This window comes from Bradyrhizobium embrapense (genome assembly GCF_001189235.2).
GTDB classification, from domain to species: domain Bacteria; phylum Pseudomonadota; class Alphaproteobacteria; order Rhizobiales; family Xanthobacteraceae; genus Bradyrhizobium; species Bradyrhizobium embrapense.
Map to the genome: position 1 here is coordinate 908517 of NZ_LFIP02000003.1, position 53996 is coordinate 962512.

The following is a 53996-nucleotide window of genomic DNA, read 5'->3' on the forward strand; positions in this document are numbered from 1 at the left end:
CGAGCTCAGCTTGAGCTGGTTGCCGACATCCGCGGACACGCTGAGCAGCGCCTGCTGCGCGGTGCGCGCGCCGGTCTGGATGGTTTCGCTGGTGTTGACCACGAGATTGGTCAGCGAACGCTCGGCGTCCTCGACATGGGACTTGATGCTCGACGACAGCAGCTCGGCGCGGGACATCAGGTCCTCGCTCGCCTGGCGGCCGCTGCTCTCGATGCGGCCGGCAACGGCCTCGACGCGCGAGCCGAGCAGGTCCTCGAACTGCGCGACGCGGGTGTCGATGTCACCGGCGATGACGCCGACGCGGCTCTCGATGCCCTGCTGGATGTCGGCGAAGCGCGCCGAGATGGTGTCGGTGAGATTCGAGCTGTGGCCGCTGATGGTCTCGACGAGGCGGCTGTTGTGAGCGTTGATGGTGTCGGCGAGGCGGGTGCTGTGGCCGTTGATGGTGTCGACCAGGCGGACGCTGTGGCCGTCGATCGTCTCGGTGACGCCGTTGATGCGATGGTCGATCGCGGCGATCGCCTGCACGGTGCCCTCGGTCAGGGTAGTGGTGAGCAGGCCGAGGCGCGAGTCGATCGAGTGGATCGCCTGGGTGGCGCCTTCGGTCAGCTGGGTCGCTAGCGTGCCGAGATGGCCATCGATGGTATCGGTGACCGACTTGGCGCGGCTCTCGAAGGTGACTTCGAGCGTCCGCATGCGGCCGTCGATCGCGTCGTCCAGCGACTGCAGGCGGCCGTCGAACGAGCCGATCTTGCTGGCGAGCGATGAGTCGAACGAAGACAGCTTGTCGGTCAGCGAGGCGTCGAGACTGGTGACGCGGCTGCCGAGCGTGGTCTCGAACTGCAGCAGGCGCTGGTCGAGCGAAGCGGTGATCTCGCCGCTATTGGCGGTGACGCGATTGTCGAAGGTGTCGACATAGGTCTTCAGGCTGTCGGCGATGTCCTGGGTCCGCTGGCCCATGCGCTCGACGATGTCGCCGCCGAAGGTCTTCACGGTGCGGTCGAATTCCGAGATGTGGCGGGTGATCAGCGCGCCGAGCGTGCCGGAGTCGCGGGCGAATTTCTCGGCGAGCTCGCTGCCGTGGTTCTTCACCAGGTCGTCGAACGCGCTCATCTGCAACGATAGCGAATCGTGCGCGGTCTCGGTCTGGCCCACCACCTTGGCGACCAGCGAATTGACGGTGACGTCGAGCGCCTCGCTCGCCCGGTCGCCGGAGGTCATGATCTGGCCGGCGAGGCGGTTGCCGGCGTCGTCGATCTTGCTGACGAGGTCGTTGCTGCGCAGCTCGAGCTCGAGCAGCAGCGAGTCCGCGGAGTTCTTCAGGGAGTCGTGGACTTCCTCGGTGCGGTCGGAGATGCCGTCGACGATCGCGGACGAACGCTGCTCGAACTCGCCGGTGATGCGGTCGATGCGCTCGTTCAGCATCTCGTGGACGCGATCGGCCAGATCGACGAACTCGTCATGGACGTGGCCGGTCTTGAAGTTGAGGCTGGTGGTGAGCCGCTCGGAGGCGTCCATCACCGCGCGCGTGGTCTCGGCGCTGGCTTCCTCGAGGCGGTCGAGCAGGTCGCCGCCGCGCTCGCCGAGCGCGAGGATCATGTTGTCGCCGGCATGGCTCAGCGCGGTCGTGATGTGCTGGCCGCGCTCTTCCAGCGCGCCGGTGATGCTCTTGGCGACCTCGTCGACGCGCGAGGCGATCGCGTCCGAGATCAGCGCGATGTCGTGGCGCAGGTCGATCTGCACGCCGGAGATCGCGCTGCGCACCTGCTCGGCCTGGCCGACCAGGTTGTCGCGCTGGTGGGCGATGTCCTGCAGCAGTGCGCGGATGCGCACTTCATTGTCGGAATAGGCGCGCTCCAGCGCCGCCACCTCGTTGGCAACCAGGGTCTCGAGTTCGCCGGCGCGCGCGATCGCGCGTTCGACGCCGTCGCCCATCGCCGCGACCTCGCGGCGGATCGCCTGGCCGACCGTCACCATGGAATCGGCGGCGGCGTTTTCCGGCTCGGAGAATCGCATCGCGACCTGCGCCATCGATTGCGCGATCATCTGCATGCGCTGGCCGTGCGAGGCGAGGCTGGCGAGATAATAGAACAGCAGCACCGGAACGGCGAACAGCGCGGCGAGGCCGGCGAGCACCAGGACGCCGGTGCCCTGGGCCATCGAAGCCTGCAGCGCCGGCCAGAACGCGATGGTGAGAATGACGCCGCCGAGCAGCCAGGCGCCGGAGCAGACGAAGAACAGCGTGAAAGCGTTGCGGGCGCGGCCTCCCTGCAGCGTCTGCAGCATCTGGCCGATGGTCTCGCGATCGTCATTGGCGGCGCGGCGCGGCGCACGCGGCTCCTCGATCGGCTCGAACACCGAACGATCGCTGTTCGGACGGGGTTCGAACGATGCGGCGGAAAAATCCGGAGCTTGTGGCGGCAGGTTCGGCGGCGCGGCGCCGTCGTTGAGGGGGCTGCGGTTCTCGGCGCCTTGTTCGCTGATGTTGAGGGCTTCCTGGATGGCAGAAAGCGCGACTTCTGTGGGATCTTTGACCTTCTTGGGAGTGTTCGCCATGTTCAGTCTGAGCCCTCTCACTAATTTACGCGTCGGCGAGCTTGCGATTGTCCCCGCGCAAGCTCGAAGCCGGTGCCCACAAGCGGAGCACAAGCGGCCCCCTCCGGCGGCTTGTCCGCTACATCCGCAAACATCCTATTGGGAGAGCGATGCGAATGAAATGCTTGCGATTAATACTTTCTTAATCATCGTTAACAGCTTTGCGCCATAAGGCCTTATCGGTACTCGAAATTCCCGCCGCAGAGGGCCGATTGTGTCCGGAAATTGTCCAGAATCGGGCGGTTTTGCCGATCATCCCGACAACAATTCGTTAACCAGTTTCGTGATTGGCTGGCCAACGGTCCGCCGGTGAAGGCCCGGCAGAGACGACAGGGACAGGCCATGCCGCTTCATCTCGAACGGGTTGAATGGACCCAATCGCCGCCGCTCGCGCCGGGCGCCGGTCCGATCGACGTCGAGCACCTCAGGCGGATGACGCTGGGCGATCCGGGGCTGGAGCGCGAAGTGCTGGCGATGTTCTGGAGCCAGTCGGCCCGGATCCTTGGCGAGCTGGCTGCCTTGCCGCCCGAGGCCACGACCCATGCCCACACCCTGAAAGGCTCGGCGCGGGCGATTGGCGCCTTCGGCGTCGCCGAGGCGGCCGCCAACCTGGAAACCGCGCTGACCGCCGGTTCCGACCCGGCCCAGCCGCTCGCCGCGCTGGGGGCCGCGATTGCCGAGGCGCGCACGGCGATCGAGCTGATTCTGGGTCGCTCCTAGGCTTTCCCGCATCGCAACGGCTTGCGCCAACGGCGGGCGCCGTCCCGGCCGGCTGGCAGGTTTTCGGTCTCCGCGCTAGCGCTGTGCAGATCGACCCGTTATACGACTGCCCGGGACCTTTCCAACCATCGTCCGGCGCATTCCGGCAGCACGAGCAATCATGGCCAAAATCCACTTTATCGACCATTCCGGAGAGAAACGCTCCATTGATATCGAGAACGGCGCGACGGTGATGGAAGGCGCGATCCGCAACGCCATTCCCGGCATTGAAGCCGAATGCGGTGGCGCCTGCGCCTGTGCGACCTGCCATGTCTATGTCGATGAAGCGTGGCGCGAGAAGGTCGGCGCACCGTCGCCGATGGAAGAGGATATGCTGGATTTCGGCTTCGACGTGCGTCCGAACTCGCGGCTGTCCTGCCAGATCAAGGTGACCGACGATCTCGACGGGCTGGTCGTGTCGACGCCGGAGCGGCAAGCTTAAGATCGCTTATTCGCCGTCCGGGTTCACACCGCGACGGACCCAGCGGCGGAAGTTCTGCTTGACCTCCGCCGGCAATGGCGTCGGTCGGCGCGTGGCCTCATCGATCATCACGGTGATCGCTTTCGCCGATGCCACGCATCTCCCTTCCGAAAATACCACCTGATCGAACGTGGCCGACGTCCGTCCGAACTTGACCAGACCGAGCCCGAGCTCGATCTGGCCCGGCCAGTGCAACTCGGCGCGGAAATGGATGTCGAGCCGCACCATGATCCAGCCGAGCCCAGCCGGCATCAGCCCCATGCTGCGGTCTTTCACCAGCGTGACGCGGCCGGTCTCGAAATATGTTGCATACACCGCGTTGTTGACGTGCCCGTTCGGGTCGAGATCGGCAAAGCGCACATTGTCGGACAGGCGATAAGGGAAATCTTCCAGGCGCGGCGCGTCATCCGCGCGGATAGGGGCGTTCACGAGATTTGATCTCCGTCAGTTTCCGTCCATACAGCCGAGTTATGAAGGCTCGGCAAGGGGTTGCCGCGCCAGCGTCTACCCCTATTATGCATGTCCCGATCCGATACCTCCTGGCTGGACAGGCAACGGCCGCCCCGGTCGATTTCAATGGAAAAGAAGCGGACATGAGCGAAGCGATCAAGACCGATGTGCTGATTATTGGCGCGGGCCCCTGCGGACTGTTCGCCGTGTTCGAACTGGGCCTGCTCGACATGAAGGTGCATCTGGTCGACATCCTCGACAAGATCGGCGGGCAGTGCGCCGAGCTCTATCCCGAGAAGCCGATCTACGACATTCCCGGCATTCCCTTCGTCACCGGCCAGGGCCTCACCGACCAGCTGATGGAGCAGATCAAGCCGTTCAATCCGACCTTCCATCTCAACGAGATGGTGGAGAGCATCGAGAAGATCGGCGATCCCTTGTTCCGCGTGAAGACCGATGCCGGCAAGGAGTTCGAGTGCAAGGTCGTGGTGATCTCCGCGGGCGGCGGCTCGTTCCAGCCGAAGCGTCCACCGGTGCCGGGCATCGAGGCCTATGAAGGCACGTCGGTGTTCTATGCGGTGCGCAAGATGGAGCAGTTCCGCGACAAGAACATCCTGATCGTCGGCGGCGGCGACTCCGCGCTCGACTGGACGCTCAATCTGCATCCGATCGCCAAGCGCATCACGCTGCTGCATCGACGCGACGATTTCCGCGCGGCGCCGCACAGCGTCGAGCAGATGCGCGCGCTGGTTTCGGGCGGCAAGATGGATCTCAAGATCGGCCAGGTCACCGAGCTGGAAGGTGCGGGCGGCCAGGTTTCCGGCGCTCACGTCAAAGGCAACGACAATGCGATGAGCAAGGTCGACTGCGATACGATCCTGCCGTTCTTCGGGCTCACCATGAAGCTCGGTCCGGTGGCGAACTGGGGCGTCGCGCTGGAGAACAATCTGGTGCCGGTCGACACCGCAGCATTCGAGACCAACATTTCGGGCATCTTCGCGATCGGCGACATCAACACCTATCCGGGCAAGCTGAAGCTCATTCTCTCCGGCTTCCACGAGGGCGCGCTGATGGCGCAGAAGGCGCACCGCTACGTGTATCCCGACAAGCGGCTGGTGTTCCAGTACACAACCTCGTCATCCAGTTTGCAGAAGAAGCTTGGAGTGAACTGATTCCACTCCAACAGCGACCAATGCCAGGGGCATGGGCCATTGCCCGTCCGGCGCGGGTACTGGAACACTCCGCGAAATGGCCGTAGTCTGCTCGTAATCGAGTTTGTCGATTGATCAGGTGATGATGATGCGGAACACGCTATCCAGACTTCGGCTGATCTTGGCGGTCGCCACGGCCTTTGCGCTAGCTGCTCCGCTTGCAGCTTCGGCGGCCGAGCTATCGGCGGCCGGCCTCTGGCAGAAGGTCGAGGACGGCAAGCCGGAAGGCTGGTTCCTGGTGATCGAGCGCAACGGCCTGTTCGAAGGCATGATTGCAAAGATGTTCTCAGCGCCCGGCGATCCGCCCAATCCGGTCTGCTCGAAATGCACCGACGATCGCAAGGACATGCCATGGCTTGGCATTCCCCTGATCCGCGACATGAAGCGCAATGGGCTGGCCTATGAAGGCGGCAACGTGCTCGATCCGCGCAACGGCAAGGTCTACAAGGCCAAGATGACGCTGAGCGCCGATGGACAGACGCTCACCATGCGCGGCTATCTCGGCATCTCGCTGTTCGGCAAGGACGAGGTCTGGACCCGGCTGCCGGACACGGCGCTGGCGCAGCTCGATCCCGCAATCGTCGCCAAATATCTGCCATCGCAAGCCGCCGCGATGAAGCCGCCGCCTCCGGCGCCCTTGCCGGCGACGAAGCGGCACTGAAGCGGCACCAAAAAGCTCTCACGCTCCGATTGGGATCACGTTCGCTCGCGGCCGCAAGCGTGCGGTTGCGCGTGCAGCATTCAGCGTCGCTCCGGTGCGGTCGGCAATGGCGCGACCGGCTCGGAGATCACCTCGGGCACGGTGGTGTTCAATCGCAGCACGGTAGCGGCTGCGGGCACCGCGGCGTCGGCCATCGCCGCATGACCTTCCGCGCTCGGATGCACCGCGCCGCCATACACCGCCGACAGGATGCCCCATGTCGCGTCGTGGATGTCGGTCGGCTGCATCGAGGACGGCAGGCCCTGCGGGTAGGTCATCGCCGCGAAATAGCTGTCATTGGCGTCGCGGATCCAGCGTGCGCGCGGCAGGTAGGCGCGGTACTCGCCGGCGCTGCGGCCGCATTTGAGCGGCTGGCTTGCCGCGGCGACGATGTCCGAGACGAAGCTGTCGCCGTTGGCGGCGAAGCAGTCGCGGTCGAACTCCGGATCGGTCGAGGCGCGCGCGCAGAAGCCGTGGCTTGCAAACGCATCCTGGTGCGCATCGACGAATGTCATGCGGTCGGCCTGCGGATTGCGGCAGATGATGCCGGACTGGCACTGCGCGATCGCCTTGAGCTGCGGCAGGAACTCGTTCTGCACGAAGCCCGAGACCGCCGCGAGCCGCTTCGGATCGGCGTTGAACGAGGGATGGATCTCGAAGCCGGCGCGGCCGCCGGGGCAGGGCGCGCCGCCATTGGCCAGCGCCGGATTGGCGTAGGCCGTGTAGATCACGTGCGAGAGGTCGCCACCGACCAACGGCTTCAGCGCATCGCGCAGCTTGGCGAAATCGGCCGGCAGGTCGCGCGCCAAAGCCGAGCGGGCATCGTCGACGCTGGCCATCGAGCCGCCCTTGAACAGCGTACGTTCCGTCGGCGTGTCGACGATCACGTTGGCGACGAGGCCGGAGAAATAGATGTCGTTGGCGCCGATCGACAGCAGCACGAGGTCGAGCGTGCGGTCCGGCTGGCGGCGCTTGGCGGCTGCCATTGCCGTACGCAGCTCCGCGATCTGGCCGTTGACGGTGCCCGAGCAGGTGCTGGCGGTCTTCGTCGGCAGGCATTCCCGCGCCTGCTGCGAGCCGAGCAGGCCGTCGGCGATGGTGGCGCCGGTGCAGGCCAGCGGCAGATAGGTCACCGCGATGTGCGGATATTGCACGGCGAGCGCAAGCGCGGTGCGGGTCTGGTAGCTGTACAGCGAACGATGACAGGCCGAGTTGAGCCACAGCGCGCTCTGGCGCTGCCAGTTGGTCAGGGTGTCGGGCGCTTCGCAGGCACGGCCGCCTTTGAAGCCGGCACGGCTCGGCCGATAATATTGCGCTCCGCCGAGATAGGAGCGGAAGCAGAACCCTTCGTCGGAGAGCGCGATCGCGCGATCGGGATTGCCTTCGCCGGATGCGATGCTGTCGCCGAGGCCGGCGATCAGCAAGTCGCGCACCGCGATCTGGGTGGTCACGCGCTGGTTGGCATCCGCGCCGCTGGCGATGTCGACGGTCGCGACCGTGGTGCGGCCGTAGCGGACGCGCAGATTGACCGGCTCGGCGCAATCGAATGTCGAGGATTGCGGCCCGTCGCCATCGTCGAACGACCAGGCGCAGGTCGCGCCGACCGGAACCGGACCGGTCAGCCGCACGACGATCGGGTGATCGATCGGCGTCAGATAGCTTTCCTTGACGTTGTCGCGCGTGCAGGGCTCGTTGACGCGGCCCTGCAGGTCGATGCAGAGCCGGTTGACCGTGTTGCGCGCCCAGCCGCGGCCGTCGCTTTGCAGTTCCAGCGCCTGTTCCGAGGCCAACACGCTGCGGCCGAGCCCGCTTTCGACGTGCAGGCGGAAGTCGCGTTCCTCACGGAACAACCGGAAGCGGTTGCGGACCTCCCAGGAGATCGAGAGCTGGTCATCCTGCGCGTCCGCGGCTGAAGCCAATACCGCCGCGAGCGCGCTGCCGAGCAGCATGCTGCAAACCGTGACACGAAATGAAAATCGAACCAAAAAGCCAATCATGGCGCGGTTTGACGCGAGTGGTACGGCGAAAATAAGAGAAGCGGCCGCAGAGACCCAAATCCGGGATCGAAACCGCGACTCGAGGCGGGGACCTTGGGGCCGATAACGTCGCTGTTACCGTCTCAGCCGCCTGATCTGCTGCTGCCGGCTTTCGATCGGTTGCCGCACGGTCGCCGAAGCCGTGCAGGCTTGGCTCAATCGCTTTCTTTCCTGCCAGGGCCGCACCACGTTGAGCCACAGCTCGCGCATGCCCATGATCGAGATCGAGATCCCGAACGGGATCAGGAAATAGAGGATACGGAACACGACCAGCGTCGCCAGCAATTGCTCCTTGCTGAACTCCGGCAGCGCCACCAGCATCGCAGCGTCGAACACGCCGATCGAGCCGGGGGCGTGGCTCGCAAAGCCGAGCAGCGTCGCCAGGATGAACACCACCGCCAGCGAGACGAAGTCGATATGCGGCTCGGTCGGCATCAAGAGATACATCGCGAGCGCGCAGAAGCCGAGATCGACCACGCCGATGATGATCTGCAGCAGCGTCAGCTTGGCCGAGGGCAGCACCACCTTCCAGCCGTTCTGGCCGAGCTCGCGGCGCTTCTCGCCGGTCAGGAGCCAGACGAAATAGGTGCCGATGCCGGCAAGGCAGCCGAGCGCGATCAGCCGGTTCATCGCCGGCGGCAGCAGGTCCATCGCCGATGCCGCCGCGGGGTGCCAGGCCATGCCGAAGCCGAGCACGAACAGATTGCCGAGCCAGAAGGTCAGGCCCGAGAGGAAGCAGATCTTGGCGACGTCGATCGCCGAAAGCCCGTAGTCGGAATAGATCCGGAAGCGGATCGCACCGCCGGTAAAAACGGTGGCGCCGATATTGTGGCCGATCGTGTAGCTGGTGAAGCTCGACAGCGCTGCGATGCGGTAGGGGACGTGGGTCTTGCCGATCGTGCGTAGCGCGAAGAAGTCATAGAAGGTCAGCGTGCAGAATGCTCCGACCACGCAGAGCGCCGCCAGCGCGATCCGGTGCGGCGCGATGTCGGTCAGCGCGGTGAGGATGATACCGGTGTCGACGCCCTTCAGGGTGTGGACCAGCGTCGTGAGCGCGAACACGATGATGAGCACGCTCGCAGCGATCCCGAGCCGTTTCCAGCCGATCTTTTCCTTGAAGCCACGCCCAAGCGTGGTCAGCAGCCGAAGCATTCATCCTCCCGGCAGGGACAATTTCAGTGGGACCCGGTCACGGACGGCGACGGGTGACGGGCAAACGCACCGTACGCGATGACCCATAAGGCAAAACCGATGCGTTGTGCAGCCCTTGACAAGCCAACCTTCGGCCCCCGTCCAGCGTTGTTGTCATACTGGCTACATATGTTCTCGTTCTTCGGAATGTGAGTCGCAGCCATGTCGTCGGCCGCGACGGCAGCACTGCATGTTCCGCCGCCTTTCAGTCGTTCCTGACGATTTCGTAGGCTTTTTTTGCCGATTTTGCCGCCGTCGCAGCGCCACTGCGGGGCCGTCGGAGCGGAGCGAATAGACGCTATGCATCAGCGTGGGGGAGGTCCGGGCCGGCTGCGGCGTTTACCAAGGCGTGAAGTCGATGTGCGCATCTGCGTGATCGGGCTGTGGACCGCTGTTCGGGCCGGAATGAGGCACCCGGAGGGCGGTCCGTAGGTCTATTGAGGCAAAACGCCGCGCAACATCGCTGCGGCCGCGCGGTCCGGGCGCCACGAGGATACCACACTTCGACCGATGACGAAATATCCTTGAGCAACGAAGGCCTATCTCTCGGATTGGTTGCCGAGAAGCGAGGTCACGACCATGCAACAGACATCCCTGAACCTCCGGCGCATGCCGGACCCGCGTGCGAGGTCGCATCAGTCGTCGACCGGGCTCGCGGCGACGTTGACGCTCGCCGCGATGAGTCTCGGTTACGGCGTCGTGCAACTCGACGTCACCATCGTCAACACCGCGCTCAACGCCATCGGCGGCTCGCTCGGCGGCGGCGTCGCCGAGCTGCAATGGGTGGTGAGCGCCTACACCATCGCCTTTGCCGCCTTCATCCTGACCGCGGGCGCGCTCGGCGACCGGATCGGCGCCAAGCGCGTTTTCATGGCCGGCTTTGCCATCTTCACCGCGGCGTCGGTTGCGTGCGCGATCGCGCCTGATGCCGTGACGCTGATCGCCGCGCGCTGCGTGCAGGGGCTGGCCGCGGCCATCCTGGTGCCGAACTCGCTCGCGCTGCTGCGCCACGCCTATGCGGACGAGAAGGCGCGGGGACGTGCGGTCGGCATCTGGGCCGCAGGCGCGAGCCTTGCGCTGACCGCCGGCCCGTTCGTCGGCGGCGGACTGATCACGCTGGTCGGCTGGCGCGCGATCTTCCTGGTCAATCTGCCGATCGGCCTCGCCGGCCTCTGGCTCGCCTGGCGCTTTGCCGGCGAAACCACGCGCCATCAGCAGCATCGGCTCGATCTGCCGGGACAGATTGCGGCGATCGCCGCACTCGGCACGCTGGCCGGCGCGCTCATCGAGGGCGGCGCGCTCGGCTGGAGCAGCCCGTTGGTGGTCGCAGGCTTCGGCCTGGCGGCCGCCTTCTCCGTGCTGTTCGTCTGGCGTGAGGCGTGCGCCGCGCAGCCGATGCTGCCGCTCTCGCTGTTCAGCCACAGGATGTTTGCCCTGACCGCGCTGGTCGGCCTGCTGGTGAACGTTGCGTTCTACGGGTTGATCTTCGTGCTCAGCCTCTACTTCCAGCAGGTCAACGGGCTGTCGGCATTCGCCACCGGCCTCGCTTTCGTGCCGATGCTCGGCGCCGTGCTGCCCGCCAATTTGATCGCGCCGCTTGTCGCCGAGCGCATCGGCGCGCCGCGGACGATCGCGCTCGGCGCCGCGATCTCGGGCGCCGGATGCGTGGCGATGCTGTTCATCGGTCCCGCCACCAGCTATCTCGCGATCTGCCTGCAACTGCTCGCGATCAGCGGCGGCCTCGGCCTGCTGGTGCCGCCGCTGACATCGACGCTGCTCGGCAGCGCCGAGCCGCAGCATGCCGGGATCGCGGCCGGGGTGCTGAATGCGACGCGGCAGACCGGCAGCGTGCTTGGTGTCGCGCTGTTCGGCTCGATGGTCGGCCGCTCCGCGGCCTTCATCGCCGGCCTGCATGCGGCGCTCGTGATCTCCGCCGGCGTATTGCTTGCCGCTGCCGTGCTGATCTGGATCGGCGCATCATCACAAGCGCGGCAATGAGCGAGGCGGTCGTTGCGCGGTCGCGGCGCGGCAACTAGGCTTGCGCCGTAGGGGACTGTCGCCGAGGGGGCTGATCGGATGCCTGCGCCAATCGACCGTCGTCTGTTGCTGCGCCGCGTCGCCATGCTCGGGGCCTCGCTGCCATTTGCCAACCTGATCGGTCCGGCCCGCGGAGCGGCGCCCGCCCTGATCGCGCGCCGGGTGTTCTTCGACAATCCCGATTACATCAATATCCGCCTCAGCCCGGACGGGACGCAGCTGTCCTGGGTCGCGCCGCTCGACGGCGTGAACAATCTCTGGGTCGCCCCGCTGTCCGATCTCAAGGCGGCGCGGGCGGTGACCCGCGTCACCGATCGCAACATCTCGGCCGAATATCGCTGGGCGCATACCAACCGCCATATGGTGTTCTTCCGCGAGCGCGACGGCGACGAGAACTGGCGTGCCGCCAGCGTCGACATCACCGACGGGAAGATCGTGCCGTTGACGCCGGAGACCGGCGTCCGAGCGTTCCTGCAGGAGGCCGATCGCAAGTTTCCCGAGGAGATGCTGCTGCGGCATAACCAGCGCGACAAGCGCTATTTCGACATGTTCCGCGTCAACGTCGTGACCGGCGCCAGCGAACTCGCCTACGAGAACCACGATTATGTCGCGCTGATCACCGACAGCACATTCCAGCTGCGGCTGGCGTCGCGCCTGATCGCCGACGGCTCCGCCGAGGTGTTCGAGCGCCATCCGGACGGCAACTGGGTGCCGTTCATGACGGTGCCGATCGCCGAGACCGATACGACCCAGCTGCTGGATTTCAGCGAGGACGGCAAGACGCTGTACCTGATCGACTCGCGCGGCCGCGACAAGGCGGCGTTGTTCGCCCTCGACATGGCGACGCGCCAGACCACGCTGCTTGCTGCCGATGACGATGCCGACATCGTGCGGGCGATCTTCGACGAGCATCGCCGGCCGTTGGCGGCGCTGGCGATCTCGGACCGGATGCGCTGGCACGCCGTCGATCAAAGCGTCGCCAACGACCTCGCCGATCTCGGCCGCTACGGCGCCGGCGACATCAGTTTCGTCAGCAACAGCGACGATCTTCGGCTCGGCACGGTCCATTTCGAGCGCGACACCGAGAGCGGTGAATTCGCGCTGCTCGACCGCAAGACGCGCGAGGTGCGCAAGCTGTTCACCCAGCGCCGTGCGCTCGATGGTCTCGCGTTGCGCAAGCTCGAGCCGGTCGTGATCCCCGCGCGCGATGGCCTGCGCCTCAACGGCTATTTGACCCGGCCGGTCGAAGCCGCGTCCGGGGTGGTGCCGCTGGTGCTGGTGATCCATGGCGGGCCGTATTACCGCGACACCTGGGGGTTCAGCCCGGTCCATCAATGGCTCGCCAACCGCGGCTATGCGGTGCTTGCCGTCAACTACCGGGGTTCGACCGGTTTCGGCAAAGCCTTCGTCACGGCTGCCGACCACGAATGGGGCGGCAAGATGCACGACGACCTGATCGATGCGGTCGATTGGGCGATCGCGCAAGGCATCGCCGATCCGAAGCGCGTCGGCTTCTTCGGCGGCAGCTATGGCGGCTATTCGGCGCTGGTCGCCGCGACCAGGACGCCCGATGTCTTCGCCTGCATCGTCGATCTGTTCGGCATCTCCAATCTCGTCACCTTCATGGCGACGATCCCGCCCTATTGGGGTCCGTGGATCAGCGTCTGGAAAAACAGGCTCGGCGATCCCGGCACCGAGGCCGGGCGCGCGTTCCTGGTCGAACGTTCGCCGCTGACCCATATCGAGCGTGCGGTGAAACCGATCTTGATCGCGCAGGGTATGCGTGACGTCAGGGTTGTGGCGGCCGAGTCCGAGCAGATGGTCAACGCGCTCAAGCAGCGTGGCGTGCCCGTGACGTACATCACATTCGCTGACGAGGGGCACGGTTTTGTGCGGCCGGAAAATCGGCTCGCCTTCTACGGCGTCACCGAAGCATTCCTCGCCAAACATCTCGGCGGCGGTTGCCAGCCGATCGGAAACGATTTCTCCGGCTCCTCGCTCAAGGTCGAGACCGGGGCCGAGCTGGTGCCCGGGTTACGCGGCTGAGACGAACTGCACCGGTGGATTGCCGTTGTTCCTGATTGTCTCGCGTGCGTTCAAGGCTTTTTCACCATGCGTGGACCCTTGCTGCGGTGCGGTTACCGTTCGTACACGAATGCACCTGTTCTTATAGGTCCATAAATGGGGCCTATAATGTATCGCGTTCTCACCTGTCTCACCCTGGAACATGACTGGCGGTTGGTCGTCCTCGGTGGGGTGATCTGTCTGCTCGCCAGCGCCGTCGCGATTAGCCTGTTTCACCGCGCCCGCGCGGCAGAGGGACGATCCCGCGAGGTCTGGATCGGTCTCGATGCGGCGGTCGGCGGTTGCGGCATCTGGGCCACCCATTTCGTCGCCATGCTGGCGTACGATCCCGGCATCGAGGCCGGATACAACATACCGATCACGCTGCTGTCGCTGGTGCTCGCGGTTGCGATCCTGGCCGTCGGCCTCGCGGTCGCAACGCTCAACGAACGCTGGTGGACGGTCGCGGCCGGTGGCGCGATCGTCGGCGCCGGTGTCGCGGCGATGCATTACACCGGCATGCTCGGACTGGAACTGCCTGCGCGCATCGTCTGGTCGCCTGGCATCGTCGCGGCGTCGATCGTATTCGGCAGCCTGTTCGGCGCGCTCGCGCTCATCGTTGCCGCGCGCGGCGAACGGTTCGGTCTTACGGCTGCCGCGACCGGCCTTCTGACCATCGCGATCGTCTCGCATCACTTCACCGCGATGGGCGCGGTGACGCTCGTTCCGGATCCGACCATCGTTCCCGACGGACTTACGGTCTCGCCGCGCGTGCTGTCGTTCATGACCGCGGTTGCGGCCTTCGCGATCCTCGGCCTGTCGCTGGTCGCCTCGATCCTAGATCGCCGCGCCAAGACCGAGCTGCACAAGCAGAAGGTGGTGCTGGATACCGCGCTCGAGAACATGTCGCAGGGACTGTGCATGTTCGATGCCGATGGCCGCATCATGCTGTTCAACGAGCGCTACAGCGAGATCATGGGGCGCAACCGCGTCCCGCTGCAGGGACGCCTGTTGATCGACGTGCTGCAGGACCTGCATTCGGTCGGTGAGTGGGACGGCGATCCCGAGGAATTCTGCAACGCGCTCATCGCCGAGGCAAGGGCCGGCCACAGCGCGACGCGGATCGTCAGCCGCAACGAACGCGCGATTCGCGTCGTCGATCAGCCGATGAAGGGTGGCGGCTGGGTCGCGACCTTCGAGGACATCACCGAATGGCAGCAGGCCCAGGAACAGATTTCACACATGGCGCGGCATGACGCGCTGACCAATCTGCCGAACCGGACGCTGTTCCGCGAGCAGCTCGAGAAGGCTTCGAGACTGGCCAAGCGCTCCGACCAGCTGGCGGTGCTCTGCCTCGATCTCGATCATTTCAAGGAGATCAACGACACGCTCGGACATCCGATCGGCGATGCGCTGTTGCGCGAGGTTGCGCGGCGGCTCGGCGAATGCGTGACCGAGCACGACACCGTGGCGCGGCTCGGCGGCGACGAGTTCGCCATCGTGCAGTTCTGCAGCAACTGCGAGCCGTCGGTGGTGTCGTCGCTGGCAAGCGCGGTGGTGGAGCGGATCGCCGCACCCTATGAGATCGGGGGCCATCAGCTCGTGATCGGCGTCAGCATCGGCATCTCGCTCGCGCCCGAGGACGGCAAGGATCCCGACGAGCTGCTGCAAAAGGCGGATCTGGCGCTGTACCGCGCCAAGGCCGACGGCCGCGGCACCTATCGGTTCTTCGAGACCGGGATGGATGCGCGCGCGCAGGCGCGTCGCCTGCTCGAGCGTGACCTGCGGCTCGCGCTCCAGCGCGACGAGTTCGAGGTCTATTATCAACCGATCCGCGATGTCGTGGGCGATCGGGTCGTCGCCTTCGAGGCGCTGGTGCGCTGGAATCATTCGCTGCGCGGGCTGATCGCACCGAACAATTTCATCCCGGTCGCCGAGGAGACCGGGCTGATCGTTCCGCTGGGCGAGATCGTGCTGCGCAAGGCCTGCGCGGAGGCGCTGAGATGGCCCGCGGACATCGCGGTCGCCGTCAACCTGTCTCCGGTGCAGTTCAAGAACCCTAGTCTGGTGTCGTCGGTGAAGGCGGCGCTGGCGGCGTCCGGCCTGTCGCCGGATCGGCTCGAGCTCGAGATCACCGAATCGGTGCTGCTGCAGAATAGCGAGGCGACGCTCGCGGTGCTGCACGAGCTGCGTGGCTTCGGGGTCCGCATCTCGCTGGACGATTTCGGCACCGGCTATTCCTCGCTGAGCTATCTGCGCAGCTTCCCGTTCGACAAGATCAAGATCGACCGTTCCTTCGTGACGGACCTTGCGACGCGCGAGGACTCGATGGCGATCGTGCGCGCCGTCACCGGTCTCGGCAAGAGCCTCGGCATCGTCACCACCGCCGAGGGGGTCGAGACCGATACCCAGTTCGACCTGCTGCGCCAGGAAGGCTGCACGCAGGCGCAGGGCTACCTGTTCAGCCCGCCGCGGCCAGCGGCTGAGGTCGCCAAGATGTTGCACCGGGTGCCCGAGCGCTCGGTCGCCTGATCTGGAAGAGGGGCGCGGCGCTCAGCTCTTGCGCAGGGCAAAATAGGCGCCGCAGAACGCCATCACCGCGCCGAGGCATAGCGCGGCGAGGCCGGCGAGCACGGCGGAAATGGTCGAGACCGCGCTCGGCGCCGACGCGGCCTGGCCGGCGCCGGCCAGCATCAGCACGCCGACGACGATCAGGAACTGCCGCATCCGCTGCGGGATCTGGCCGGCCACCGCGCTGTGCATCAGATTGGCGGTGAAGTAGCCGCCCGAAAATCCGACGCTCGCGATCAGCCACCAGGCGATCGCCGCGCCTGCCGGCATGAACTCGTGGCTATCGGAGCGCCACAGGCCGCCGAGATCGAGCCCGTAGCGCGCGCCGAGCATGTGCACGGCAAGCGCCAGCAGCACGCCGGATATCATCGCGCCGCCGAGGATGAGGTAACGCGGAAAATAGGTCGTCTCGGGCATGGCTCGCTTGTAGGATAGGCGTGACATCCCATGCAAGCGCGCGGATGTGTCGGAACAGGTGGGACGGCGGATTGCCAACAACGTTGCAGGACCGGTCTGACGCAGGTGAGGGCCCGCCGGTGCGCTATGCCTACAAGGCCTCATTGGTCGGCTCGGCGCACCAGTTCGAGCTGACCGGGGAGGGGCTGTCGTGGCGGATCGCCGGCAGGTCGGGCGTGTGGGAATACGCCGACATCTCCGGCGTGAAACTGTCCTACCGTCCGGTCTCCATGCAGCAGCAGCGGTTTCGCGCCGACATCGACAACGCCAAGGGCGGCCGGATCGCGATCCTGTCGACCACCTGGCAGACCGCGACGCTGGTTGCGCCGCAAGGGCATCTCTACCGCGACTTCATCGTCGAACTGCATCGCCGCATGCAGGCGGCGGGCAGTACGGCTCGGCTGGTCGGAGGCCTCGGGCCGAAGACATATACTGCCGCGCTGGCGCTGCTGGCGTGGCTTGCGGTGGCAATGACCGGATTGCTGGTGATGGCGCTGCTGGCTGCGAACTGGATGGGCGCGCTGTTCCTGGTCGGCTTCGCCGCGCTGTTCGCCTGGCAGGTCGGCGGCTTCGTCGGCCGCAACCGGCCGCGGCGCTACGGCTTCGATCAATTGCCCGATGCGCTGTTGCCGAAGGAGAGTTGCAATCAGTGAGGCGGCCGCTCTCGCGGACGGACTGTAAGTGGGCTGTAAGCAACGTGCTGTAAAGTCAGCAGCAGATTTGCTTTCAGCTGGGAGTGTCAGATGACAATCCGGACCCCCATCCTGGCTTTATGCCTTGTGCTCTCGAGCATCCCACCGGCGCTTTCCAAAGGCGGCAGCGTAGGCAACAAGCATGATCCGCTTGATCCCAGTCACGTCAATGCTTTGCCGCTCGATGTGCGGCAATATGTTGCTGGAATTTGCAAGGGCCGGCCTGTCGCGCAGCACGACTTTGCGACCTACTCACCGCAGGAAAAGCGCTGGCGGATCAACCTCGAATATCTGCAGTGCGGCGTGATCGGGGAATATCGCAGGGGCAACCAGTGCCTCGATGTCGACTTCGTCGCCGACGGCGCGCATTTTCGTCTGGTGAGAAAGACGTATGCAGCCTGTGGCTTTTGATGTCCTGATGCTGCGACGTCACTCCGTCGAATCAAAATCCTCTTCGGTCGCGCTCAGCATTCCCGCCAAGGTCCGCAGGCCGATGTCGAGTTGCTCCATCGGCGGCGCGGCGAGCGCGAGCCGCACCGCATTGGGCGCGTGTCCCGGCGTTGCGGCGAAGGTGGTCGATGGCGTCAGCGCGATGTCGCGGCGCGCCGCGGCCGCGACCAGGGTCTGCGAGCGCCAGTGCGGCGGCAAGGTCAGCCACAGATGATAGGACTTCGGGTTGGTCTGGATCTCGAAACCGGCCAGATGCTTGGCCGCGATCTGCTGGCGGCGGCCGGCGTCGATCCGTTTCAGCCGTGACAGTTCGGCCGCGGTGCCGTCGGCCATCAGCCGCTGCCCTGCGGCGAAGGCGTAGCCCGACGCGGTCCAGCCGCCCGAGCGCACTGCGGCCATGACGTTTTCGCGCAGCCGCGGCGGCGGGACGATGAAGCCGAGTGCGAGGCCGGGCGCGACCTTCTTCGACAGGCTGTCGAGCACGATGCAGCTGTCCGGCGCGAGCGCGGCCAGCGGCACCTCGTCGTCGAGGAATCCATAGACGCCATCCTCGATGACGATGAGGCCGAGCTTCTCCACCACGCGCAACAGCTCGGCGCGCCGCTCGACCGGCATCGTGATGCTGAGCGGGTTCTGGATCGTGGGCTGCACGTAGATCGCGGACAGATGCGCCTCGCGGTGGGCCTTCTGCACCGCGTCGGGACGCACGCCGTGCTCGTCCATCGCAAGCGGCACCAGCGCGATGCCGAGCCGTGCGGCAATGCCCTTCACGAACGGATAGGTCAGCGCCTCGACGCCGCAGCGTCCGCCGGGCGGCACCACGGCGGCTAGCGCGGCGGCGATGCATTGCCGGCCGTTGGCGGTGAATACGATCTGGTCGGGATTCGGAGTCCAGCTCTTGCGCGCCAGGAATTCCGCGGAGATCGTGCGCGCCGCCCGCGTGCCGAAACTGGTCGCCGGCCGCAGCGCGCCCTCGAGCACCTCGGGCCGCTCCAGCCCTTCCAGGCTCTTGGCGATCATCGTCGCCTGATGCGGCAGCAGCGGATAGTTGAATTCGAGATCGATGCGGGCGCCACGCGGTTCGGGCGGGGCGACGTTGCCGCGGCGCGCCTCGCCGGACACGAAGGTGCCGCGGCCGACTTCACCGACCACGAGCCCGCGCCGGAGCAACTCGGTGTAGACCCGGCTCGCGGTCGAGACTGCGATGTTGCGGTCATAGGCGAAATGGCGTTGCGGCGGCAGGCGGTCGCCCGCCTTCAGCGCGCCGCTGGCGATCTCGGCGGCCACCGCATCCGCCAGCTTCAGATATTCGAACCTCGACATTATTGCACCGAGAGCAATGTTTTACTTGCTCCGAGCAATGTACCGGATCATTTAAGGGGGAACAAGCCCATGATTGTACCGAGGAGTGCGCAGGCAATCCGAGGTCTGACGGCCCAGGTGCTGAAACCGCATTTGTGTCAACGGCATAGCTTTGCCGTTTGGGCCTCGAAGGAGATGACAATGACGACGATATCCTCAACCGCCGCAGCGCCCGTGCGGTCCAGCACGTTGGTCGGATTGCTCCGATTGCTCCGGGTGTTGGGCGATGCACTCGCGACCTATTGGGTGCGCCGGGAGGCGATCAAGACGCTGCGCCAGCTCGACGACCGGACGCTGCGCGATATCGGAATCTCGCGCTGCCAGATCGAGCCGGCCGTCGCCGGCGAACTCGACATTGACCTGGTGCGGATTCGCTAAACAGCAGCGTGATGCGCCGGAGCGAGACGGGTTCAGGATTGGCCCTGTCCTGCGCTGGCGAAACAGACGGCGCATCCGATCGGAGTGCCGGCCTCGCGTGATCGGAGCGATCGCATCGCGGCCGATCCCGACGGTTCGTGGTGCGGCTTTGCAACGATCAGTATTTGAGTACGGCGAAGTTCTGTTCAGGTGGGTCGCCCCGCACACTTGCCGCCGGTTGCGGAATTCACCGAAACTACACCAAAGAAGCGGAACAATCCCGGTTTGTGCCCGCCGTCGCTCCAAGGTTGTGGCGCTCTATGCTAGCGTAATAGTTGCGTACGCTAGCGTTGTAGTTGGGGACCGATGGCCGCTCGCAAATTGTCGCAAGGGCAGGCCTCGACCCGGGAAGCGCGTCGCCGCTGGCACGAGGAGCGGTCGCTGCGCTGCGCCATCAGGCTGGCCCGCATGGGCTACTGGGAGTCGCAGAGCGCCGCTGCGACCGATCTCTGGATTTCGCCCGAGCTCGCAGCCTTCTACCAATTCGAGACGGTCGACGGCTACGTCCCGATCGCGACGGTGCGCGCACGCTATTTGCCCGAAAGCCGGAAGCTTCTGGAGACGCATTACGCGGCCTGCTGGGCGGAGGGCCAGCCCTATGCCGTGCGGACGCGGCTGCGCAGTCCCGATGGCAGCCTGCTTGACTGCGTGGTGCATGGCGAGCCGGAATTCGACGCGCGCGGTCAGGTTCGGCGCGTGTCCGGCATTGTCCGCGACGTCACCGAGGAGACCTCGGCGCTGCGGCGCCTGGCGGAGAGCGAGCAACGGCTGGCCGACTTTGTCTCGACCGCCTCGGACTGGTGCTGGGAGAGCGACGCCGCCCATCGGCTGCTGCCCTATCCCAAATCGCTCGACGGCAATGCCGCTTTCCAGACGATCGCGTCCGGTGGAAGTGCGCGCTGGGAGCTCGCCTATGCGCCTGAAGACGAAGAGGGCATGGCGCGGCACCGGGCCGACATGGAGGCGCACCGCCCTTTCCGCGACTTCACCTATACGGTGATCGGCCAGGACGGATCGCGCGTCAGCATCTGCACCAGTGGCAAGCCGATCTTCGCCGATGATGGCAGCTTTCTCGGTTATCGCGGCACGGCCAGCGACATCACCCAGCTCAGGGCGGCCAAGGCCTTGCTCGACCAACGCACGCGGGCGCTGGAGGAAGCCCACCGGCTCGGCAAGATCGGCACCTGGAGCTACCGGCTCGACACCGGCCGCACGGTCTGGGCGATCGAGCTCTATCAGCTGCTCGGCTTCGACTCCGATACCTTCGAACCGACCGACGAGAACATCGGGCCGCGTTTCCTGGGCAACGACGCCGATCGCTTCCGCGATGTGCAGAGGAGGGTGCTCCGCACCCGCAGAACCGAGGCCACCGATCTGCGCATCCTGCACGCTGACGGCAGCGCCCGCGATCTGGCAGTGATCTGCAAGGCGGAGGTGGCCCACGACAAGGTCGTCGGCATCATCGGCACCGTGCAGGACGTCACCGAGCGCAAGGAGGCTGAGCGCCAGCTCGAACAGCTCGCCTACAGCGATCCTTTGACCGGCCTTGCCAACCGCGCGCTGTTCACGCGCCAGCTCGCCGCCTTGATCGAGGGCTGCGCTCGCGACGACCGCGGTGCCGCGCTGCTGCTGATCGACCTCGATCGCTTCAAGGAGGTCAACGATTCCCTCGGCCATGCCGCCGGCGACAAATTGCTGATCCAGGTAGCGGCCGCGCTGCGGCAGGAGCTCGGGCCGCGCGCCTTCATCGCGCGGCTCGGCGGCGACGAATTCGCCGTGCTGGCGGAAGGATGCGGCATGTCCGATGCCGCGCTGACCGGGCTTGCCGATCGACTCATCGCCAAGCTGTCCGTGCCCGTCGATCTCGCCGAGGGTGAAGCCGTCGTCGGCGCCACCATCGGCATTGCCCGTCTGCCGGAGCATGGGGCGACTGCGGAGGCCGCCGTGCGCAACGCGGACCTCGCGCTCTACATGGCCAAGGAAGCCGGGCGCGGCCGCGCACAACTGTTCGAGCCGGTTTATGCGCAGGCCGTCGATCAAAGGCTCGACCTCGGCCGGCATCTGCGCCATGCGGTGGAGACCGGCGCCCTCGAGGCCCATTACCAGCCGCAGCTCGACCTGCGGACCGGCAGCGTCACCGGCTTCGAAGCGCTGCTGCGCTGGACCCATCCCGAGCGCGGGCCGATCTCGCCGGCCGAGTTCATCCCGATCGCCGAAAGCTCGGGGCTCATCGTCGATCTCGGCCAGTGGGTGCTGCGTGAGGCCTGCCGGCAGGGCCGCGCCTGGCTCGATGCCGGGTTGCCGCCGCGCTCCGTCTCGGTCAACGTCTCGCCGGCGCAGATCTGGAACGTGGATTTCGAGACGATCGTCTCGGCCGTGCTGGGGGAGACCGGCTTTCCCGCGAAGCTGCTCTGCCTCGAGCTCACCGAAAGCCTGTTTGTCGATCATAGCGAGCAGCGCATCAGCCGCACGCTGACCGCGCTCTCCGGTCTCGGCGTCCGCCTCGCGCTCGACGATTTCGGCTCCGGCTATTCCTCGCTCGGCTACCTGACGCGGCTGCCGTTCCATTGGCTGAAGGTGGACCGTGCCTTCGTGGACGGCATCTCCACCGCACCGGAGAAGCGCAAGTTGCTCGGCGGCATCATCGCGCTGTCGCACGGGCTCGGCATGACGGTGGTGGCGGAGGGCGCCGAATTGCCAGCCGAAGTGGACGTGCTCGGCACCCTCGACTGCGACCTCGTGCAGGGCTTCGTGTTTTCCCCGCCCGTCACCGCCGACCAGGCGCCGCTGGTCGCCGCCGGCATCGAGCGCGAGGCACGCCGGATCGAGCCGAAACGGAATCGCCTTTAGGTGCAATTGTCCTCGGCAATGCGGTTCACCGGCTACGAAAAACAAGTCGAGCAGTGGCCTAACGCGCCTCCGCGGCAATGCGATAGGCTTGATGGCAGGCAACGCAATTCCTCATCGTATCGGCAAGCGTCTTGTTGATTTTTGCCGTCGGCGCGCGCGCAGCCGCTTCCTCGGCGATCTGGTCAAAGCCGCTGCGGACCGAGCCGATCATCGCTTTCCAGGCGTCGCTCTCTTTGGCGGCCAAGGTGGGCGGGCGGGCCAGTGCGGCATTGGCCTTGCGGCCGCGTGCCGCTGCCTCGCGTGCGACCAGATCCAGATCGCCCGAGCCAAGCCCTTCCTCGATTTCCACCACGGTGGTCAGGAACAGTCGCATCTGCTCCAGCACGAAAGCTCTCTCCGCCTCCGTTCGTTGCACGGGCTCTCGTGTATCGGTCGGCTGCTCAGCCCCTGCCGGAGGCGCAATTGCGCCAAGCAATGCAAAGACGGCGATGACGATCGGGGCGATCCGAGAATGCATGGTGCCTGTCCTTCGATTAACGCCGGGCATGATCGAGCCGATAAGCGGCGATGGACCGCTCGCCGCGGCGAGCATTGTCTGGTGCCGGATCATTTTCGTTCCACCAGAAGGGCTCGACAGTCCGATTCGCCGACATTTTCAGCCGTATGCGAGGAAGTTAAAGGGCCCGCGCTGGCAACTCCGGCCTTGTTCTTCAGTTCGCGCGCCGTGCCGTCCGGATTGTGGACTCGCACGGTGCAATCCTCGAGCGCGTAGACCACGAAAGGATTCGGGTGTGAATGCGGCTTGTCCGTCGCACCTTTCTTCCAGGTCGCCGTGATCACACGGAAGTTTTGATCTTCGAAGATGACCTTATAGACCGTCGGGTCGGCTTGATAGGAGGGAGGAGCGTCCTGCCCCGCAGCCGAGCCGATCCAGATCGCAGCAATCCCAAGTGCAAACATCGAACGTCTGACCATGATCAAATCCTATGCGGAAGAAATTTCGGGTAGTCGCTAAAGCAGACCTTGGGCGGCGGCATCGTCGCGATCAACCTGTCGCTGCCGGACAATCGACAACTCCCTGCTGCACGCAGCGAAGTTGTCTGTGCCCGCGCCGATTCCGAACATTCCACAGAATCGGCGATCTTCCTCGGCAACCGTCCGCACGAGGTCATCGCGCGCAGCGGCGCGCATGGCAGGACCCGCGATGAACATGGCGTACAGGCCAAAGGCAGCCAGGATCGCAATGAGCACAGCATATGCAAGCGAACGGAGCGGCACGGCAGTTGAGCCGTGCCCGCCGCTGTTGATTTCGGTCATCGAAATTTTCCCTAACTAAAAGAAAATTGAAAAATAGATCGTCCTTTGGGGGCAATGTCGGGCCGCGAACAAAGTCTAGCGGTTTCAAGCGAGATGCAGTCGGAAAACTTTGCGCCTATCGAACAGGCAGAGAAGGAGCCGCAGACAGGATCAGTCCACGAGCAACAGGCGATCGGCGTGCTCGTGCCGAGCCTTTGTCCAATCGCGCATCGCCACGAGGTTGACCGCATCGTGCAGATACATTCCAACTGCAAGGCCACGATCGTAGCTCGCCCAGTGGCGTGGCATGATCTCGATGCTCCGGCCGCCGCGCCCAATGATCCTGACGAGACCGGCCGCCTGCGCAAGGTTCATCAGGTTGCGGATATGGGTTCGCGAAACGCCGAAGCGATCAGCCACATCCATGTAGGGGATGGCTGCGGCTGGATCGCCCACATCCATGGCAGCCTTCAGGACCGCATTCTGAATCAGTGGGCCGGCGGCATGGGAAAAAAACAGCATCGTATCGGGTAGCGTCATCATGAGGCGAACAGAGACCGGAAAGAAGGGCAGGCCCACCCGGCAGTGGGTCGCGTTGAAGGCCTGATTTCGTGACAGTACCGGGCTGTAATCATGATGGGGGTACAATTTGGCAAGCGGTACGAAGTGCGTCGCAAGCCACTCGGCGTGATGCGAGCGTAGCTTGTCCGTGGTTGCCAGGAGCCGCACGCGCCGATCGGCCGGCGCGCGGCTCTGCTCGATAAATCCGACCTCGCAAAGCCGTGCCAGGAGATGATCCACCTGCCGGTCGCTCGCGTGTCCGTGCATATTGAGCTGCCGCTTCAGTGCGGAGACCGTGAACCAGGTTTCGCGTCGCGCCGGATCCTGTGCGGCCTCAAGCACCGCTGCACTCAGGAAGACAAGGAATCGGCCGGCCTGGAGTAGCAGGCGAACCAAGAACGGATCACCCTCGTACAAATCACAGAAGGCCACGATATAGGCGCGTCGCGCCTCCGGCAGGCGAGGATGGCCCACAATCTCCTCGAAGCTCAGCCGCAACTTGCGACCCGCCAGGCGCTCGAGTTCGTCTCTTTCCAAGGCTGCCCCCAGTCTTGAAGTTGCGAGGGTACAAGGCCACCACAAGGCTAGCAATGTCTTTCCTGCAGTTCTGACTTTCAAGTCGGCAACGGATCGACCGGAATTCGACTATGCTGTTCGGTACGGAATTTCGATGGCGGATATGTTCGCCGAGACGGGCGGTATCGAATTGGATGACCGGCGCTTGACCTCCACGCTACCCTGAGTGCGGCGAGCAGGCGGGCCTCGCCGGAGGTCCGAGCGGGCCCTGCCGGGACGGGCCACGGCAGTAAGAGCAGTGCCGTCCGCGGCGACGCGGCCTTCGGATCAGAAGAGCCTCGTCCCCATCGGGTAGTCCCGCCGCGAAACTGGTTCGATGCTTGAAATCGACTGCGGGGCTGCGGCCGGCGGCTCGATGTGCCGCTCCGAACTGCCGTGTTCGGGCTTGTCATCGATCAACAGGAGCCCTGGCCGGATTCCATCGAGGATAAATTGCGAAGCCAGCGAAGCAAGGATGACGCCTGCGAGACGAGCGATCACATTCGATCCGCCGGCTGGATGTCGCAAAAAAAAATTGCGGGAGCCCTTGAACGCGATTTTTTCGATTCCCAAGTCGTTTGCCGCCGAGCCGGTCCGGACGCTGGTTGCCGAGAGGCCGGAGGAAGTCGGAGCCCGCGACAACGGCGCCGGCGATGACCTTCTGATGAGGCCATCCGCGACGATGGCCGGCTCAAGCTCGAAGGAGAAAGGAGAGACACACCAGGAGACCCAAGATGAGCAGACGCATGCAAACTCGATCGCGAAAAAGCGGGACGGCTGTACTGCATTGGCTCATGTTCGTCCTCAGCTTTCTGACGATCGGATGGATCAGCTTCGTACCGACAGGAGGATGAGATGACCAGGAATCGAAAACCCGTCTCCGCCACGCCGGAGAATTTCAGCCGTAGCCGGAGATTTATCGCCGGCACCCTCGCATTGGCGATATTGTCGCCGACCGGCGCCACTGCCATGGACAGCACGCCCAAAGCGATGTCCGATCGAGCCGGCCATGTATTGCCGCTCCCACCCGTCCGCTATCTCGATTCGATGCGCTGGATGGATTGGAAGCCGGACGGGCCGCTGTTCAAGGTCGACACCCTGCTGCTGCCGGACAGCAGCCATCCCGGCATGTTCCGCCTTCCCTGGGATGATGAGCGGGACCTGCCCCGTGTCAGCTGAAGCCGACGAGGCCGAAGATGTCCAAGCCTGCATCCTGCCGCCCGCATCGCAGGGTGGGCGGCCGCTTCCGCAGAACGTGCGCGTTTTTCTCGTCGACAGCGAACGTCGCGTCGTGTTGCACTGCCAAAAGCTGCTGGCGCAGGATGACCTGCCGGGTGAACTCCGGCAGAGGTTGCTCCGCCTGGCCGCGGCAGCCGAGGACCAGATGCAACGCCTTGCAGGCGCGCACGAGATCAAAGCAGCTTAAAATCAAAGGAGGCGCTTGAAAGAACCGCAGATCTTGACCGCAGTCACAACATCGGGACGCCGGCTGTGGGCAAGTGCGCCCGCACCGCCCCGTATCAACAGGAGAACAAAGCCGTATCAGCAGGAGAAGAAACATGGCTATTCGTGATCTCATTCCCTGGACAAAGAACCAGGAGCTTGCGCCCGTGCGCGATACTTACGATCCCTTCATGACGCTGCATCGGGAGATGAATCGTCTGTTTGACGATGTGTTTCGCGGCTTCGGCGGCACCAGTCCGCTCATGGAGACCCGCTTCGGCTGGCCAAGGCTCGAGCTGAACGATGGCGACAAGAATCTGACCATCTCGGCGGAACTGCCCGGCATGACCGAGAAGGACGTCCAGGTCGAAATTGCCAATGGCGTCCTGACCATCCGCGGTGAGAAGAAGGCCGAGCGCAACGGGGAGGGCAAGTACTTCACCGAGCGCTATTACGGCTCCTTCGAGCGCCAGATCCCGCTCGAGGGCGTGCACGAGGACAGGGCGGAGGCATCGTTCAAGAACGGCGTCCTGACGATCTCCTTGCCGAAGTCCGACAACCCGCGAGAAGGCGTCAAGCGCATCGCTATCAACACCCATTAAAGCATGATCCGGAAAAGTGCGAAGCGGTTTTCCGGATCGTGCTCCAGGCTAAATCATGCGGACGGCGCTGAAGGCGCCGCCCGCATTGCTGCGCCCTCGGTGAACGGGCGTTTCCCTGGTCAATGCACCGGGCCGCAGTCTTCATCGGCGCAACCGGGGCCGACGAGAGGTCCCTCGGTGTTTGTTAACGAAAGCCGGAGGCGCCGGGCCGCCGCTGACGGTCACCAGAAAATTTTCTGCCCCCCTCTTGAAACTAAAAGCGACCTTGCTAATTTTTTTGTCGCCATCGAACGGTGGCGTCTGGGCGCCGCAAGGGCCCGGGCACTGAGGCGGGCACCGGTCGTGTCCGGTGTCGCTCGTATCCATCTTGCTCTTAGGAGGATTTGGCTATGCGCACTTACGACTTCTCTCCCTTGTGGCGCTCGACCGTTGGCTTCGACCGCCTGTTCGACCTCGCGGAAATGGCCCAGCGGGCCGGCGAGGACAACTATCCCCCCTACAATATCGAACGGCTGGCGGAGGACCGCTACCAGATTTCGCTGGCGGTTGCCGGTTTTGCGCCCGGCGATATCACGATCACGGCCGAGCAGAACGTGGTCACGATCGAAGGCAGCAAGTCCGACAAGACCGAGCGGGACTTCCTCTATCGCGGAATCTCGACCCGCAACTTCAAGCGTCAGTTCAATCTGGCGGACTATGTTCAGGTCAAGAGCGCCGCGTTCGACAATGGCCTGCTCAAGATCGAGTTGGTCCGGGAAATCCCGGAAGCCATGAAGCCGCGCCGAATCGCGATCAACGGCGCACCGGCCGACAACGTCCAGAAGCTCGAAGCCAAGGCAGCCTAGTCAGGGCTCCGGTTGGCAGCCGCGCGACGCGTCGCGCGGCCGCCGCTCATCGTCAATGAAAAGGAGGATACCATGCGGCCGACGACCGCCGACGACAATGTTTTCGACTTCAACGCGCTGCTTCATCCCGGCACCGTCTTCGAGCACCCGAAGGATGTGGTGAATCACCCGGTCCTCACGGTCGCCGAGAAGCGAGCAATTCTGGCATCTTGGGCGTCGGATGCCTCTGCGATCGCATCGTGCCCTTCGATGCGTTCGCCTGCCGGACTGAAGAAGCCGGTTTCAATCGACGAGATCCTGGAAGCGCTGTGCGAGCTCGATGGCGGTCCCCGGAATTCTCCCGGAGGCAAGCCCTGCCGATTGCGCTCTACCGAACGTGCCATTGCTGCCTGAGGCCGGGGGCGGATCATGCTCGAAGCGAACCTGCAACGGCTGCGTGCGCACCGAAGGAATATCGAGCGCTATCGCAGGCTGCTCGCAACGCGTCTTTCGGACCTTGAACGCTGCTATGTCGAGCGCCGATTGAGCGAAGAGCAGGCCTCCGCGACAGGACTTCTGCGAGAGGCGTTCCCCGACCGCATCTGCGCGCTGCTGCCGAGGATCGAGGGACGCACGACAACGCTTGAAATGGCCGCGCTGCTGGACCCGGCCGGCGCATTCGCTCATCCGATGGACGTCGTCGACGACTGCGATCTGACGCCGTACGAGAAGCGGGCAATCCTGTCATCCTGGGCCGCAAACGCTTGCGCGGTTGCAGGCCCAAGCCAACCCGTTCAGGCCAATGCCGTCACCTTCGACGACATCGTTGATGCCTTGAACCTTGTGGGGCCGGAACCAGAGCCCGCCGCCGATCAGGGTAAGGGATCTGGCCCTCATCAGGGGCGCGATGGTCCGGACTCTGTTTCCATTGACGTCTAGGAAGCTCTTGCGAGGGGCCAATGCAGCAAACCGTCTCTCAACTGCAGCCATCCATCAGTAGCGGGCTCACGCACTATCTCGGCCAAATTCGCAAGTTTCCGGTCCTGACTCAGGAAGAGGAGACCCGCTTCGCACGGCGCTGGCGTCAGCACGGCGACCGCGATGCAGCCTATCGCCTCGTCACCAGCCATCTGCGTCTCGTCGCGAAGATCGCGATGCGCTACCGGGGCTACGGCTTGCCAATCGCCGACATCGTTTCCGAGGGAAATGTCGGCTTGATGCAGGCGGTGCGGCGCTTCGATCCAGAGCGCGGGATTCGGCTTTCGACCTATGCGATGTGGTGGATAAAGGCGACGATCCAGGAATACGTCCTTCGGTCGTGGTCGCTGGTGAAGATTTCGGCGAGCTCTGCACAGAAGAAGCTGTTCTTCAAGCTGAGGCGGACCAGGAGCGCGATTTCGGCGCTCGATGACGGGGATTTGCGACCGGATCAAGCCAAGACAATCTCTGAACGCCTCAAAGTATCTGAACGTGACGTCGTGGATATGGATCGTCGCTTGCGCGGCGAAGTCTCCTTGAATTCCCGGCTCAACGACGCGCCGCAGGCGGGTGATGCGCTCGAACGACTGGTCGATCCTTCACCTTGCCACGACATCAAGATTGCTGAAGACGAAGAATTGGCGCGACGTCGCGCAGCGTTGCAAGCTGCCATTCAAACTCTCAGTCCGCGCGAAAGACATATCTTTACGATGCGCCAACTCACCGAGGCTCCTCCCAAGCTCGACGCGCTCGCGATCGAGTATGGCATCTCGCGAGAGCGCGTCCGCCAAATAGAGTCGCGGGCATTCCAGAAAGTCAAATCCGCGATGCAACAAGGAGACGCCTGCCAGACGCAGAGCTCCGTCAAATCAACCAACACGCAGTCCGCTCGCCAGGTCTGAGATGTTGACGCCCGTCGTTCTCTCCCTGCTGATTGCAAATACCATGGCCGCAGCCGGAGCCGCCGTTGCGGCCGAGCTAGTCCGCATCCTTGAGGACCCGTACAGGCCAAATTCCACCATGGCCGCAGGCGAGTAAGTCCGCGTCCTGGTCGGATCAAGGCAGGATGAGATCAGGTCGCAGCCGCAGATAGGGCGCGCCTTCCTCTCCCGCCTGTGACGTGCAGGCGAGGGGGATGCGGGGCGCAATTTCGGAATACTAGAAATATATCCCTGAGTTGCCCGACGTGTCAAGCTGCTTGGTGGAACGCCGGCAGCCGCCGGTTACTGTGCATGGGGTTGTTTTCGATATTTTGGCAGCGCCGCCTGTGCGAAGGCCCCAAAACTCATTCCGCTTTAGTGCCGCACCACCAGCACCGAGCACTTGGCGTAGCGCACCACGTGTCCGGCATTGGAGCCGAGGAAGTAGGTGCGCATCGCCGGGCGGTGCGAGGTCATCACGATCAGGTCGGCCTTCATGTTCGCGGCCTCTTCGAGGATCTCGTGATAAATGCCGCCCTGGCGGACCACGCCGGAGATGCGGGAGGGCGCGATGCCGGATTCGCGCGCGACGATGGCGAGCGCTTCCTCCGATGTTTCACGCTGCTGGCTGTCGAAATCCGCCGGGACATATTCGGCGAGCATCACCGGCGTCATCGGCAGCACGTTGAGCAGACGCACCGTCCCGTTCCATGTTTGCGACAGCGTCGCAGCGGTTGCGATCGCCGGCTTCGCCAGATCGGTGTCGGCGAGGTCGATCGGCACGAGAATGGACTTGTACATCTGCGCCTCCTGTCCGCGATGGGTCTGGAGCCGTTTGGTCCCTGTGCCGGGACGCGCGCTTCTTGTTCTTGACGTAGCCTGTGTGTCGCCGCGAACCGGTCCCCCTGTCGCGCCGGCAGCAATATAGCATGGCAGGGCGGCGCTGTCCGCTTGCGTCAGCCGCGCGAGGCCTGCTTCAACAGTTTGGGGCTGACGAACAGGACGAGCTTGCCGCGCCGGAAGGAGACCTCGTTCCAGTCGTCGGTCGCGAAGTCGAAGACGGCGAGCCCCGAGGTCGGCAGGTTGTCGGCGAGCGCGCGCTTGGCGGCCTCGTCGCCGCTGCCGGTCAGCGTCAGGGCGAGCTCGTGCATGCCGGGATTATGGCCGATCAGCATCAGCCGCTTCGGGTCGGTGACGGACGCCATCCGGATCGCGATCAGCAACTGCGCCGGATCGGCGCCGTAGAGTTCCGGCACGAGTTCGACTTTCGGCGCAGGTCCCGCACCCTTCAGCGCCCCGCGCACGATCTCCCAGGTCTGCGTGGTGCGGACCGCCGGCGATACCAGGGCGAGATTGGGCAAAGGCGGGTGGCGGGCGATCCAGCCGCCGATCTCCGCCGCATCGCGGTGGCCGCGCTCGTCGAGACGGCGGTCCTGGTCCTGCCCCGAAGGCGCGTCGGTTTCGGTCTTGGCGTGACGCAGCAGCAGCAAACGGCGCATGGACTTCCATCTCGATTCGGTCTGGTCGAATTAATTCTACAGGCTCATGCCCCGGACAAGGTGACAAGCGCCGCAGCGGTTCGTAAGAAACGACATGAGCGAGACTACCACAAGTGCGGCAGGCGGCCCCGACAAGGCGGCCTCGCCGTCCCGCGACCGTCTGGCATTCGACCTCGACGTCGACATCTGCGTGGTCGGGGCCGGGCTGGCCGGCCTGACCGTGGCACGCGAGGCGGCGCGGCTTGGCGCCAGCGTCGCCGTGCTCGAGGGCCGCCAAATCGGCTGGAACGCCTCCGGCCACCATCTCGGCACCGTGATGCCGGGCTTCGGCCTGCCGATCTCGGATGTGATCGAGCGTGTCGGCCTCGATGATGCCCGCCAATTGTGGGCGCTGTCGAAGGAGGGCGCCGACTATGTCCGCGCCACCGCCACCGAGGATCTGATCCCTGGCATCAGCCCCAGCGACGGCGTGCTCGAAGTTTCCAATGTCGATGTCGGCGAAGCGCTGATCAGCCGCCTGCAGATTTTGGGCGAGGAATTCGCCACCGAGGTCGAAGGCTGGCAGGTCGATCGCGTGCGCAGCGTGCTCCGGACCGGGCGCTATTTCCACGGCATCTTTTATCCGAAGGCGTTCCAGATCGACGGCCGCAAATATGTCCATGGTCTCGCCGCGCTGGCGATGCGGGCGGGTGTGCGGATCTTCGAGGAAACGCCGGTCGTCAGCATCGATTTTTCGGGCATCCGCAAACGCATCGTGACGCCGACGGCGCGGCTGCGCGCCAACCATATCGTGCTCGCCGGCAACATCCATCTCGGCGCGCCGCTGAAGCGCCTGTCGGATACGCTGCTGCCGGTGTGGCGCTACGCGGCGTTGACCGAACCGCTCGGAGAACGGCTGGCGGAGGCGATCGCCTTTTCCGGCTCGGTCCTCGACAGCGACGGCATCGACCATTTCCGCGTCGTCGACGGCGATCGCCTGCTGTGGGCCAGTCCCGAGACCACCTGGGACGCGCGGCCGCAGCGGTTTGGTGCGGCGGTGCAGCGTCGCATCGCCACGGTGTTTCCCCAGCTTGGCAAGGTTCCGATCGCCGACACGTTCGGGGGCGCGGTCGGCGTCACCGTGCACGGCATGCCGCAGATCGGGCAGTTGCGCAGGGGTCTGTGGGTGGCGAGCGGCTTCGGCCGGCAGGGGCTCAACACCTCGGCGCTCGCCGGGCAGCTGATCGCGCGCAGCATCCTGTGGGGCGACGACCGCTGGCGGCTGTTTTCGCCGTTCGAACTGGTCTGGGCCGGCGGCACCACCGGCCGGGTCGCCGGTCATTTCATCGGCCTGTGGGCGAGGGGCGCCGCATCCGCGGCGGGCGTGCTGGCGCGTTACCGCGAGGGTGCGCGTGCGAAGGAGCAGCGCCGCGAGGCGCGGCTGGCCGAGGCCAATCTCAAGGCGGGAACCCGGGGGCCGGCGCCCCGCCGCCCGCCGCCGTCCGCCGTGCGGCCGGTGCCGCCACCCGCGCCCCGGCAGGCTGAGGATGTTCATCCCTCGCAAGAAAGTGAGCGGATCTCCGACGGGCGGATGTAACGTCGGGCGGCGGGGTTCGTATTTGGTGACGAGCCAGTCTTGTTCGCCAGCTTTGGCCGTCCGCATCGGAGATGATTGATGATCGATCGCCGCATCCTGCTTGCTTCCGTCGCCGGCCTGTTCGGCATCGCCGCCTTCCGCTGGCTGCGCGCCTCGCCGGCACACGCCGCCGAGAAATTCGAGATCGAGAAGACCGACGCCGAATGGCGCGCGCAGCTGACGCCGCAGCAATACGAGATCCTGCGCAAGGAAGGCACCGAGCGGCCGGGATCGAGCCCGCTGCTCAAGGAGCACCGCAAGGGCACCTTCGCCTGCGCCGGCTGCGATCTGCCGTTGTTCTCGTCCGAGACCAAGTATGAGAGCGGCACCGGCTGGCCGAGCTTCTGGAAGCCGCTGGACAATGCGATCGGCACCACGTCGGACCGCACCTTCGGCATGCTGCGCACCGAGGTGCATTGCCGCCGCTGCGGCGGCCATCTCGGCCATGTCTTCGACGACGGCCCGAAGCCGACCGGGCTGCGCTACTGCATGGACGGATTTGCGCTGGTGTTTCACCCGGCCGCGCCCTCGGCGACCTGACGCCACAATCGTCCCGGCAATTGTTGCCGGCCCGGCAATTGTGCCCCGGTTAAACGGCCGGGGCTTTTTTTTCAAGCGCATGATTTTGTTACGTTTCGTTTCGTGGCACGACCTTTGCGACATGCTCCGCCGATGCGGCCATTCCTGTGATTGCCAGCCGCCGGGAATCGAATTGGAGAACATGTCATGGGTATCTTCGGCGCTCTTACGACGGCGGTCGGTGGCTTGCGCGCAGGGTCGTACGCGCTGGAAAACATCTCCGGCAACATCGCCAACTCGCAGACCACGGCCTTCAAGCGCATCGATACCTCTTTCCTTGACCTCGTCCCGCAGACCGCGCTGACCGCGCAGCTCGCCGGCGGCGTCACGGCGCAGTCGCGCTCGACCAACTCGGTGCAGGGCGACGTGCAGTCGGCATCGGTCGCGACCTTCATGGCGATCAACGGCAACGGCTTCTTCGCGGTGCAGAAGCCGGGCAGCTTCACCGACGGCTCGCCGGTGTTCGACGGCGTCGACCGCTACACCCGCCGCGGCGATTTCCAGCTCAACAAGGACGGCTATCTCGTCAACGGCGCCGGCTATTATCTCGAGGGCGTGCCGATCGATCCGACCACCGGCAACCCGTCGGGCTCCTCGCCGCAGGTGCTGCGGTTCAAGAACGACTTCCTGCCGGCGCAGCAGACCACCAAGATCGACTACCGCGCCAACCTCGCATCCTATCCGTTGACCACGTCGCACGACACCTCCGTCCCCGGTTCGGAGCTGATCCGGCCGGGCGCGTTCAGCGCCGGTCATAACCCGCTGGTGCTGGGCACGCCGGCCGCGCCCTACACCGATTCATCGGTTACCGGCACCGCGCAGAACAACAAGGCGACGCCGTCGGTCGCCAATACCGCGGCGACCCTGCTTTCGGGCGCGGCGGGCAGCGATTCGATCAATGCCAGCTTCAGCGCCGGCTCTGCCGGCCCCCCGGTCGTGCCGGCCGATACGATCACGGTCAACGGCACCGTCATCACTTTCGTGGCTTCGGGCGCGACCGGCAACCAGCTCAACGTCACCGACAGCATCGGAACGCTGCTCGCCAAGATCGACGCGATCACCGGCACCGCGACCCCGTCGACGATCAGCGGCGGCAAGATCACCCTGCACTCCGGCACCGCGGCGGACTTGCAGGTGACGAGCTCGAACTCGACCGCGCTTGCGGCGCTCGGCTTCACTGGGCAGGCAGTGGCGACCCGCGGCGGCGGCGGTACCGTCGGCACCGGCCAGGTTGTCGGCAACGACAACTCGACTTTCCTGAACGAATCCGTATCGGGCGGCGCCGTCACGGCCTACGACGTCTCGGGTGCACCGGTGAACCTGCAATTCCGCTGGGCCAAGACCGACAGCTCCTCGCTGGGCTCCGGACATACCGATACCTGGAACCTGTTCTATCAGGTCAACCCCAATGCGACCGGCACGCAGGTCTCCTGGCAGAACGCCAACATCAACTTCACCTTCGCGGCGAACGGCCAGATGTCGCCGGCGATCTCCTCCGTCTCGCTCAACAATGCCGTGGTCAACGGCGTGTCGCTCGGCAGCCCCGTGATCAATTTCGGCTCCGGCGGCGTGACCCAGTTCGCGGACGCCAACGGCAACGTCCAGGTCAACCAGATCCAGCAGGACGGTTTTCCGGCCGGCCAGCTGCAGTCGGTAAGCGTCTCGACCAACGGCCGCATCGTCGGCAACTACACCAACGGCCGCAACATCGACCTCGCCGAAATCTCGGTGGCGACCTTCAACGGCACCAACTTCCTCAAGCGCATCGACGGCGGTGCGTTTGAGGCGACCGACGAGTCCGGCGCGGCGTTGTTCGGCAAGGCCGGCACCATTGTCGGTTCGTCGCTCGAGAGCTCGAACACCGATATTGCCGACGAGTTCACCAAGCTGATCGTGACCCAGCAGGCCTATTCGGCCAACACCAAGGTGATCACGACGACCAATTCGATGGTGCAGGATCTCCTGAATGTCGTGCGCTGATCGCAGCGGCGACACACGCGTGAAGCAGTAAAGGCGAGTACACATCATGGGTTTGAGCCAAGCCCTTTCCACCGCGATGTCGGGCCTGCGCGCCACGCAGGCCTCGCTCTCGCTGGTGTCGTCGAACGTCGCCAACGCGGAGACGCCCGGCTACGTCAGGAAGACGCTCAACCAGGATACCGGCACCACCGGCCAGTTCGGGTCGAGCGTCCTCATCACCGGCGTCAACCGCCAGCTCGACGAATTCCTGCAGACCCAGCTTCGTACCGAGACGTCGGGCGCGTCCTACGCCGACGTCCGTTCGAGCTTCCTTGCCAATCTGCAGGGCGTCTACGGCAATCCCGACTCCACCGGCACGATCGAGGACGCCTACAACAAGTTCCTGACCGCGCTGCAGGGGTTGTCGACCAGCCCGGACTCGCAGTCGGCCCGCATCGGCGTCGTCAATGCCGCGCAATCCATGGCGCAGCAGCTCAACGCGACCTCGCAGGGCATCCAGACGCTGCGCGCCAATGCCGAGGCCGGCATCAGCGATTCCGTCAGCACCGCCAACAATGCGTTGCAGCAGATCGCGCGCCTCAATGTGCAGCTGCAGGCCAACGGCGGCACGCAGGACGCCTCGACCGCTGCATTGCTCGATCAGCGCGATCGCTACGTCACCCAGCTTTCGCAGCTGATGGACATCCGTACCGTTACCAACAGCCAGAACCAGGTGACCGTGTTCACCAATTCCGGCGTGCAGCTGGTTGGCACTGAAGCTGCGACGCTCAGCTTCAACGCCCAGGGCACGATGACGCCCAACACGCAGTACAATACCGACCCGACCAAGAGCACCGTCGGCACCATCACCATCACGTTCCCGCATGGCGGCACCTATGACATGGTGTCGACCAACTCGATCCGGTCAGGCAAGATCGCCGCCTATCTCGAGCTGCGCGACAATACGCTGGCGCAGGCCCAGACACAGATCGACCAGTTCGCCGCCGCGATGTCGAGCGCGCTGTCGGACAAGACGACGGCGGGCACCGCGGCGACGGCCGGGGCGCAGTCCGGCTTCGACCTCGATCTCTCGGGGCTGCAGAGTGGCAACACCATCCACGTCTCCTACAAGGACAATACCACCGGCATCACGCACAATCTGTCGATCGTCCGCGTTGATGATCCGAGCGTGCTGCCGCTGAGCAACACCGCGACCGTCGATCCGAACGACGAGGTGCTGGGTGTGGATTTCTCCGGCGGCATGAGCTCGGTGCTGTCGCAGCTCAACGGCGCGCTCGGCGGAACCGGCTTGCAATTCTCCAATCCTTCCGGGTCGACGCTGCGCGTGCTCGACGACGGTGCCGCCAACAAGGCCGACGTGACCGCGGCGTCGGTCACATCGACCGTTTCGTCGCTGACGTCGGGCGATCCGCAGCTCCCGCTGTTCACCGACAATGGCGGGCTCTACACCGGCGCGATCACCGCGAACGGCTCGCAGTCGACCGGCCTCGCCGCGCGCATCAGCGTCAACACCGCCCTGGTCGGCGATCCCTCGCGCATGGTCGTATATTCGACCAATCCACAGACGCCGGCGGGCGATACCACGCGCGCCAATCTCATTCTGAACCAGCTGTCGAACACCTCGTACAGTTATTCGCCGAAGACCGGCCTCGGCACGTCCGGCGCGCCGTTCACCGGCACGCTGTTGAACTTCGCCAAGCAGTTCATCAGCCAGCAGGGCGAATCGGCGACGGCGGCCAAGCAGCTGGCCGACGGTCAGGACGTCGTGCTGAATACGCTGCAGACCAAGATGGACTCGACCTCCGGCGTCAACATGGACGAGGAGATGGCGCATCTGCTGTCGTTGCAGAATGCATACTCCGCCAATGCGCGCGTGATGTCGTCGATCAAGCAGATGTACGACGCGCTGCTGCAGCTCACGTGAGGGTAACATGTCGATCGACGGCGTAAGCGGCAGAACTTCCTATATCGGCACCACGATCCTCAACCTGCGCAGTCAGCTCAATGACCTGACGACGCAGCTTGCGACCGGCAGGGTATCGACGACCTATGCAGGGCAGGGACTCGATCGCGGCTTTGCGCTCAGCCTGCGTGCCCAGATCAGCGGCATCAACGCGTTCTCGGACACTGCGACCAATCTCAACACGCGCCTGAACGTGGCCAATCTCAGTCTGCAGGGGCTGTCCGACGTCGGCACCCAGGTGAAGAACGCCGCGACGACCGCGACGCTGACGCTCAACGAGAGCGGGCAGACCTCGGGTCAGATCACCGCGCAGGCGGCGTTTGCCAACGCGGTCGCGATGCTGAACAGCCAGTCCGGCGACCGCTACCTGTTTTCCGGCCGCGCGATGGATACGCCGGCCACGGTCTCGGCCGACACCATGTTGAAGGGCACGGCGACCCAGGCCGGCCTCACCCAGCTCATCAACGAGCGCAAGCAGGCCGATCAGGGCACCGGTTTGATGGGACGCCTCAGCGTCTCGTCGCCGCCGGCGACCACGACGGTGACCAGCGTCGCCGAGGACGGCTCGCCGTTCGGCCTCAAGCTGCTGTCGGTGCAATCGTCATTGACCGGCGCCACCGTGACCCAGCCGGCCGGCACGCCGAAGTCCACCTCGGTCGATCTCGGCGCCGTCAATCCGAAGGACGGCGACAAGATCAAGTTCAACTTCACGCTGCCCGACGGCACCACGGATGCGATCGAGCTCACGGCGACGACCACGAATCCGCCGCCGGCCGGCTCGTTCCTGATCGGTGCCGACACCACGGCGACGACGGCCAACCTTCAATCGACGTTGACCTCGTCGATCAAGACGCTGAGCGACACGTCGCTGGTGGCGGCCTCGGCGGTCGCGGCGTCCAACAACTTCTTCAATCCGGTCGCGACCGTCTCGGGCGCCGCTGCCAACAACCAGAACACGCCGCCGGCGCCGATCAGCGGCGCCACCGCCCTCTCGGGTGCGGCGGGCACCAACTCGCTCTCGACGAGCTTCGCGGCCGGCGACACCATCACCGTCAACGGCACCTCGATCACCTTCGTTGCCTCGGGCGCCACCGGCAACCAGGTCAACATCACCGACAGCGTGCAGACGCTGATGGCGAAGATCGACCAGGTCAGCGGCACCAAGAACCCGTCGACCATCAGCAATGGTGCGATCACGTTGCACGGCGCCGATGGCGCGAGCCTCTCGATATCGAGCTCTAACACGACCGCACTCGGCGCGCTCGGCATCGCCAACAACACGACTGCGACCCCGGCGCCCCTCAGGGTAGGGGGACCACCGTTCGACACGGCGACCAATCTGGTCGCGGGCACGCCCGACAACACCGTGTACTGGTACACCGGCGAGAATGGCCCGGGATCGGCGCGCGGCACCGCCGTCGCGCAGGTCGATCAGTCGATCACCGTGCAGTATGGCGCGCGTGCCAACGAACAGGCGTTCCGCTATTTGCTGCAGAATGTCGCGGTATATGCGGCGGTGACCACCAACGCCAGCAACCCGAATGCAAGCGCACAGGTGACGGCACTCGCGCAGCGCGTCGGCGCAAACCTCGCGCCGCAGAACGGCCAGCAGCAGATCCAGGACGTGCAAGCCGAATTCGCCGGTGCGCAGACGGCGACCAAGGCAGCCACCGATCGTCAGACCCAGCTCAAGAGCATGGCGGAGACGATGCTCGACTCGGTCGAGGGCGTCAATCAGGACGAGGTTGCGACCAAGATCCTGGCGTTGCAGACCAGCCTGCAGGCGTCGTATCAGACCACGTCGATGCTGTATCAGACCACGCTGTTGAAATATCTGCCAATCGGTTGAACCTCATCTCCAGCCAGCAAAAAGGCCTCCTTGCGGAGGCCTTTTTCGTTCAGGCGGGGCTAGAGCATCTTCAAAGGAAGTGGATGCTGGTTCGCGTGAACAACAACAAGCTCTACGCGCTCTTGCGGGTGTCGTCCTGATTGCCGTTCTGCTGGCCGCGCGCGGTTTCCAGCAACTTCTCCTCGTGCGCGATCAGCTTCTTGGATTCCTTCAAGGCGTGATAGAGATCGCCGTTGAGGATGAAGTTGTTGACGCTTTCGATGAACGGCCAGGCGCTGGGCATCGCGGTGATGATATCGCGCACCAGGCTGAAATAGGTCGGGTGGTGCGCCATCGGGTCCGGCGACAGATACATCAGCTGTACCGCGAGATAGATCAGCTTCGCCGGCGTGTCCGCGGTCTCCGGCGTCAGGATATCCTTCTCGCGCAGGATCGGGATGCGGTCGCCGTCGATCAAGAGGCGGGCGCGCTGATCGGTGTTGGTGATCACGCAATTGCCGACGATGATGCGCTCGTTCGGTTTGAGTTCGACCTTCAGGGCCATGACCGTTCTCCTTTGCCGGGCAGTCGCGCGATATCGTCGCTAGCGGAACGAAGTTGTTTCGGCACTGCTTAGCAGCCGCGATCGCGGCCCGGGGCCGATGCGACAGCGATCCTTTCCCATGATGGTTAACGCTTGGTGAACAGCGGGTCCGCGCGACTAGCGGGACTCAGTCGAAATCGGCAATCGTCTCAGTAGTTTTCACGGCGAACTTCGCCCAATGGCGACAATTTTATTCTTCGGCATTTGTCTCAAATGCCGTGCCGGAGATTTCTTTTTCCTTCGAGGCTTGACCGGCAGGATCGGCCATCCGCTCGATCAGAAAGGATTGGCGCGGGTTTTTCCTCAGTTTCACACCAGAAAGGTATGAAAATGTCCGGTATCATTCTCTCCTCCTCCGTTCGTCAGAACCTCCTCTCCCTCCAGTCCACCGCCGATCTGCTCTCCACCACGCAGAACCGTCTTGCCACCGGCAAGAAGGTCAACACGGCGCTCGACAACCCGACCAACTTCTTCACCGCACAGTCGCTCGACAACCGCGCCAGCGACATCAACAACCTGCTCGACGGCATCGGCAACGGCGTGCAGGTGCTGCAGGCCGCCAACACCGGCATCACCTCGCTGCAGAAGCTGGTCGATACCGCGAAGTCGATCGCCAACCAGGTGCTGCAGAGCCCGACTGGCTACACCACCAGGTCGCAGGCCACGTCCACCGCGGCGCTCGGCGGCACATCCGCCAACCTCGTCGACGGCACCACGATCAAGAGCGGCGACGTTCTTGCGATCGCAGCGTCAGCCGGCCAGCCCGCCTTCAGCTTCACCTTCGGGGCCAGCAGCTCGCTGGCGCAGCTGAACACCGCGCTGTCGGCCAGCAATCTGACCGCGAGCCTGGACAGCTCCAACAAGCTCGTCATCACCACGACCAATGACGCGGCGTCCTCGACGATCGGTGCGGTGACCTTCACCAACACCGGCGGCGGCACCGCGACGTTCAGCGCAGCCGGCACCGCTCCGGTTGCCGATTCAGCCTCGCAGTCGGCGCGCGCGGCCCTGGTGCAGCAGTACAACAACACCATCTCGCAGATCACGACCACGGCGCAGGACGCCTCGTTCAACGGTATCAACCTGTTGAGCGGTGACAGCCTGAAGCTGACCTTCAACGAGACCGGCAAGTCGACACTCAGCATCACCGGCGTCAAGTTCGATGCCGCCGGCCTCGGCCTGAAATCGCTGACCGCGGGCACCGACTTCCTCGACAACAACTCGGCAAACGGCGTGATCGCGTCGCTGAGCACGGCGAGCTCGTCGCTGCGCAGCGAAGCCTCGACGCTGGGCTCCAACCTCTCGATCGTGCAGATCCGTCAGGACTTCTCTAAGAACCTGATCAACGTGCTGCAGACGGGCTCGTCCAACCTGACGCTGGCCGACACCAACGAGGAAGCGGCCAACAGCCAGGCGCTGTCGACCCGCCAGTCGATCGCGGTCTCCGCATTGGCGCTCGCCAACCAGAGCCAGCAGAGCGTGCTGCAGCTGCTCCGCTAAACGCGCCGAGAAGCACTTCGACAACGGCGGGGGAAACCCCGCCGTTTTTCTTTGTCTCCGGGGTATTACGGTCTCTTTCCATGCCGTCAGAACGGCGCATTCGTAACGCCTGCTAACCATATTTAAAGGCGCCGGATGCATAAATATCGGGCGCTAGAATTGCGTCTCCGCGGCCCGAGAAATCCGCACCCCATCGAGGTCATTAATGTCGAATGCAGCCCAGGCCTACGCTCGTACGTCAACGACGACGGCATCTCCCCGTGAAATCGAAGCACAGGCGTTGTTGAAGGCCGCGCGACAGCTGCAGGAAGTCCAGGCCAACTGGAACGGCCTCGACAAGGCGCTCGATCACGCATTGCTGTTCAATCGCCGCCTGTGGTCGATCTTCCTGAGCGCCGCAGAGGGCGCCGACAATCCGCAGCCGCTCGAGGTGCGTCAGAACATCGCGAACATCAGCGTGTTCGTGATGAAGCAGACCATCGACATCCAGATGAATCCGGACCCGGCGAAGCTGAAGTCGCTGATCGACATCAACTGCAACATCGCAGCCGGCCTTTCGGGCCGCGGCTGATCGACGGTTCGCAACGGAGCCCTCGGCATGGCCGACGTGTTGAGCATCCTGTCCGCCAACTACAAGGCCGCCGGCCTGACGGTTCCGTCGAAGACGCCGTATGTGGCCGTCGACCCGAAGCTCTATGAGGGCAGCTGGAGCGGCAAGTACGCCAACAACAAGTCGTTCAACATCTCCGTGTCGAACGTCGATGGCTTCCGCGCCAAGGTCCATTACCAGAGCGACGGCACCAGCAAGTATCAGGACGTCCTGATCAAGGACGGCTCGTTCCGGGTCGGCGATACCAAGTTTTCGCTGGTGCAGCAGGGCACGGCATTGATCGCCAATGTCGTCACCGATCCGGCCACCGGATCGACCTATCTCGACAAGGCCTACGCCACACAGAAGTGAGGAGCCGATCGCCAGCGTTACGCGCGGCGGTCGGTCGCGCGCGCCCGCGTCGGCGCGTCCTTGCTGAGATCGAGCGCGTGGAAATAGGCGCGGCGGCGCAACACGGCTTCTTCCGGAAACTGCCTCACCACCAGGTTGGTGCGATTGTCGACCACCTGGTAGACCACGGCGCGCGCATCGCGGTCGATGATGACCTGGTCGGTGACGGACGGCGCCTGATTTGAAATCGATGCGTTGACGGCGTTGGGATCGATCGTGACGCGCACGCTCGGCTCCGGAGCAGTGACGCTCTGGCTCGCGGGCAATTCGGTCTTCACCGCCTTCTGCGCCGTATCGCTCGCAGGAGTGATCATCGGCGCTGCAACCGGTGCCCCCACCGGCTTGATGTTGAAATCTGTACTCATGGCAGCCTCGTAGTGCGCAGGCACTAGTTTGCTTGAGTCAAATCCCAACCCCTCACGATCCGCAACTCTACGGGGAACCTCTCAACAGGCTGTTAGGGAACACGCTGAATGCCGCGCTGCCGGGGCCGCGTCGAATTGAGCTAAATTGTCGGCGTGCGCGTCAGAGCGTGCGGCTGACGGCGATCGGCGTCATGTTGCGCGGGCCTGGCGTGGCGCGCTGTCCGTTCGCGGTATAGGTGTTCGGGATGTTGCGGCGCTGCACCTCGGCATTGACGCCGCGCACGATGCCTTCGGAGACCGCGTGTGCGGTCGCAAGCACCGTCAGGTTGACCTGCAGCATCGCGCGGAACGTCTCGTGGTGACGCCGCAGCGTGGCGAGCAGTTCGGGGTCGGTCTGCGACAGCATCTTCTGCATCGATTTCATGTGCTCGACCGCGAGCATGTAGCGCCGCGACAGCTCCGACTTCTGCGCCTCGAGCTGCATGCCCTCGCGGATCTTGCCGGCGCGGACGAGCCCGGTCTCCTGCTCGACGACCGCGAGCAGGGCGCTCATCACTTCGGTGAGCTCGTTGGCGAGACGTGCGACGTCGGGCGGCGTCGATGTCGCAGGCCGCGACACGGGGGCGGCCGGCCGATGCTGCTGTGGACGCTGGTTCATCGCGCTGCTCCTTGAAACCGAATTAGCTCTTGTTGGCCTGCTGCAGGATCAGCGAGCGGAACACTTCGTTGGAAATGCCGACGCCGCCGGCCTTGGCGAAATTCTTCGAATACTCGTCGGTCAGCATCGAGCGCCACGCGCCGGTGCCGACCGTGTCGCCGTAGGGGCCTTCGCCCTTCAGGCCGGTGGTCATCTGCGAGAACATCGAATTGAGGAACATCGATTCGAAGTCGGTCGCGGTCGCCTTCGCCTTGGTGATCTGCTGCGGCGAGACCTTCTTCATCGCGTCCTGCAGCACAGGATCGGGACGACCGTTGAACATCGGCATCAGCGCCTTGTTCGGCATGCTGCCGGCGGTGCTGTTGATCAGGCTCGCCATCACATCACCTCGATATCGGCTTCGATCGCGCCGGCGGCCTTGATCGCCTGCAGGATGCTGATCAGATCGCGCGGCCCGATGCCGAGGCCGTTGAGGCCGTCGACGAGCTGCTGCAGCGAGACGCCGTCCTTGACCACGGCGAACTTCTTGCCGTCTTCGCTGACGCCGACGTTGGTGCGCGGTGTCACGACCGTGCGGCCGCGCGATAGCGGATTGGGCTGGCTGACCTGCGGGCTCTCGGAGATCGAGACGGTGAGATTGCCCTGCGCGACGGCGACGGTGGCGACGCGGACGTCGCGGCCCATCACGATGACGCCGGAGCGCTCGTCTATCACGATCTTCGCCACAAGGTCGGGATCGACCTGCAACTGCTCGATCTCGGTCAGGAACGCGACGACGTTGCCCTTGAACTCCGGCGGGATCGAGAGTTGCACCGTGGAGGGATCGATCGGCTCGGCGGTCTTGACGCCGAGATAGTCGTTGACCGCGGCGGCGATGCGCTTGGCGGTGGTGAAGTCGGCGTTGCGCAGCGCCAGGCGCACATTGGGCAGGCGGTTGAGCGCGAACTCGATTTCGCGCTCGATGATGGCGCCGTTGGCGATCCGGCCGACGGTGGGAACGCCGCGTACGACGCTGGCGGCAGCACCTTCGGCCGCGAAGCCAGCGACCGCTACGGATCCCTGCGCCACCGCGTAGACGTTGCCGTCGGCGCCGAGCAGGGGGGTGACGAGCAGGGTGCCGCCCTGCAGGTTCTTGGCATCGCCGAGCGCGGAGACGGTCACGTCCATCCGCGTGCCCTGGGTGCCGAACGCCGGCAGATTGCCGGTCACCATCACGGCGGCGACGTTGCCGGTGCGGATGGTGGCGCCGCGGATGTTGACGCCCATGCGCTCGAGCATCGCCTGCAGCGATTGCTTGGTGAAGGGGATGTTGTTCAGCGTGTCGCCGGTGCCGTTGAGGCCGACCACGAGGCCGTAACCGATCAACTGGTTTTGGCGCACGCCCTCGATATTGGCGAGATCCTTGATCCGCGACGTCGCGGCCGCGGGCATGGCGGAAGCCGCCAGCGCCAGCAGCGCGGCGCAGGCCAACCCGAATATGCTTACGATGCGGATGCCAGGCATCCAATGCTCCCCTCGAACTTCACGCGGATCACGCGACACTCCCATGACGGCGATCCGCCATTAACCATGCGAGCCGCGTGCCACTTCGTTTCGTTGGGCCAATGAATTGATATATTTATCGAAATTGTCGGGTCGCTATTCGGCTCCGGTTCGCCAGGGAGCGCGAAACTGCCGTGCGGCGGCAGAAATTGCCGGGCTGTTTACGCCTCGTTAACCATAAAACGGCGATGCTCGCGCCATTCAGGCCTGCGGGATCACGACGATGCGCATCTACGGACCGAACGGCACCACGCTTGGCACGTCCACCGGCGCCACCCGGCGCACCTCGTCGAGCGGCTTCTCGCTGCCAGATGCGACCAGTGCGCAGGAGGAGGTTCGCTCCACCGCTGCGCCAAAGGCCGCCGCGAGCCTCGATGCGCTGCTCGCGCTGCAGGGTGTCGAAGACCCGACCGAACGCCGCAAGCGCTCGGTGGCGCGCGGCAAGGGCGCCCTCGATGTGCTCGACGCGCTGAAACTCGGACTGCTGTCCGGCAATTTCGATTCCTCCACCGTGAACCGGCTGCGCGATGCCGCGGCGAGCCTGAAGGAATCCTCCGGCGATCCCGGCCTCGATGCCGTGCTGGGCGAGATCGAGCTGCGCGTCGAGGTCGAACTCGCCAAAGCAGGGCAATACTAGGCGCCTCTCGATCAAACGACCTGTCTCACGCGGGCAGGCAGTGTCTCAGGCCGCCAGTGCCTTGCGCTGCGTGTCGTAGCGGCGCTGCGCGGCCAGCACTTCCTTCAGATTCTGCTCGGCCCAATCGCGCAGCGGATCGACCGCTTCGGCAAGCGTCGATCCGAGCGGCGTGATCGAGTACTCCACGGTGACCGGAACGGTTGCGATCGCGCGGCGGCGCAGCAGCCCGTCGCGCTCGAGGCTCTTCAACACCTGCGAAAGCATCTTCTGCGAAATGCCCTCGATGGCGCGGCGAAGCTGGTTGAAGCGCATCGGCTCGCTGCGGAGCAGCAGCAGGATCAGCACCGCCCATTTGTCGCCGACCCGGTCGAGGATCTGGCGCGTCGGGCAATTGGCGGCATAGGCGTCCGGTTTCAGGCTGGCAGCTTTCATCGGGTTACTCCGGCGTAATCAGGTGAGACAAGAGTGCCTTCTTCACACCTACATCCATTTCGCTATCTAGTCACCATTGGAAACTATCTATCGGAGACTTGAGATGAAGATCGCCATCGCCGGCGCGTCTGGTCAGGCCGGCTCGCGCCTCACCGCGGAACTCGCTCGCCGCGGCCATGCCGTCACCGCCATCGCCCGCAACCCGGAGAAGATTGCAAACCTGCCTGGTGTCACTGCCGTGAAGGGGGATGTGAACGATCAGGCCGCGCTGACCGCGCTGTGGGCCGGCCACGAAGCCGCGATCAGTTCCGTCCATTTCACCGTCAGCGACCCGGCCAAGCTGATCGGGGCCGCCAAGGCATCCGGGGTCGGCCGCTATCTCGTGGTCGGCGGCGCCGGCAGCCTCGAAGTGGCCCCCGGCGTCCGCCTCGTGACCACGCCGACCTTCCCGGCCCAGTACAAGGCCGAGGCCTCGAAGGGAGCCGAATTCCTCGACCTGCTGCGCCAGGAAAAGGACCTGAACTGGACCTTTTTGTCGCCCTCGGCGCTGTTCGTGGCGGGCGAGCGGACCGGCAAGTTCCGGCTCGGGACCGACCAGCTTCTGACCGCCGCCGACGGCAAAAGCTCGATCTCGTTCGAGGATTTCGCAGTTGCACTCGCCGATGAAATCGAGCGCCCGGCCCATATCCGGCAGCGTTTCACGGTCGGCTATTGAGGGGCCGGAAGCAGGGAAAATACGGCCCCCGGGCAGGGCGGATAAGTTTGCCTGTGCAAGGCCTTGGGGGCAGCCCGGCTTTCGCGGTGGCGGATATTGTCTGTCACATGGCGTGGCTATATAAGGCGCCGCGCGGAGGGGTTTTGTTCCCTCCGCCAGACAGGGACATGGCTGCCTTTGGAAAAGCTGAAGAACTACCGGCCGACTGAAAAAGAGCCTTTCATGAATGAGCGGCAGCGCGACTATTTCCGCGCCAAGCTGCTGGCCTGGAAGGATGAGATCCTCCGCGAATCGAAGATCACGCTGCAGACGTTGCAGGAAGAGAACGTCAACCATCCCGACCTCGCGGACCGAGCTTCCTCGGAAACCGACCGCGCGATCGAACTTCGTGCCCGCGACCGTCAGCGCAAGCTGATCTCCAAGATCGACGCGGCGCTCCAGCGCATCGAAGACAACACCTACGGCTATTGCGAAGAGACCGGTGACCCGATCTCGCTGAAGCGGCTCGAAGCCCGCCCGATCGCGACGCTGTCGGTGGAAGCGCAGGAACGCCACGAGAAGCGCGAGAAGGTCTATCGCGACGAGTAGTGGCGGCGGATCGCCCCCACTGATTGCTTCTGGCGCGTACCGGTTGTACGTGCGCGCCGCCATGATGACACGCACCCTCAATATCGCCTCGGCCTTCTTCCTGGGCTGATCTCGTTTCCGCCAGGAAACACGCTTCCGCTTGGAAGCGCCGATCGTCCCCGCGGGCCTCGGCTCGCGGGATTCCACTGAACCGAATGAGCCGGCCAAGCTCCGCATGAGCCGGCCAAGCTCCGCGCATCGCGGAGCAGCGACGGCTCGATCGACAACCATGCATCGGGACGGCATTCAAGCCGGTCCGGCCCCGAGTGTCGTCTCGCTCGCCTCTGCGTGACGGCGCGGACCGTAGAGCTTCGACCACGCCAGCAATTCGCGGAAGGCCGGCGTCAGGCTCCACGCCGAATCCGTCAGCTCGTATTCGACCTGTAGCGGCTTCTCGGCGAGCACCTTGCGCGAGACCAGCCCGTCGCGCGCGAGCTCGCGCAGTTGCGCGGTCAGCATGTGCTGGGTGATCGGCGCCAGCGCGCGTCGCAGCGCGCCGAACCGTACGCCGCCATGCATCAGCGTGAACAGGATCTCGAGCTTCCATTTGCCGCCGAGCGTGCGGATCACGTGCTTGAACTCGATCAGCAGGTTGGGATCGGTCGGGCAGCTCTCGCATTCACCGCCGTCACACGGTTCGCTGGTATCGTTTTCCATACCGGTCTCGAATTTCATTCTACTTGTCCAACGTCAGATAGTGACCAGATGCGGCCTGTGCAGGGTGGGCGAAGCATTGTGTGCCCACCTGCCGAACCATGAGGAGGCAGGGACATGAGCACGGTTTTGGTCACGGGCGGATCCGGTTTCATCGGCGCGCATACGATTCTGCAGCTGCTCGCCGACGGGCATGCGGTGCGAACCACGCTGCGCAATCTGGATCGCAGCAAGGACGTGATCGCGATGCTGCGCGAGGGTGGCGCGCTTGCGGCCGACCAAATCGGCTTCGCCACCGCCGACCTCACGCGCGATGACGGCTGGCGTGAGGCGGTCGCGGGGTGCGACTACGTGCTGCATGTCGCATCGCCGCTCGGCGCGCCTGTGCCGGAGGACGAGAACGAGCTGATCGTTCCGGCGCGCGAAGGCACGCTGCGGGTGTTGCGCGCGGCGCGCGATGCCGGCGTCAAGCGCGTCGTCGTGACGTCGTCGTTCGCGGCGATCGGCTATGGTCATCCGCCGCAGGCGGCGCCGTTCGACGAGACCACCTGGTCCAATCTCGATGGCCCCGATGTGCAGGCCTATCCCAAATCCAAGACGCTGGCCGAGCGCGCCGCCTGGGAATTCGTCGCGCGCGAAGGCAATGGCCTCGAACTTGCCGTGGTCAATCCGACCGCGGTGTTCGGCCCGGCGCTCGGGCCTGATTTCTCCGAATCGATCGGGATCATCAAGGCGCTGCTCGACGGCGCGATGCCGGCGGTGCCACGGATCCATTTCGGCCTCGTCGACGTGCGCGACGTTGCCGACCTGCACCTGCGCGCCATGACCTCGCCGAGGGCCAGGGGGGAGCGGTTCCTCGCGGTCGCCGGCGACACCATGTCGGTCCTGCAGGTGGCCCGCCTGCTGCGCAGGAAACTGGGCAGCAAGGCGCGGCGTGTGCCGCGGTTCCAGATGCCGGACTGGATGATGCGGCTCGCCGCCCGGCGCAACCCGCTGGCCCGTGCGGCCCTGCCGCTGCTCGGCAAGGTGCGCCGTGCGACCAGCGCCAAGGCGCAGAACCTGCTCGGCTGGCGTCCGCGCGGCAATGAGGAGATGATCGTCGCGACCGCCGAGAGCCTGATCCGTCTCGGCCTGGTCAAGGCCTGACGGCCTCTGCCGTCCGGCGTGCTTGCCAGATGGTTCGGCGAGTGCTGAATTGCCGCGAGCAGACGGAGGCGCCACCGCGCCGCCGAGAACATCGGGGAGGCTGCGCAGATGGAACGGATCCTCGCGGCCGCAAAGGCGATTGCCAGCGCGCGCCGCAGCCGCGCGCCGCTCAAGGCGCTCGCCAAAGACGTCGTGCCGCGCGACGAGGCCGAAGGCTATCAGGTGCAGTACGCGCTGCACGATTTGCTGCAAGCCCAGGTCGGCAGCCTCGTCGGCTACAAGATCGGCTGCACCAGCGCGGTGATGCAGGAGTACATCAACATCCCGCACCCCTGTGGCGGCGGCGTGTTCGAGAAGGTCGTCCATGACAGCGGCGTCAAGCTGCCGGCGGCCGACTTCGTCCATGTCGGCGTCGAATGCGAGATCGCGGTGCGGCTGGCGCGCAACCTCGCTCCAGGCGAAGCGCCATTCACCGCCGAATGGGTCGCGGAGGCGATCGATGCCTATTATCCGGCGATCGAGATCGTCGACGACCGCTACGTCAAATGGGAGACGCTAGGCGCGCCGACGCTGATCGCCGACGACTTCTTCGCGGCCGGCTGCGTGCTCGGCGAGGCCGTGCCGCGCATCACCGTGCCCGATCTGCGCAAGGTCACTGGACGTGCGCTCGTCAACGGCAAGGAGGAGGGCCGCGGCGCCGGCGCCGACGTGCTCGGCCATCCCCACAACGCGCTCGCCTGGCTCGCCAATCATCTCGCCGCCGAAGGCCGCGGCCTGCACGCCGGCCAGATCGTGCTGACCGGAAGCCTGGTCAAGACGGTGTGGCTGAAGGCCGGCGACACCGTCGTGATGGAGCTCGACGGGCTCGGCAAAGTGGAAGCGACGTTCACATGATCTTGCGTGCCTGGCGCGCCAGGACGTCGCTGTTTCCTACGATTGATTGTTCGTGCACATCAGCAACCTGCCGTCCCACAGGCTCCTGATCGCATCGAACGGCACGGTCAGCCTGGCATATCTGCGATTGAACCAGACGCCGACCTCGAAGCCGTCATCCATCACCACGAGGCGATCGAATTCGTGCTGCAGGATGATCGTGATCTCCTCGGGATATTGCTCGATCAGGGCAGCGGGCAGCTTCACGCCATCGGCCCGGGTGGCGAAGGTGATGTTGACCGGCCGATCCTCGGCGGCGTGGCGGAGCAACGTGGTCATTTCGATCCGCATCTGCGCCGTGTTGCAGGGCTCGATGCCGGCGCGCGCCGGCAATGAGGCCACGACCAGCAGCAGCACTCCAGCCATCCATCCGCGCCGGCGCCACATCCGCCTTCTCCGTTCGCTCACGCGATGTCGTTCTTGGTTTCGGTGGTCGCAAGTGGCGCCGAGGTTCAAGTCGCCGGTCGCTTGGCGTCGGTGACAAGCTCGACCTTGCCGTCGGTCAGCCGGTAGACCGCGCCGACAATCCGAAGCTTGCCTTGATCGACCGCGGCGCTGAGGATCGGCGTCGCCGTCTTGAGCTTCGCGACATTGTCGATGACGTTTTGCCTGATGGCGTTGGCGAGCCGGTCGCCCGGTCTGCCCTCGGTCGCCTTCACCGCCGGCGCGATCGCCGTGACCAACTCGGGCAGATGGCCGGGCAGGGTGGTGTTGTCCTTCAGCGACTTGATCGCGGCATCGACCGCCCCGCAGCTGTCGTGCCCGAGCACCATGAACAGCGGCACACCCAGCACGGACTGCGCGTATTCCAGGCTCGCGATCATCTCGGCGCTGGCGAAATTGCCGGCGACGCGGCAGACGAACAGATCACCGCGGCCGGTGTCGAAGGCGTATTCAGGCGCTATGCGGGAGTCAGCACAGCTCAGGATGCCCGCGAACGGGTTCTGTCCGCCGGTCAGCGCCTCGCGCTCGTGCTTGAAATCATGTCGCCGCGAAACGCCTTCGACATAACGGAGATTGCCCTTCACCAGCCGGTCGAGCGCGGCGTCGGGCGGCAGCACGTTCTGCGGTTTCGGCGGCGGTTTTGTCTCCTTGCCCGTCGCAGCCGGCGCCAGGGCAAGGCTGACAGCGGTGCACGCCGCGGCAGCGAGGAAGACGCGCCGGGAAGTCTGGCTCGGAGGAGTGATCTCGCAGAGCTGGCACATCAAGGTTCTCCGTGAACAAGGACCGCATCCGCGCGATATGTCTAAGTCATGCGTAGTGCCTTCGCAACGACGTGCACTCGCATGCTGGCGGGCGCCACATTCGTCGCTGTCGTCTTGGCGAAAAGCCAGGACGACACCGAGTTCGTTGAACGGCCTGAGCCACGCATCCGCATTCTCGCGACATGACTTGCCCGAGCTTTGCATCTCGTTTCGCCTCGACGAGCAAATCAGCAACCATCACATAACCAGTTAGCTATGATTCGATCGATGCGGCTCTTGCATCGGATCGGCCGAGTACGGACAAATTTGAGGTCGGTCGGCCTTCTCAACTTCGCGCTTGACCAACCCATAGCTGTACGGTTATACGTTAATCCATAACCAGCGGGCTATTGATCCAATGCCGGACGCTCACGACGTGCTGTTTCGAACCCTCGCAGACCCGACCCGCCGGGCGATCTTCGAGCGGCTGTGCCGCGAGGGCGAGCAGACCGTCGGTGCGTTGACGGCGCGGGCAAAGATCTCGCAGCCGGCGGTGTCAAAACATCTCGGTGTGCTGAAGCAGGCCGGGCTGGTGCGCGATCGCCATGAAGGAAGGCAGACGCACTACAGCGCGCAGCTCGGCGCGCTGGCGCCGTTGATCGACTGGACCAGCCAGATGGCGGGCTTCTGGCAGAACCGGTTCGACCACCTCGAAGATCTTCTCAAAAGGATGGACCAATGAACAAGACCACCCGTGAGACGCGCTCCGCAATCGTGGAGCGCGAATTTCCCCATCCGCCGGAAAAGCTCTGGCGCGCGCTGACGCAACCGCATCTGATGGAGGAGTGGCTGATGAAGAACGACTTCAAGCCCGAGGTCGGGCACAGCTTCAATCTGCGCGGCGAGTGGGGCGGCGTGCTGGACTGCAAGGTGCTGGCCGTCGAGCCGCACAAGATGCTGTCCTACACCTGGAATTTCGCGCATGAAGATGCCGCTTACAATCTCGAGAGCGTGGTGGTCTTCACGCTGACGCCGACGGCGAAGGGCACCCATCTGCGCGTCGAGCAGTCCGGCTTCCAGCCGCATCAGAAGCAGGCCTATGGCGGCGCCCATGCCGGATGGAAGCAGTTCCTGGAGAATCTCGATCTGCTGCTGGTGCGGGAAGGCTGACGGTCTATTCAACATCCATCCAACAGGAGGTTACATTGAACTGGAACAACTGGATCAGGCAGTTTCACCGTTGGCTCTCGATCGCCTTCACGGTTGCCGTCATCATCAACATCGGCGCGATGGTCCTGCAGCAGCAGGCCGTCTGGATCGGCCTGCTGGCGCTGTTCCCGCTGATCTTCATGCTGCTGAGCGGCCTGTATCTGTTCGCGCTGCCTTATGTGGCGCCCCAGCGGATGCAGGGGGGATCGACCTCGGGCTCACAAGTGTGATGCCCGGGCATCACAAGTGTGATTGCATGGGACGGGCAGGGACCGCGAGGCAGCAATGACGGCATCGGAACATATCGACCGGATGATCGAGGATCTCACCGACTGGCGCGGCAAGGCGCTTGCCGGCCTGCGCAAGAGCATCCTCGCCGCCGATCCCGATATCATCGAGGAATGGAAGTGGATGGGCAGTCCGGTGTGGTCGCGCGACGGCATCATCGCGGTCGGCAACGCCCACAAGGGCAAGGTGAAGCTGACCTTCATGTATGGCGCGCAACTTCCGGACCCCGACAAGCTGTTCAACACCGGCTTCGAGGGCAATGTGCGGCGCGCGATCGATCTGTTCGAGGGCGACAAGATCAATGACCGCGCGCTGAGGGCGCTGATCCGCGCCGCGATCGAGCTCAACCAGGCCAAATCCAGCAAATCTGCGAGGAAGGCGACCGCGGGCGCTCGCGCCACCGCGAAGAGGAAGGCATGAGCTGCGCCGACATGCGGACTGCTGATCGGGTCCATCCGTGATGATCACGACCAGGCTTGCCACATCGCCGGATGCAGAAGCGATCTCCGGGCTGCTGACGGCCAGCGCCGGCGATCGCCGTGGCATGCTCGGGCAACGGCCGCCCGATATGGCTTTGGCGGCAAGGTTTTCGTGGTCCTGAGCGACAGGATGGATATCGTCAATAACCGGCCTTCGCGCACGGGAACCGGACGCGGCCAGGTTTTCCGACATCCTCGACCGAATGCCCTGAACGCAGGCACCTCAAGTGCGCGTCGCAATGCGTCTCATGCCGAGATGTCGACCGCCTGGCCGGCCTTGCCGGCGTTCTTCTGAAACGACTGTTCGATCAATTCCTTGATCTTCTGCTCGACCGCGGCGCGCTGATCCGGCGTCATGGTCTTCAGGTCCTGCTCCGACAGACCCATGCTCTTGAGGATGTTCGCGCGCATGCGGTCCATCGGGCTCATCTGCGCGTATTTGAGAAACTTCTGCTCGATGGTGTCGTCGGATGGGCTGCCGCCGGCGGCTTGCGTGGATCCACTAGCGTCGGCCGTCAGCGGCTTCTTCAGTGTGCCGGTCGTCATGCTGGCTGTGACCGGTCCAAAGGCCGAGATCGACGTCATCTGCGCGCGGTCCCCGTTGCAATGCTGCAACCGCAAAGCAAACGGCGTGCCATGCGCGGCCGCATTGATTTCAAGGAGATCGTGATGACGCGGCGCGCGCCAGACCTGCCGCGGGAAAGTTCTGCCGGGTGATCATTGCCGGTAGAGCGGCTGTCACGCCTGGCTATGCACGATCACTGGACCCGCAACCCGGTTGCGGCCCTTATGCCTTGGTATGCACGATCACTGGACCCGCAACCCGGTTGCGGCCCTTATGCCTTGGTATGCACGATCACTGGACCCGCAACCGCGGTGGCCTGCCCGATCAGCAATGGACCGAGATTCTCATCGATCCAGGCCAGTGCGCGGCGGTTAGCTTCCTCGGCGCCTGAATAATTGTTGAAGACGCTGATGGCAGTGACGGTGTCGTCGCCGGCATAGACCACGTAATAGGCCATGAAGCCTTCGACATCGCTGATGATCGGAATTGCGCC

At 64.7% G+C, this 53996-nt stretch carries 59 protein-coding genes (2 of these 59 cut by a window edge); 36 read left to right on the forward strand and 23 right to left on the reverse strand.

Annotated features, from left to right (window positions below):
• On the reverse strand, window positions 1-2556 hold the beginning of the coding sequence (locus AKN83_RS18245; protein ID WP_063695397.1) for an apolipoprotein A-IV repeat region-like domain-containing protein. 3378 nt of this gene lie to the left of the window's left edge; 2556 of the gene's 5934 nt are visible here — the first part of the coding sequence; the start codon lies at window positions 2554-2556; its stop codon lies off the left edge, out of view.
• Between the two features lie 381 nt (window positions 2557-2937).
• Here AKN83_RS18245 and AKN83_RS18250 point away from each other — a divergent pair, with 381 nt between their 5' ends.
• Window positions 2938-3315 (forward strand): Hpt domain-containing protein, encoded by a 378-nt coding sequence (locus AKN83_RS18250; RefSeq protein WP_050403530.1) that lies wholly within the window; start codon window positions 2938-2940, stop codon window positions 3313-3315.
• Between the two features lie 160 nt (window positions 3316-3475).
• The gene (locus AKN83_RS18255) at window positions 3476-3796 is read left to right on the forward strand and encodes a 2Fe-2S iron-sulfur cluster-binding protein (protein ID WP_029085343.1); all 321 of its coding nucleotides are present in this window, start codon (window positions 3476-3478) and stop codon (window positions 3794-3796) included.
• Between the two features lie 6 nt (window positions 3797-3802).
• On the opposite strand, the gene AKN83_RS18260 is transcribed toward AKN83_RS18255, so the two are convergent.
• On the reverse strand, window positions 3803-4264 hold the full coding sequence (locus tag AKN83_RS18260) for an acyl-CoA thioesterase (RefSeq protein WP_050403529.1): 462 nt from the start codon (window positions 4262-4264) through the stop codon (window positions 3803-3805).
• A 164-nt stretch (window positions 4265-4428) separates the two neighbouring features.
• Between AKN83_RS18260 and AKN83_RS18265 the strand changes: the two genes are divergently transcribed.
• Both AKN83_RS18265 and AKN83_RS18270 read left to right on the forward strand, forming a co-directional pair.
• Window positions 4429-5457 (forward strand): NAD(P)/FAD-dependent oxidoreductase, encoded by a 1029-nt coding sequence (locus tag AKN83_RS18265; RefSeq protein ID WP_050403661.1) that lies wholly within the window; start codon window positions 4429-4431, stop codon window positions 5455-5457.
• A gap of 127 nt (window positions 5458-5584) precedes the next feature.
• Complete coding sequence (locus AKN83_RS18270) at window positions 5585-6157, forward strand: DUF2147 domain-containing protein (RefSeq protein ID WP_050403660.1); 573 nt, start codon at window positions 5585-5587, stop codon at window positions 6155-6157.
• A gap of 80 nt (window positions 6158-6237) precedes the next feature.
• On the opposite strand, the gene AKN83_RS18275 is transcribed toward AKN83_RS18270, so the two are convergent.
• Window positions 6238-8145, reverse strand: coding sequence for an SGNH/GDSL hydrolase family protein (locus AKN83_RS18275; protein ID WP_172803573.1), 1908 nt, complete (start codon window positions 8143-8145; stop codon window positions 6238-6240).
• 162 nt (window positions 8146-8307) lie between these two features.
• Window positions 8308-9384, reverse strand: coding sequence for a lysylphosphatidylglycerol synthase transmembrane domain-containing protein (locus AKN83_RS18280; protein ID WP_050403527.1), 1077 nt, complete (start codon window positions 9382-9384; stop codon window positions 8308-8310).
• A gap of 648 nt (window positions 9385-10032) precedes the next feature.
• Between AKN83_RS18280 and AKN83_RS18285 the strand changes: the two genes are divergently transcribed.
• The 3 genes from AKN83_RS18285 (at window position 10033) to AKN83_RS18295 (ending at window position 16056) form a co-directional block, all read left to right on the forward strand.
• The gene (locus AKN83_RS18285) at window positions 10033-11421 is read left to right on the forward strand and encodes an MFS transporter (RefSeq protein WP_244522024.1); all 1389 of its coding nucleotides are present in this window, start codon (window positions 10033-10035) and stop codon (window positions 11419-11421) included.
• 78 nt (window positions 11422-11499) lie between these two features.
• A complete protein-coding gene (locus AKN83_RS18290; protein WP_083992115.1) occupies window positions 11500-13506 on the forward strand; it encodes a S9 family peptidase in 2007 nt (668 codons plus the stop codon).
• Between the two features lie 147 nt (window positions 13507-13653).
• Window positions 13654-16056 carry an EAL domain-containing protein gene (locus tag AKN83_RS18295; protein ID WP_050403526.1) on the forward strand — a complete coding sequence of 801 codons (2403 nt, stop codon included), beginning with the start codon at window positions 13654-13656 and terminating at the stop codon, window positions 16054-16056.
• A gap of 21 nt (window positions 16057-16077) precedes the next feature.
• Here AKN83_RS18295 and AKN83_RS18300 read toward each other — a convergent pair whose 3' ends face one another.
• On the reverse strand, window positions 16078-16512 hold the full coding sequence (locus tag AKN83_RS18300) for a hypothetical protein (RefSeq protein WP_021077998.1): 435 nt from the start codon (window positions 16510-16512) through the stop codon (window positions 16078-16080).
• A 71-nt stretch (window positions 16513-16583) separates the two neighbouring features.
• Here AKN83_RS18300 and AKN83_RS18305 point away from each other — a divergent pair, with 71 nt between their 5' ends.
• On the forward strand, window positions 16584-17204 hold the full coding sequence (locus tag AKN83_RS18305; RefSeq protein WP_244522013.1) for a hypothetical protein: 621 nt from the start codon (window positions 16584-16586) through the stop codon (window positions 17202-17204).
• Window positions 17205-17294: 90 nt separating this feature from the next.
• Window positions 17295-17654, forward strand: a complete 360-nt coding sequence (locus AKN83_RS18310; protein WP_157113437.1) for a hypothetical protein — start codon at window positions 17295-17297, stop codon at window positions 17652-17654.
• 18 nt (window positions 17655-17672) lie between these two features.
• On the opposite strand, the gene AKN83_RS18315 is transcribed toward AKN83_RS18310, so the two are convergent.
• Window positions 17673-19016 (reverse strand): aminotransferase-like domain-containing protein, encoded by a 1344-nt coding sequence (locus tag AKN83_RS18315; RefSeq protein ID WP_050403523.1) that lies wholly within the window; start codon window positions 19014-19016, stop codon window positions 17673-17675.
• Window positions 19017-19196: 180 nt separating this feature from the next.
• On the opposite strand from AKN83_RS18315, the gene AKN83_RS18320 reads away from it, so the two are divergent.
• Together AKN83_RS18320 and AKN83_RS18325 are read left to right on the forward strand one after the other, a co-directional pair.
• The gene (locus tag AKN83_RS18320) at window positions 19197-19433 is read left to right on the forward strand and encodes a DUF1127 domain-containing protein (protein WP_050403522.1); all 237 of its coding nucleotides are present in this window, start codon (window positions 19197-19199) and stop codon (window positions 19431-19433) included.
• A gap of 345 nt (window positions 19434-19778) precedes the next feature.
• Window positions 19779-22322 (forward strand): bifunctional diguanylate cyclase/phosphodiesterase, encoded by a 2544-nt coding sequence (locus tag AKN83_RS18325; RefSeq protein WP_050403521.1) that lies wholly within the window; start codon window positions 19779-19781, stop codon window positions 22320-22322.
• A gap of 58 nt (window positions 22323-22380) precedes the next feature.
• Here AKN83_RS18325 and AKN83_RS18330 read toward each other — a convergent pair whose 3' ends face one another.
• The 4 genes from AKN83_RS18330 to AKN83_RS18345 form a co-directional block, all read right to left on the reverse strand.
• On the reverse strand, window positions 22381-22932 hold the full coding sequence (locus tag AKN83_RS18330; RefSeq protein WP_175596493.1) for a hypothetical protein: 552 nt from the start codon (window positions 22930-22932) through the stop codon (window positions 22381-22383).
• A complete protein-coding gene (locus AKN83_RS18335) occupies window positions 22929-23297 on the reverse strand; it encodes a cupin domain-containing protein (RefSeq protein WP_050403659.1) in 369 nt (122 codons plus the stop codon). Before AKN83_RS18335 ends, AKN83_RS18330 begins: the two co-directional genes overlap by 4 nt.
• A gap of 36 nt (window positions 23298-23333) precedes the next feature.
• Window positions 23334-23639 (reverse strand): hypothetical protein, encoded by a 306-nt coding sequence (locus AKN83_RS18340; RefSeq protein WP_050403519.1) that lies wholly within the window; start codon window positions 23637-23639, stop codon window positions 23334-23336.
• Between the two features lie 150 nt (window positions 23640-23789).
• On the reverse strand, window positions 23790-24716 hold the full coding sequence (locus AKN83_RS18345; RefSeq protein ID WP_050403518.1) for a helix-turn-helix domain-containing protein: 927 nt from the start codon (window positions 24714-24716) through the stop codon (window positions 23790-23792).
• 355 nt (window positions 24717-25071) lie between these two features.
• Here AKN83_RS18345 and AKN83_RS39750 point away from each other — a divergent pair, with 355 nt between their 5' ends.
• The 8 genes from AKN83_RS39750 (at window position 25072) to rpoH (ending at window position 29483) form a co-directional block, all read left to right on the forward strand.
• A complete protein-coding gene (locus tag AKN83_RS39750) occupies window positions 25072-25593 on the forward strand; it encodes a hypothetical protein (RefSeq protein ID WP_157113438.1) in 522 nt (173 codons plus the stop codon).
• Window positions 25590-25913, forward strand: a complete 324-nt coding sequence (locus AKN83_RS18360) for a hypothetical protein (protein ID WP_050403515.1) — start codon at window positions 25590-25592, stop codon at window positions 25911-25913. The genes AKN83_RS39750 and AKN83_RS18360 overlap by 4 nt, the downstream gene beginning before the upstream one ends.
• Window positions 25903-26160 (forward strand): hypothetical protein, encoded by a 258-nt coding sequence (locus AKN83_RS39755; protein WP_157113439.1) that lies wholly within the window; start codon window positions 25903-25905, stop codon window positions 26158-26160. The genes AKN83_RS18360 and AKN83_RS39755 overlap by 11 nt, the downstream gene beginning before the upstream one ends.
• A 133-nt stretch (window positions 26161-26293) precedes the next feature.
• A complete protein-coding gene (locus tag AKN83_RS18370) occupies window positions 26294-26779 on the forward strand; it encodes an Hsp20/alpha crystallin family protein (RefSeq protein WP_050403513.1) in 486 nt (161 codons plus the stop codon).
• 389 nt (window positions 26780-27168) lie between these two features.
• Entirely contained in the window at window positions 27169-27624 is a 456-nt protein-coding gene (gene hspD / locus AKN83_RS18375; RefSeq protein ID WP_050403512.1) for a small heat shock protein HspD, read from the forward strand.
• A gap of 72 nt (window positions 27625-27696) precedes the next feature.
• Window positions 27697-28017: a hypothetical protein gene (locus AKN83_RS18380; protein ID WP_050403658.1), complete on the forward strand. Its 321-nt coding sequence runs from the start codon at window positions 27697-27699 to the stop codon at window positions 28015-28017.
• Between the two features lie 15 nt (window positions 28018-28032).
• On the forward strand, window positions 28033-28542 hold the full coding sequence (locus AKN83_RS18385) for a hypothetical protein (RefSeq protein ID WP_050403511.1): 510 nt from the start codon (window positions 28033-28035) through the stop codon (window positions 28540-28542).
• A 20-nt stretch (window positions 28543-28562) separates the two neighbouring features.
• Complete coding sequence (rpoH, locus tag AKN83_RS18390) at window positions 28563-29483, forward strand: RNA polymerase sigma factor RpoH (RefSeq protein ID WP_050403510.1); 921 nt, start codon at window positions 28563-28565, stop codon at window positions 29481-29483.
• A gap of 393 nt (window positions 29484-29876) precedes the next feature.
• On the opposite strand, the gene AKN83_RS18395 is transcribed toward rpoH, so the two are convergent.
• Complete coding sequence (locus AKN83_RS18395; protein WP_050403509.1) at window positions 29877-30302, reverse strand: universal stress protein; 426 nt, start codon at window positions 30300-30302, stop codon at window positions 29877-29879.
• 155 nt (window positions 30303-30457) lie between these two features.
• Window positions 30458-31000: a SixA phosphatase family protein gene (locus AKN83_RS18400; RefSeq protein ID WP_050403508.1), complete on the reverse strand. Its 543-nt coding sequence runs from the start codon at window positions 30998-31000 to the stop codon at window positions 30458-30460.
• Between the two features lie 94 nt (window positions 31001-31094).
• Here AKN83_RS18400 and AKN83_RS18405 point away from each other — a divergent pair, with 94 nt between their 5' ends.
• The 5 genes from AKN83_RS18405 (at window position 31095) to AKN83_RS18425 (ending at window position 38986) form a co-directional block, all read left to right on the forward strand.
• Window positions 31095-32576 carry an NAD(P)/FAD-dependent oxidoreductase gene (locus tag AKN83_RS18405; RefSeq protein ID WP_050403507.1) on the forward strand — a complete coding sequence of 494 codons (1482 nt, stop codon included), beginning with the start codon at window positions 31095-31097 and terminating at the stop codon, window positions 32574-32576.
• 78 nt (window positions 32577-32654) lie between these two features.
• Window positions 32655-33155, forward strand: a complete 501-nt coding sequence (gene msrB, locus AKN83_RS18410) for a peptide-methionine (R)-S-oxide reductase MsrB (protein WP_050403506.1) — start codon at window positions 32655-32657, stop codon at window positions 33153-33155.
• A gap of 186 nt (window positions 33156-33341) precedes the next feature.
• A complete protein-coding gene (locus AKN83_RS18415; protein ID WP_050403505.1) occupies window positions 33342-35174 on the forward strand; it encodes a flagellar hook-basal body complex protein in 1833 nt (610 codons plus the stop codon).
• Window positions 35175-35220: 46 nt separating this feature from the next.
• Window positions 35221-37098 carry a flagellar hook-associated protein FlgK gene (gene flgK, locus AKN83_RS18420; protein WP_050403504.1) on the forward strand — a complete coding sequence of 626 codons (1878 nt, stop codon included), beginning with the start codon at window positions 35221-35223 and terminating at the stop codon, window positions 37096-37098.
• Between the two features lie 7 nt (window positions 37099-37105).
• Complete coding sequence (locus AKN83_RS18425; protein WP_050403503.1) at window positions 37106-38986, forward strand: flagellin family protein; 1881 nt, start codon at window positions 37106-37108, stop codon at window positions 38984-38986.
• A gap of 112 nt (window positions 38987-39098) precedes the next feature.
• Here the strand turns inward: AKN83_RS18425 and flbT are convergent, their stop codons facing one another.
• Window positions 39099-39530 (reverse strand): flagellar biosynthesis repressor FlbT, encoded by a 432-nt coding sequence (gene flbT, locus AKN83_RS18430; protein WP_050403502.1) that lies wholly within the window; start codon window positions 39528-39530, stop codon window positions 39099-39101.
• Between the two features lie 369 nt (window positions 39531-39899).
• Between flbT and AKN83_RS18435 the strand changes: the two genes are divergently transcribed.
• The 3 genes from AKN83_RS18435 to AKN83_RS18445 all read left to right on the forward strand — a co-directional run bounded on the left by AKN83_RS18435 (window position 39900) and on the right by AKN83_RS18445 (window position 42030).
• Window positions 39900-41069: a flagellin N-terminal helical domain-containing protein gene (locus AKN83_RS18435; protein WP_050403501.1), complete on the forward strand. Its 1170-nt coding sequence runs from the start codon at window positions 39900-39902 to the stop codon at window positions 41067-41069.
• A gap of 205 nt (window positions 41070-41274) precedes the next feature.
• On the forward strand, window positions 41275-41640 hold the full coding sequence (gene flaF, locus AKN83_RS18440) for a flagellar biosynthesis regulator FlaF (RefSeq protein ID WP_050403500.1): 366 nt from the start codon (window positions 41275-41277) through the stop codon (window positions 41638-41640).
• Window positions 41641-41667: 27 nt separating this feature from the next.
• Complete coding sequence (locus AKN83_RS18445) at window positions 41668-42030, forward strand: hypothetical protein (RefSeq protein WP_050403499.1); 363 nt, start codon at window positions 41668-41670, stop codon at window positions 42028-42030.
• A gap of 17 nt (window positions 42031-42047) precedes the next feature.
• On the opposite strand, the gene AKN83_RS18450 is transcribed toward AKN83_RS18445, so the two are convergent.
• The 4 genes from AKN83_RS18450 to AKN83_RS18465 all read right to left on the reverse strand — a co-directional run bounded on the left by AKN83_RS18450 (window position 42048) and on the right by AKN83_RS18465 (window position 44595).
• The gene (locus tag AKN83_RS18450; protein ID WP_050403498.1) at window positions 42048-42434 is read right to left on the reverse strand and encodes a hypothetical protein; all 387 of its coding nucleotides are present in this window, start codon (window positions 42432-42434) and stop codon (window positions 42048-42050) included.
• A gap of 160 nt (window positions 42435-42594) precedes the next feature.
• The gene (locus AKN83_RS18455; protein WP_050403497.1) at window positions 42595-43092 is read right to left on the reverse strand and encodes a hypothetical protein; all 498 of its coding nucleotides are present in this window, start codon (window positions 43090-43092) and stop codon (window positions 42595-42597) included.
• A 22-nt stretch (window positions 43093-43114) separates the two neighbouring features.
• A complete protein-coding gene (flgJ, locus tag AKN83_RS18460; RefSeq protein WP_157113440.1) occupies window positions 43115-43471 on the reverse strand; it encodes a flagellar assembly peptidoglycan hydrolase FlgJ in 357 nt (118 codons plus the stop codon).
• The gene (locus tag AKN83_RS18465; RefSeq protein ID WP_050403496.1) at window positions 43471-44595 is read right to left on the reverse strand and encodes a flagellar basal body P-ring protein FlgI; all 1125 of its coding nucleotides are present in this window, start codon (window positions 44593-44595) and stop codon (window positions 43471-43473) included. Before AKN83_RS18465 ends, flgJ begins: the two co-directional genes overlap by 1 nt.
• 262 nt (window positions 44596-44857) lie before the next feature.
• Here AKN83_RS18465 and AKN83_RS18470 point away from each other — a divergent pair, with 262 nt between their 5' ends.
• Window positions 44858-45271 carry a flagellar assembly protein FliX gene (locus tag AKN83_RS18470; RefSeq protein ID WP_050403495.1) on the forward strand — a complete coding sequence of 138 codons (414 nt, stop codon included), beginning with the start codon at window positions 44858-44860 and terminating at the stop codon, window positions 45269-45271.
• 45 nt (window positions 45272-45316) lie between these two features.
• On the opposite strand, the gene AKN83_RS18475 is transcribed toward AKN83_RS18470, so the two are convergent.
• Window positions 45317-45703, reverse strand: a complete 387-nt coding sequence (locus AKN83_RS18475) for a winged helix-turn-helix transcriptional regulator (protein WP_029085377.1) — start codon at window positions 45701-45703, stop codon at window positions 45317-45319.
• Between the two features lie 103 nt (window positions 45704-45806).
• Here AKN83_RS18475 and AKN83_RS18480 point away from each other — a divergent pair, with 103 nt between their 5' ends.
• The gene (locus AKN83_RS18480; protein ID WP_063695400.1) at window positions 45807-46418 is read left to right on the forward strand and encodes an NAD(P)-dependent oxidoreductase; all 612 of its coding nucleotides are present in this window, start codon (window positions 45807-45809) and stop codon (window positions 46416-46418) included.
• Window positions 46419-46640: 222 nt separating this feature from the next.
• Window positions 46641-47006, forward strand: a complete 366-nt coding sequence (gene dksA, locus AKN83_RS18485; RefSeq protein WP_172803574.1) for an RNA polymerase-binding protein DksA — start codon at window positions 46641-46643, stop codon at window positions 47004-47006.
• Between the two features lie 285 nt (window positions 47007-47291).
• Here dksA and AKN83_RS18490 read toward each other — a convergent pair whose 3' ends face one another.
• The gene (locus tag AKN83_RS18490) at window positions 47292-47720 is read right to left on the reverse strand and encodes a winged helix-turn-helix transcriptional regulator (protein ID WP_157113441.1); all 429 of its coding nucleotides are present in this window, start codon (window positions 47718-47720) and stop codon (window positions 47292-47294) included.
• Window positions 47721-47816: 96 nt separating this feature from the next.
• Here AKN83_RS18490 and AKN83_RS18495 point away from each other — a divergent pair, with 96 nt between their 5' ends.
• The gene (locus AKN83_RS18495; protein WP_063695401.1) at window positions 47817-48845 is read left to right on the forward strand and encodes an SDR family oxidoreductase; all 1029 of its coding nucleotides are present in this window, start codon (window positions 47817-47819) and stop codon (window positions 48843-48845) included.
• Window positions 48846-48953: 108 nt separating this feature from the next.
• Window positions 48954-49739, forward strand: coding sequence for a 2-keto-4-pentenoate hydratase (locus tag AKN83_RS18500; protein ID WP_050403492.1), 786 nt, complete (start codon window positions 48954-48956; stop codon window positions 49737-49739).
• Between the two features lie 36 nt (window positions 49740-49775).
• On the opposite strand, the gene AKN83_RS18505 is transcribed toward AKN83_RS18500, so the two are convergent.
• Together AKN83_RS18505 and AKN83_RS18510 are read right to left on the reverse strand one after the other, a co-directional pair.
• Window positions 49776-50144 (reverse strand): ClpXP protease specificity-enhancing factor SspB, encoded by a 369-nt coding sequence (locus AKN83_RS18505; protein WP_172803575.1) that lies wholly within the window; start codon window positions 50142-50144, stop codon window positions 49776-49778.
• An 86-nt stretch (window positions 50145-50230) separates the two neighbouring features.
• Window positions 50231-50983, reverse strand: a complete 753-nt coding sequence (locus AKN83_RS18510; protein WP_050403490.1) for a carbonic anhydrase — start codon at window positions 50981-50983, stop codon at window positions 50231-50233.
• Between the two features lie 397 nt (window positions 50984-51380).
• Between AKN83_RS18510 and AKN83_RS18515 the strand changes: the two genes are divergently transcribed.
• From AKN83_RS18515 to AKN83_RS18530, 4 genes are read left to right on the forward strand one after another with little or no spacing between them, the layout of a single operon-like run.
• A complete protein-coding gene (locus tag AKN83_RS18515; RefSeq protein WP_050403489.1) occupies window positions 51381-51704 on the forward strand; it encodes an ArsR/SmtB family transcription factor in 324 nt (107 codons plus the stop codon).
• Window positions 51701-52132 (forward strand): SRPBCC family protein, encoded by a 432-nt coding sequence (locus AKN83_RS18520; RefSeq protein ID WP_050403488.1) that lies wholly within the window; start codon window positions 51701-51703, stop codon window positions 52130-52132. The genes AKN83_RS18515 and AKN83_RS18520 overlap by 4 nt, the downstream gene beginning before the upstream one ends.
• Window positions 52133-52167: 35 nt before the next feature.
• On the forward strand, window positions 52168-52401 hold the full coding sequence (locus tag AKN83_RS18525; RefSeq protein WP_050403487.1) for a hypothetical protein: 234 nt from the start codon (window positions 52168-52170) through the stop codon (window positions 52399-52401).
• Between the two features lie 55 nt (window positions 52402-52456).
• Window positions 52457-52879, forward strand: a complete 423-nt coding sequence (locus AKN83_RS18530; RefSeq protein ID WP_050403486.1) for a DUF1801 domain-containing protein — start codon at window positions 52457-52459, stop codon at window positions 52877-52879.
• A 305-nt stretch (window positions 52880-53184) separates the two neighbouring features.
• Here the strand turns inward: AKN83_RS18530 and AKN83_RS18535 are convergent, their stop codons facing one another.
• Window positions 53185-53523, reverse strand: a complete 339-nt coding sequence (locus tag AKN83_RS18535) for a hypothetical protein (protein WP_050403485.1) — start codon at window positions 53521-53523, stop codon at window positions 53185-53187.
• Window positions 53524-53774: 251 nt separating this feature from the next.
• Window positions 53775-53996, reverse strand: partial view of a hypothetical protein gene (locus AKN83_RS18540; RefSeq protein WP_050403654.1) — the 3' portion only. It continues 72 nt past the right edge of the window; 222 of the gene's 294 nt are visible here — the last part of the coding sequence; its start codon lies beyond the right edge, outside the window; it ends in the stop codon at window positions 53775-53777.

What these genes read in the sequence shown, in the direction of transcription:
- AKN83_RS18495 (WP_063695401.1), top strand. Translation starts at nt 47,817, where the DNA reads ATGAGCACGGTTTTGGTCACGGGCGGATCCGGTTTCATCGGCGCGCAT.
- AKN83_RS18530 (WP_050403486.1), top strand. Translation starts at nt 52,457, where the DNA reads ATGACGGCATCGGAACATATCGACCGGATGATCGAGGATCTCACCGAC.
- flaF (WP_050403500.1), top strand. Translation starts at nt 41,275, where the DNA reads ATGTCGAATGCAGCCCAGGCCTACGCTCGTACGTCAACGACGACGGCA.
- AKN83_RS18415 (WP_050403505.1), top strand. Translation starts at nt 33,342, where the DNA reads ATGGGTATCTTCGGCGCTCTTACGACGGCGGTCGGTGGCTTGCGCGCA.
- AKN83_RS18290 (WP_083992115.1), top strand. Translation starts at nt 11,500, where the DNA reads ATGCCTGCGCCAATCGACCGTCGTCTGTTGCTGCGCCGCGTCGCCATG.
- AKN83_RS18395 (WP_050403509.1), bottom strand. Translation starts at nt 30,302, where the DNA reads ATGTACAAGTCCATTCTCGTGCCGATCGACCTCGCCGACACCGATCTG.
- AKN83_RS18325 (WP_050403521.1), top strand. Translation starts at nt 19,779, where the DNA reads ATGGCCGCTCGCAAATTGTCGCAAGGGCAGGCCTCGACCCGGGAAGCG.
- AKN83_RS39750 (WP_157113438.1), top strand. Translation starts at nt 25,072, where the DNA reads ATGCTTGAAATCGACTGCGGGGCTGCGGCCGGCGGCTCGATGTGCCGC.
- AKN83_RS18360 (WP_050403515.1), top strand. Translation starts at nt 25,590, where the DNA reads ATGACCAGGAATCGAAAACCCGTCTCCGCCACGCCGGAGAATTTCAGC.
- AKN83_RS18515 (WP_050403489.1), top strand. Translation starts at nt 51,381, where the DNA reads ATGCCGGACGCTCACGACGTGCTGTTTCGAACCCTCGCAGACCCGACC.
- AKN83_RS18275 (WP_172803573.1), bottom strand. Translation starts at nt 8,145, where the DNA reads ATGCTGCTCGGCAGCGCGCTCGCGGCGGTATTGGCTTCAGCCGCGGAC.
- AKN83_RS18445 (WP_050403499.1), top strand. Translation starts at nt 41,668, where the DNA reads ATGGCCGACGTGTTGAGCATCCTGTCCGCCAACTACAAGGCCGCCGGC.
- AKN83_RS18450 (WP_050403498.1), bottom strand. Translation starts at nt 42,434, where the DNA reads ATGAGTACAGATTTCAACATCAAGCCGGTGGGGGCACCGGTTGCAGCG.
- msrB (WP_050403506.1), top strand. Translation starts at nt 32,655, where the DNA reads ATGATCGATCGCCGCATCCTGCTTGCTTCCGTCGCCGGCCTGTTCGGC.
- AKN83_RS18455 (WP_050403497.1), bottom strand. Translation starts at nt 43,092, where the DNA reads ATGAACCAGCGTCCACAGCAGCATCGGCCGGCCGCCCCCGTGTCGCGG.
- dksA (WP_172803574.1), top strand. Translation starts at nt 46,641, where the DNA reads ATGAATGAGCGGCAGCGCGACTATTTCCGCGCCAAGCTGCTGGCCTGG.
- flgK (WP_050403504.1), top strand. Translation starts at nt 35,221, where the DNA reads ATGGGTTTGAGCCAAGCCCTTTCCACCGCGATGTCGGGCCTGCGCGCC.
- AKN83_RS18300 (WP_021077998.1), bottom strand. Translation starts at nt 16,512, where the DNA reads ATGCCCGAGACGACCTATTTTCCGCGTTACCTCATCCTCGGCGGCGCG.
- AKN83_RS18280 (WP_050403527.1), bottom strand. Translation starts at nt 9,384, where the DNA reads ATGCTTCGGCTGCTGACCACGCTTGGGCGTGGCTTCAAGGAAAAGATC.
- flbT (WP_050403502.1), bottom strand. Translation starts at nt 39,530, where the DNA reads ATGGCCCTGAAGGTCGAACTCAAACCGAACGAGCGCATCATCGTCGGC.
- AKN83_RS18380 (WP_050403658.1), top strand. Translation starts at nt 27,697, where the DNA reads ATGCGGCCGACGACCGCCGACGACAATGTTTTCGACTTCAACGCGCTG.
- AKN83_RS18295 (WP_050403526.1), top strand. Translation starts at nt 13,654, where the DNA reads ATGTATCGCGTTCTCACCTGTCTCACCCTGGAACATGACTGGCGGTTG.
- AKN83_RS18255 (WP_029085343.1), top strand. Translation starts at nt 3,476, where the DNA reads ATGGCCAAAATCCACTTTATCGACCATTCCGGAGAGAAACGCTCCATT.
- AKN83_RS18510 (WP_050403490.1), bottom strand. Translation starts at nt 50,983, where the DNA reads ATGTGCCAGCTCTGCGAGATCACTCCTCCGAGCCAGACTTCCCGGCGC.
- rpoH (WP_050403510.1), top strand. Translation starts at nt 28,563, where the DNA reads ATGCAGCAAACCGTCTCTCAACTGCAGCCATCCATCAGTAGCGGGCTC.
- AKN83_RS18400 (WP_050403508.1), bottom strand. Translation starts at nt 31,000, where the DNA reads ATGCGCCGTTTGCTGCTGCTGCGTCACGCCAAGACCGAAACCGACGCG.
- AKN83_RS18315 (WP_050403523.1), bottom strand. Translation starts at nt 19,016, where the DNA reads ATGTCGAGGTTCGAATATCTGAAGCTGGCGGATGCGGTGGCCGCCGAG.
- AKN83_RS18310 (WP_157113437.1), top strand. Translation starts at nt 17,295, where the DNA reads ATGACAATCCGGACCCCCATCCTGGCTTTATGCCTTGTGCTCTCGAGC.
- AKN83_RS18475 (WP_029085377.1), bottom strand. Translation starts at nt 45,703, where the DNA reads ATGAAAGCTGCCAGCCTGAAACCGGACGCCTATGCCGCCAATTGCCCG.
- AKN83_RS18285 (WP_244522024.1), top strand. Translation starts at nt 10,033, where the DNA reads ATGCCGGACCCGCGTGCGAGGTCGCATCAGTCGTCGACCGGGCTCGCG.
- AKN83_RS18470 (WP_050403495.1), top strand. Translation starts at nt 44,858, where the DNA reads ATGCGCATCTACGGACCGAACGGCACCACGCTTGGCACGTCCACCGGC.
- AKN83_RS18465 (WP_050403496.1), bottom strand. Translation starts at nt 44,595, where the DNA reads ATGCCTGGCATCCGCATCGTAAGCATATTCGGGTTGGCCTGCGCCGCG.
- AKN83_RS18330 (WP_175596493.1), bottom strand. Translation starts at nt 22,932, where the DNA reads ATGATCCGGCACCAGACAATGCTCGCCGCGGCGAGCGGTCCATCGCCG.
- AKN83_RS18535 (WP_050403485.1), bottom strand. Translation starts at nt 53,523, where the DNA reads ATGACGTCGATCTCGGCCTTTGGACCGGTCACAGCCAGCATGACGACC.
- AKN83_RS18320 (WP_050403522.1), top strand. Translation starts at nt 19,197, where the DNA reads ATGACGACGATATCCTCAACCGCCGCAGCGCCCGTGCGGTCCAGCACG.
- AKN83_RS18335 (WP_050403659.1), bottom strand. Translation starts at nt 23,297, where the DNA reads ATGGTCAGACGTTCGATGTTTGCACTTGGGATTGCTGCGATCTGGATC.
- AKN83_RS18405 (WP_050403507.1), top strand. Translation starts at nt 31,095, where the DNA reads ATGAGCGAGACTACCACAAGTGCGGCAGGCGGCCCCGACAAGGCGGCC.
- hspD (WP_050403512.1), top strand. Translation starts at nt 27,169, where the DNA reads ATGCGCACTTACGACTTCTCTCCCTTGTGGCGCTCGACCGTTGGCTTC.
- AKN83_RS18370 (WP_050403513.1), top strand. Translation starts at nt 26,294, where the DNA reads ATGGCTATTCGTGATCTCATTCCCTGGACAAAGAACCAGGAGCTTGCG.
- AKN83_RS18385 (WP_050403511.1), top strand. Translation starts at nt 28,033, where the DNA reads ATGCTCGAAGCGAACCTGCAACGGCTGCGTGCGCACCGAAGGAATATC.
- AKN83_RS18425 (WP_050403503.1), top strand. Translation starts at nt 37,106, where the DNA reads ATGTCGATCGACGGCGTAAGCGGCAGAACTTCCTATATCGGCACCACG.
- AKN83_RS18500 (WP_050403492.1), top strand. Translation starts at nt 48,954, where the DNA reads ATGGAACGGATCCTCGCGGCCGCAAAGGCGATTGCCAGCGCGCGCCGC.
- AKN83_RS18435 (WP_050403501.1), top strand. Translation starts at nt 39,900, where the DNA reads ATGTCCGGTATCATTCTCTCCTCCTCCGTTCGTCAGAACCTCCTCTCC.
- AKN83_RS18505 (WP_172803575.1), bottom strand. Translation starts at nt 50,144, where the DNA reads ATGGCTGGAGTGCTGCTGCTGGTCGTGGCCTCATTGCCGGCGCGCGCC.
- AKN83_RS18340 (WP_050403519.1), bottom strand. Translation starts at nt 23,639, where the DNA reads ATGACCGAAATCAACAGCGGCGGGCACGGCTCAACTGCCGTGCCGCTC.
- flgJ (WP_157113440.1), bottom strand. Translation starts at nt 43,471, where the DNA reads ATGGCGAGCCTGATCAACAGCACCGCCGGCAGCATGCCGAACAAGGCG.
- AKN83_RS18520 (WP_050403488.1), top strand. Translation starts at nt 51,701, where the DNA reads ATGAACAAGACCACCCGTGAGACGCGCTCCGCAATCGTGGAGCGCGAA.
- AKN83_RS18250 (WP_050403530.1), top strand. Translation starts at nt 2,938, where the DNA reads ATGCCGCTTCATCTCGAACGGGTTGAATGGACCCAATCGCCGCCGCTC.
- AKN83_RS18270 (WP_050403660.1), top strand. Translation starts at nt 5,585, where the DNA reads ATGCGGAACACGCTATCCAGACTTCGGCTGATCTTGGCGGTCGCCACG.
- AKN83_RS18490 (WP_157113441.1), bottom strand. Translation starts at nt 47,720, where the DNA reads ATGAAATTCGAGACCGGTATGGAAAACGATACCAGCGAACCGTGTGAC.
- AKN83_RS18265 (WP_050403661.1), top strand. Translation starts at nt 4,429, where the DNA reads ATGAGCGAAGCGATCAAGACCGATGTGCTGATTATTGGCGCGGGCCCC.
- AKN83_RS18480 (WP_063695400.1), top strand. Translation starts at nt 45,807, where the DNA reads ATGAAGATCGCCATCGCCGGCGCGTCTGGTCAGGCCGGCTCGCGCCTC.